At 39.7% G+C, this 57,671-nt stretch carries 49 protein-coding genes, 1 tRNA gene and 1 pseudogene (1 of these 51 only partly in view); 28 read left to right on the top strand and 23 right to left on the bottom strand.

Going from position 1 to position 57,671, the window contains the following annotated elements; translation table 11 throughout:
* Positions 1 to 798: 798 nt before the first annotated feature.
* Both EXE29_RS05995 and mnmG read right to left on the bottom strand, forming a co-directional pair.
* On the bottom strand, positions 799 to 1,635 hold the full coding sequence (locus EXE29_RS05995) for a Hint domain-containing protein (protein ID WP_120364189.1): 837 nt from the start codon (positions 1,633 to 1,635) through the stop codon (positions 799 to 801).
* Between the two features lie 144 nt (positions 1,636 to 1,779).
* Positions 1,780 to 3,660 carry a tRNA uridine-5-carboxymethylaminomethyl(34) synthesis enzyme MnmG gene (mnmG, locus tag EXE29_RS06000; RefSeq protein ID WP_120364188.1) on the bottom strand — a complete coding sequence of 627 codons (1,881 nt, stop codon included), beginning with the start codon at positions 3,658 to 3,660 and terminating at the stop codon, positions 1,780 to 1,782.
* 257 nt (positions 3,661 to 3,917) lie between these two features.
* Between mnmG and EXE29_RS06005 the strand changes: the two genes are divergently transcribed.
* From EXE29_RS06005 to purD, 9 genes are all read left to right on the top strand, one after another.
* Positions 3,918 to 4,265 carry a hypothetical protein gene (locus tag EXE29_RS06005; RefSeq protein WP_117006948.1) on the top strand — a complete coding sequence of 116 codons (348 nt, stop codon included), beginning with the start codon at positions 3,918 to 3,920 and terminating at the stop codon, positions 4,263 to 4,265.
* A gap of 143 nt (positions 4,266 to 4,408) precedes the next feature.
* Entirely contained in the window at positions 4,409 to 5,290 is an 882-nt protein-coding gene (locus tag EXE29_RS06010) for a bile acid:sodium symporter family protein (RefSeq protein ID WP_117006949.1), read from the top strand.
* A gap of 202 nt (positions 5,291 to 5,492) precedes the next feature.
* Entirely contained in the window at positions 5,493 to 6,380 is an 888-nt protein-coding gene (locus EXE29_RS06015) for a bile acid:sodium symporter family protein (RefSeq protein WP_120364187.1), read from the top strand.
* A gap of 150 nt (positions 6,381 to 6,530) precedes the next feature.
* Positions 6,531 to 7,433 (top strand): 50S ribosomal protein L11 methyltransferase, encoded by a 903-nt coding sequence (gene prmA / locus EXE29_RS06020; protein ID WP_106986705.1) that lies wholly within the window; start codon positions 6,531 to 6,533, stop codon positions 7,431 to 7,433.
* A 21-nt stretch (positions 7,434 to 7,454) separates the two neighbouring features.
* Entirely contained in the window at positions 7,455 to 8,345 is an 891-nt protein-coding gene (locus tag EXE29_RS06025; RefSeq protein WP_120364186.1) for a DUF3426 domain-containing protein, read from the top strand.
* Between the two features lie 390 nt (positions 8,346 to 8,735).
* Complete coding sequence (fis, locus tag EXE29_RS06030) at positions 8,736 to 9,005, top strand: DNA-binding transcriptional regulator Fis (RefSeq protein WP_001086304.1); 270 nt, start codon at positions 8,736 to 8,738, stop codon at positions 9,003 to 9,005.
* A gap of 94 nt (positions 9,006 to 9,099) precedes the next feature.
* Positions 9,100 to 10,674 (top strand): bifunctional phosphoribosylaminoimidazolecarboxamide formyltransferase/IMP cyclohydrolase, encoded by a 1,575-nt coding sequence (gene purH / locus EXE29_RS06035; RefSeq protein ID WP_117006951.1) that lies wholly within the window; start codon positions 9,100 to 9,102, stop codon positions 10,672 to 10,674.
* Between the two features lie 119 nt (positions 10,675 to 10,793).
* Positions 10,794 to 10,955 (top strand): hypothetical protein, encoded by a 162-nt coding sequence (locus EXE29_RS17465; RefSeq protein ID WP_165382482.1) that lies wholly within the window; start codon positions 10,794 to 10,796, stop codon positions 10,953 to 10,955.
* 72 nt (positions 10,956 to 11,027) lie between these two features.
* Positions 11,028 to 12,311, top strand: coding sequence for a phosphoribosylamine--glycine ligase (purD, locus tag EXE29_RS06040; RefSeq protein ID WP_120364185.1), 1,284 nt, complete (start codon positions 11,028 to 11,030; stop codon positions 12,309 to 12,311).
* Between the two features lie 56 nt (positions 12,312 to 12,367).
* On the opposite strand, the gene EXE29_RS06045 is transcribed toward purD, so the two are convergent.
* Complete coding sequence (locus EXE29_RS06045) at positions 12,368 to 13,594, bottom strand: hypothetical protein (protein ID WP_120364184.1); 1,227 nt, start codon at positions 13,592 to 13,594, stop codon at positions 12,368 to 12,370.
* Positions 13,595 to 13,858: 264 nt separating this feature from the next.
* Here EXE29_RS06045 and EXE29_RS06050 point away from each other — a divergent pair, with 264 nt between their 5' ends.
* From EXE29_RS06050 to EXE29_RS06100, 11 genes are all read left to right on the top strand, one after another.
* A complete protein-coding gene (locus EXE29_RS06050) occupies positions 13,859 to 14,416 on the top strand; it encodes a GNAT family N-acetyltransferase (RefSeq protein ID WP_120364183.1) in 558 nt (185 codons plus the stop codon).
* Positions 14,417 to 14,640: 224 nt separating this feature from the next.
* Positions 14,641 to 15,636, top strand: a complete 996-nt coding sequence (locus EXE29_RS06055; RefSeq protein ID WP_120364182.1) for a linear amide C-N hydrolase — start codon at positions 14,641 to 14,643, stop codon at positions 15,634 to 15,636.
* Positions 15,637 to 16,266: 630 nt separating this feature from the next.
* A complete protein-coding gene (locus tag EXE29_RS06060) occupies positions 16,267 to 17,139 on the top strand; it encodes a MetQ/NlpA family ABC transporter substrate-binding protein (RefSeq protein WP_120364181.1) in 873 nt (290 codons plus the stop codon).
* A gap of 72 nt (positions 17,140 to 17,211) precedes the next feature.
* Positions 17,212 to 18,237, top strand: a complete 1,026-nt coding sequence (locus tag EXE29_RS06065) for a methionine ABC transporter ATP-binding protein (RefSeq protein WP_106985470.1) — start codon at positions 17,212 to 17,214, stop codon at positions 18,235 to 18,237.
* Positions 18,234 to 18,929, top strand: a complete 696-nt coding sequence (locus EXE29_RS06070; RefSeq protein WP_106985464.1) for a methionine ABC transporter permease — start codon at positions 18,234 to 18,236, stop codon at positions 18,927 to 18,929. The genes EXE29_RS06065 and EXE29_RS06070 overlap by 4 nt, the downstream gene beginning before the upstream one ends.
* A 297-nt stretch (positions 18,930 to 19,226) precedes the next feature.
* Positions 19,227 to 19,904, top strand: a complete 678-nt coding sequence (locus EXE29_RS06075; RefSeq protein WP_228198719.1) for a hypothetical protein — start codon at positions 19,227 to 19,229, stop codon at positions 19,902 to 19,904.
* Positions 19,905 to 20,032: 128 nt separating this feature from the next.
* Entirely contained in the window at positions 20,033 to 23,605 is a 3,573-nt protein-coding gene (dnaE, locus tag EXE29_RS06080; protein ID WP_106985462.1) for a DNA polymerase III subunit alpha, read from the top strand.
* Between the two features lie 57 nt (positions 23,606 to 23,662).
* Complete coding sequence (locus tag EXE29_RS06085) at positions 23,663 to 24,499, top strand: RNA methyltransferase (RefSeq protein ID WP_106985461.1); 837 nt, start codon at positions 23,663 to 23,665, stop codon at positions 24,497 to 24,499.
* Complete coding sequence (gene cysE, locus EXE29_RS06090; protein ID WP_106985460.1) at positions 24,499 to 25,308, top strand: serine O-acetyltransferase; 810 nt, start codon at positions 24,499 to 24,501, stop codon at positions 25,306 to 25,308. The genes EXE29_RS06085 and cysE overlap by 1 nt, the downstream gene beginning before the upstream one ends.
* Positions 25,309 to 25,428: 120 nt before the next feature.
* Positions 25,429 to 26,346: an ABUW_2363 family tetratricopeptide repeat lipoprotein gene (locus EXE29_RS06095; RefSeq protein ID WP_106985459.1), complete on the top strand. Its 918-nt coding sequence runs from the start codon at positions 25,429 to 25,431 to the stop codon at positions 26,344 to 26,346.
* A 122-nt stretch (positions 26,347 to 26,468) separates the two neighbouring features.
* Entirely contained in the window at positions 26,469 to 28,463 is a 1,995-nt protein-coding gene (locus EXE29_RS06100; protein WP_120364221.1) for an alpha/beta hydrolase, read from the top strand.
* Positions 28,464 to 28,532: 69 nt separating this feature from the next.
* Here the strand turns inward: EXE29_RS06100 and EXE29_RS06105 are convergent, their stop codons facing one another.
* Positions 28,533 to 29,294, bottom strand: a complete 762-nt coding sequence (locus EXE29_RS06105) for an iron-containing redox enzyme family protein (RefSeq protein ID WP_106985458.1) — start codon at positions 29,292 to 29,294, stop codon at positions 28,533 to 28,535.
* A gap of 327 nt (positions 29,295 to 29,621) precedes the next feature.
* Here EXE29_RS06105 and EXE29_RS06110 point away from each other — a divergent pair, with 327 nt between their 5' ends.
* From EXE29_RS06110 to EXE29_RS06130, 5 genes are all read left to right on the top strand, one after another.
* On the top strand, positions 29,622 to 30,839 hold the full coding sequence (locus tag EXE29_RS06110) for a GGDEF domain-containing protein (protein ID WP_106985457.1): 1,218 nt from the start codon (positions 29,622 to 29,624) through the stop codon (positions 30,837 to 30,839).
* A 312-nt stretch (positions 30,840 to 31,151) separates the two neighbouring features.
* Positions 31,152 to 33,782 carry a DNA mismatch repair protein MutS gene (mutS, locus tag EXE29_RS06115; RefSeq protein WP_117006960.1) on the top strand — a complete coding sequence of 877 codons (2,631 nt, stop codon included), beginning with the start codon at positions 31,152 to 31,154 and terminating at the stop codon, positions 33,780 to 33,782.
* 215 nt (positions 33,783 to 33,997) lie between these two features.
* Positions 33,998 to 34,321, top strand: coding sequence for a ferredoxin FdxA (fdxA, locus tag EXE29_RS06120; protein ID WP_106985455.1), 324 nt, complete (start codon positions 33,998 to 34,000; stop codon positions 34,319 to 34,321).
* Between the two features lie 143 nt (positions 34,322 to 34,464).
* Positions 34,465 to 35,184 (top strand): D-Ala-D-Ala carboxypeptidase family metallohydrolase, encoded by a 720-nt coding sequence (locus tag EXE29_RS06125; RefSeq protein ID WP_120364179.1) that lies wholly within the window; start codon positions 34,465 to 34,467, stop codon positions 35,182 to 35,184.
* Positions 35,185 to 35,317: 133 nt separating this feature from the next.
* Positions 35,318 to 35,983, top strand: coding sequence for an O-methyltransferase (locus tag EXE29_RS06130; protein WP_106985453.1), 666 nt, complete (start codon positions 35,318 to 35,320; stop codon positions 35,981 to 35,983).
* 154 nt (positions 35,984 to 36,137) lie between these two features.
* Here EXE29_RS06130 and EXE29_RS06135 read toward each other — a convergent pair whose 3' ends face one another.
* The 13 genes from EXE29_RS06135 to cysS form a co-directional block, all read right to left on the bottom strand.
* On the bottom strand, positions 36,138 to 36,980 hold the full coding sequence (locus EXE29_RS06135) for a universal stress protein (protein WP_117007023.1): 843 nt from the start codon (positions 36,978 to 36,980) through the stop codon (positions 36,138 to 36,140).
* A 123-nt stretch (positions 36,981 to 37,103) separates the two neighbouring features.
* Positions 37,104 to 37,721 carry an acyltransferase gene (locus EXE29_RS06140; RefSeq protein WP_117006961.1) on the bottom strand — a complete coding sequence of 206 codons (618 nt, stop codon included), beginning with the start codon at positions 37,719 to 37,721 and terminating at the stop codon, positions 37,104 to 37,106.
* A complete protein-coding gene (locus EXE29_RS06145; protein WP_106985450.1) occupies positions 37,714 to 38,313 on the bottom strand; it encodes an IMPACT family protein in 600 nt (199 codons plus the stop codon). Before EXE29_RS06145 ends, EXE29_RS06140 begins: the two co-directional genes overlap by 8 nt.
* Before the next feature lie 115 nt (positions 38,314 to 38,428).
* On the bottom strand, positions 38,429 to 39,619 hold the full coding sequence (locus EXE29_RS06150) for an HlyD family type I secretion periplasmic adaptor subunit (RefSeq protein ID WP_117006962.1): 1,191 nt from the start codon (positions 39,617 to 39,619) through the stop codon (positions 38,429 to 38,431).
* Entirely contained in the window at positions 39,616 to 41,754 is a 2,139-nt protein-coding gene (locus EXE29_RS06155) for a type I secretion system permease/ATPase (protein WP_120364178.1), read from the bottom strand. Before EXE29_RS06155 ends, EXE29_RS06150 begins: the two co-directional genes overlap by 4 nt.
* Positions 41,751 to 43,247 carry a TolC family outer membrane protein gene (locus tag EXE29_RS06160; protein ID WP_120364177.1) on the bottom strand — a complete coding sequence of 499 codons (1,497 nt, stop codon included), beginning with the start codon at positions 43,245 to 43,247 and terminating at the stop codon, positions 41,751 to 41,753. Before EXE29_RS06160 ends, EXE29_RS06155 begins: the two co-directional genes overlap by 4 nt.
* 184 nt (positions 43,248 to 43,431) lie before the next feature.
* Positions 43,432 to 44,178 (bottom strand): LPS export ABC transporter ATP-binding protein, encoded by a 747-nt coding sequence (lptB, locus tag EXE29_RS06165; protein WP_106985446.1) that lies wholly within the window; start codon positions 44,176 to 44,178, stop codon positions 43,432 to 43,434.
* Positions 44,178 to 44,744: a lipopolysaccharide transport periplasmic protein LptA gene (gene lptA / locus EXE29_RS06170; RefSeq protein WP_106985445.1), complete on the bottom strand. Its 567-nt coding sequence runs from the start codon at positions 44,742 to 44,744 to the stop codon at positions 44,178 to 44,180. Before lptA ends, lptB begins: the two co-directional genes overlap by 1 nt.
* Complete coding sequence (gene lptC, locus EXE29_RS06175; RefSeq protein ID WP_106985444.1) at positions 44,728 to 45,276, bottom strand: LPS export ABC transporter periplasmic protein LptC; 549 nt, start codon at positions 45,274 to 45,276, stop codon at positions 44,728 to 44,730. The genes lptA and lptC overlap by 17 nt, the downstream gene beginning before the upstream one ends.
* A gap of 40 nt (positions 45,277 to 45,316) precedes the next feature.
* Positions 45,317 to 45,856 carry a KdsC family phosphatase gene (locus EXE29_RS06180; RefSeq protein ID WP_106985443.1) on the bottom strand — a complete coding sequence of 180 codons (540 nt, stop codon included), beginning with the start codon at positions 45,854 to 45,856 and terminating at the stop codon, positions 45,317 to 45,319.
* A 3-nt stretch (positions 45,857 to 45,859) separates the two neighbouring features.
* Entirely contained in the window at positions 45,860 to 46,837 is a 978-nt protein-coding gene (locus tag EXE29_RS06185; RefSeq protein WP_106985468.1) for a KpsF/GutQ family sugar-phosphate isomerase, read from the bottom strand.
* Between the two features lie 213 nt (positions 46,838 to 47,050).
* Positions 47,051 to 47,126 (bottom strand) — tRNA-Gly (locus tag EXE29_RS06190).
* Between the two features lie 65 nt (positions 47,127 to 47,191).
* Positions 47,192 to 48,613, bottom strand: a complete 1,422-nt coding sequence (gene cysS, locus EXE29_RS06195; RefSeq protein WP_106985442.1) for a cysteine--tRNA ligase — start codon at positions 48,611 to 48,613, stop codon at positions 47,192 to 47,194.
* Positions 48,614 to 49,040: 427 nt separating this feature from the next.
* On the opposite strand from cysS, the gene EXE29_RS06200 reads away from it, so the two are divergent.
* Positions 49,041 to 51,158, top strand: a complete 2,118-nt coding sequence (locus tag EXE29_RS06200; RefSeq protein ID WP_120364176.1) for a TonB-dependent receptor plug domain-containing protein — start codon at positions 49,041 to 49,043, stop codon at positions 51,156 to 51,158.
* A 101-nt stretch (positions 51,159 to 51,259) separates the two neighbouring features.
* Here the strand turns inward: EXE29_RS06200 and EXE29_RS06205 are convergent, their stop codons facing one another.
* Positions 51,260 to 51,547, bottom strand: a complete 288-nt coding sequence (locus EXE29_RS06205; RefSeq protein WP_117006967.1) for a hypothetical protein — start codon at positions 51,545 to 51,547, stop codon at positions 51,260 to 51,262.
* A gap of 367 nt (positions 51,548 to 51,914) precedes the next feature.
* Between EXE29_RS06205 and EXE29_RS06210 the strand changes: the two genes are divergently transcribed.
* Both EXE29_RS06210 and EXE29_RS06215 read left to right on the top strand, forming a co-directional pair.
* The gene (locus tag EXE29_RS06210; protein WP_117006968.1) at positions 51,915 to 52,628 is read left to right on the top strand and encodes a glutamine amidotransferase; all 714 of its coding nucleotides are present in this window, start codon (positions 51,915 to 51,917) and stop codon (positions 52,626 to 52,628) included.
* A gap of 199 nt (positions 52,629 to 52,827) precedes the next feature.
* Positions 52,828 to 53,454 (top strand): LysE family transporter, encoded by a 627-nt coding sequence (locus tag EXE29_RS06215; protein ID WP_117006969.1) that lies wholly within the window; start codon positions 52,828 to 52,830, stop codon positions 53,452 to 53,454.
* A 96-nt stretch (positions 53,455 to 53,550) separates the two neighbouring features.
* Here the strand turns inward: EXE29_RS06215 and EXE29_RS17695 are convergent.
* The 5 genes and pseudogenes from EXE29_RS17695 to terL form a co-directional block, all read right to left on the bottom strand.
* Positions 53,551 to 53,619, bottom strand: a pseudogene (locus EXE29_RS17695) (YceI family protein); the annotation flags it as partial.
* A 149-nt stretch (positions 53,620 to 53,768) separates the two neighbouring features.
* A complete protein-coding gene (locus EXE29_RS06225) occupies positions 53,769 to 54,284 on the bottom strand; it encodes a glycoside hydrolase family 108 protein (RefSeq protein WP_120364220.1) in 516 nt (171 codons plus the stop codon).
* A 248-nt stretch (positions 54,285 to 54,532) separates the two neighbouring features.
* Complete coding sequence (locus EXE29_RS06230; RefSeq protein ID WP_120364175.1) at positions 54,533 to 54,847, bottom strand: hypothetical protein; 315 nt, start codon at positions 54,845 to 54,847, stop codon at positions 54,533 to 54,535.
* Between the two features lie 76 nt (positions 54,848 to 54,923).
* Positions 54,924 to 57,563, bottom strand: coding sequence for an SGNH/GDSL hydrolase family protein (locus EXE29_RS06235; protein ID WP_120364174.1), 2,640 nt, complete (start codon positions 57,561 to 57,563; stop codon positions 54,924 to 54,926).
* 9 nt (positions 57,564 to 57,572) lie between these two features.
* On the bottom strand, positions 57,573 to 57,671 hold the 3' end of the coding sequence (terL, locus tag EXE29_RS06240; protein ID WP_120364219.1) for a phage terminase large subunit. Its footprint extends 1,554 nt past the window's final position; 99 of the gene's 1,653 nt are visible here — the last part of the coding sequence; the start codon falls outside the window, past its right edge; its stop codon occupies positions 57,573 to 57,575.

Below are 57,671 nucleotides of genomic sequence, written 5' to 3' on the forward strand. Positions count from 1 at the left end.
AAACAATTACTTACTAACAAATATTAATAATGAGCTTTACAGTCCAAGAAATTGCGCACTAATCAATGATACTTTACAGCAACCCCGTGGCCGTAAGCACCATATGGCTGGACTTCAAGACTGCTGACAATACGCTGACACTCAAACTTAAAAAGCTTGGCATGGACAGTGCTGACGATAAAGTCGAAGAAAAAGTTAAAGGCTAAGCCATTAAAACGCGAATAGCCTGCCACACCGAAATCAGAGTTTAAAATCAAATATTGCACGAATTGTTCGTAACTATTAACTCAGCAAACGTATTGATTTGATTATCATTGGCAGGAAAATCAGCAACTGTTTGTTGCATGGTTTGCTTGGATTCATTGGTAATGTATTCACACCATAAATAAAATGTGCTCACATAGTTGAATATATTGCTCTTCTTAACAATTGATGATGTATTGATGACAATGTGGGCAAGCGATGTTTTGAGTGGTTTAAGTGTCAAGTTCAATGAGTTAGCATGACATTGGAATGATCAAAATTTGGAACTTTGAGTATTTTAGCAAAGAGTTTCCATCAGTTTAAAAATTATGTTGATTGCTTCCAAAGAATAAAAACTCAAAATTAAAGATTTATCTCCATCTGATTATTTAAAACGAAGTATTTAAAATAATCGTGCATAATATGCGAATGAAATACCTTAATCGCCAAAATTTCCTGAAACTACATTTAAGAAACATAAAGGCCACCATTTATTATAAAACGCATCGAATCCTGAAATTATGCACTGATCGCACACTTTAAATGCTACTTAAATCAGATTCCAATAGATACCTTACACCCACCCATATCATGAACCCAAATACCAATATCCCCCACATAATATGTATGATAATCTTCTACCTCAATAGTATAGACATAATCACAATATCCCTCTAAAACACCTGAATTTAAGATTTCCTGCACTTCAGGAATATCATCTGATGAAGGATAAATATAAATATCTTCAGTCGGTAAAAGATTACTACTCGATGCCGACGTAAGTGAATCAAATAACACTCCACCTCCTTTCAAACACACAGGTTTACCACTACGAAAATCAAAAACCCCTATACGTTCTTGGGTGTTATGCATATAAACCAATCTAGAGTCTAATGTAGAACTTTGTAAGAGTTTATATTGATCTTCAAATGTATCAACTGCAACAAATTTAAGATTAGAAGTTTGCAAGCAATGTAAGCACGTAGCATCAAGCTGAATTGCTGGCACCCAACCTATCGCTTTTATTATAACTTTTCCCTCAATTTCATTTATATACTCATCCACCCAAAACAAGTGCTCCTTAGTACAAAACAAATACCCGACACCCTCTTGTGTCATATATCTTTGAAAAATGATCGGCTTCTTATCTTTGGTCTTAAATGTATGTACAACTCGCTTATAAGCCAATTCTCCTTCACCAGATTCAGGTTTAGAAAGCACCATATCCCCGATCTTAAGCTGATCAATTGAAACTAATCCTTTATTCGTATGTACTAAAGTTCCCGCGACAAAGCATGCCTGCTCAGACTGAGTATATTCACCATCTCCAATCTGATCACACAAATCTGCACAAATAATTAAATGCAAATCTTCTAAACTTAATTGATTCAATTTAAACCCCAACCCATATATTGTTATTAAAGATTTATATTCTTATAGCAAAAAATACCATTATTGATTTTGGTCTTTCTTTATTAATCCAAACAATTTAAAAAAACCCGCCTAAGCGGGTTTTTTTTATTTCAACTTGAAATCTTAAGCAGATTTTTTAGCATTGGCATTTTTACGAATCGTAATCATCACCAATTGAACCGCCGCTGGTGTAACACCCTGAATACGGCTGGCTTGTGCAAGTGTTTCAGGCAACACACCTTTAAGCTTCATGGTAATTTCACGAGAAAGACCTGAAACTGCGTCATAATCAAAATCAGCAGGAATTTTGGTATCTTCCAAACGCTTCATTTGCGCAACGTCTTCTTGCTGACGGTTAATATAACCCGCATATTTCACTGCAATTTCAATTTGCTCACCCACAAATGCAGACACTTCTGAACCTGTAAGCTCAGCAATTTGAGCAAAATTAATATTTGGACGTTTTAACAAATCAATTGCGTTAGTTTCTTTAGACAGATCATCACCTGTCATTTCAACGAATTTTTTACCCAATGGGTTGTTTGGCGCAGCCCAAAGATGCTGTAAACGGCCTTTTTCAGTTTCTACAGCTTCCATTTTTTGGCAGAACGAATCCCAACGCGCATCATCTACCAGACCCATTTCACGGCCAATCGCAGTTAAACGCTGATCCGCATTGTCTTCACGAAGCATTAAGCGATATTCCGCACGTGAGGTAAACATGCGGTACGGTTCTTTGGTACCTAATGTAATTAAGTCGTCAACCAATACACCCATGTACGCCTCATCACGTTTTGGTGTCCATTGTTCTTGATCCCATGCACGGCGCGCAGCGTTTAAACCTGCAAGTAAACCTTGTGCACCCGCTTCTTCATAACCTGTTGTACCGTTAATTTGACCAGCAAAGTACAAGTTATTAATTGCTTTGGTTTCAAGAGAGAACTTCAATGCTTGTGGGTTGAAATAATCGTATTCAATTGCATAACCCGGACGAAGAATGTGTGCATTCTCCATACCACGGATTGAACGAACCAATTCAAACTGCACATCAAAAGGTAAAGAAGTAGAAATACCGTTTGGATATAACTCATGAGTATCCAGACCTTCAGGCTCTAGGAATACTTGGTGCGAGTCTTTATCAGCAAATTTATGAATTTTGTCTTCAATTGAAGGACAGTAACGTGGACCTACACCTTCAATTACACCCGTATACATCGGTGAACGATCTAAACCGCCACGAATAATGTCGTGTGTGCGTTCATTGGTATGTGTGATATAGCAGTTAATTTGTTCTGGGTGCATAGACGCATCACCCATAAATGACATCGTCGGAGATGGGAAGTCACCCGGCTGCGCTGTCATTACAGAAAAATCGACAGAACGTGCATCAATACGTGGTGGTGTACCTGTTTTTAAACGACCTACAGGTAAGTTCAATTCACGCAAGCGCGCAGCCAACGAAATTGAAGGAGGATCGCCCGCACGACCACCCGATGCATTGTTTAGACCGATGTGAATCACACCGCCCAAGAATGTACCCGTAGTTAATACGACAGTTTTTGCATCAAAGCGAACACCCATTTGTGTGATCACACCTTTAACGGTATCACCTTCTACAATGAGGTCATCAGCAGCTTGCTGGAAAATATCTAAGTTCGCTTGGTTTTCTAATGTTTCACGAATTGCCGCTTTAAAGCGTACACGGTCAGCTTGCGCACGTGTTGCACGTACTGCCGCACCTTTACGTGAGTTTAAAATACGGAATTGAATACCGCCTTTATCGGCAGCCAATGCCATCGCACCGCCCAAGGCATCAATTTCACGCACCAAATGCGATTTACCAATACCACCAATGGCTGGGTTACAGCTCATCTGCCCTAAAGTCTCAATGTTATGAGTTAAAAGCAAAGTCTGTCGACCCATGCGAGCCGCAGCGAGAGCTGCTTCGGTACCTGCGTGACCGCCACCGATAACAATGACATCGTAAACTTTAGGATAATGCATAGTGGTATGGAGAGATTTCAAAAAATGGATGACCCAAGATTATAGCAAAATTTCACTTATAAGTTGACTGATTCAGTCGTTTTTTATCTTATTTTCACTACACAAAAGCACATTAAATCCATTTAAGCCTGTACGTAATTTGCAAAATTCAGCAATTTAAAACATTTATATCCTCTTCATAACGCAATAGCGGTTGTTTTATTTTGACTATTTATTAATCTAGAGTGTGTTCCAACAAAAACTTAAGGACAACGGCCATGTATAAGAATATTTTTCTTTCAGCCATGCTTTATGGTTTATGTTTAACTTCATTTACAGCCTCTGCAAATGACAAAGTTCAAAGCACTTATGATGCACAAAAGTATCAACAAGTGTGTAAAGGCAAAACCCAGGGCGATCAAGTTAGTTTTGCTTATCGCGGCATTATTTGGAATGGGACCTGCCAGCCTCAGTTTTTCTCTAGCAGCAAAACTAAACTACTAGGCACAGAAGCTGAGCTAAATTCGGTATGTCATAGTGATGCAAACGCCAAATCAATTACAGTAGATGGTAAAGAAGTGAAAGGTAAATGTGCTTTAGGCTTTGCACCACCCAGTCCCCGATAATTTTTAATATATGAATGTAATATAGTTCACACTCCATCCAAACTAAGGGGCAAAATGCTTAATTTTCGCCCTTTTTCTTTGTTGCTTATTTAGAAAACTTGTTTAAACTCAATCCAGAAGGAACATAAAAATAAGGATATTCCATGGATTCGGGTGTATTTGTTTTTTTCCTACCCGTCATCTTGGCTTTTATGATGATGGGGCTAGGCCTAGAGTTAACGGTTAAAGATTTTCTACGTGTAGGGCGTTATCCTAAAGCTATTTTTTTGGCTCTTTTTTGCCAACTGGTCATTTTAACCAGCATTGCTTTCTTCATTTGTGTGGTCTTAGATCTTGAGCCATTGCTGGCTGTTGGGCTTATGCTTTTAGCTGCTTCACCGGGTGGCCCGACTGCTAATTTACTGAGTTTTCTATTTAAAGGTGATGTGGCTTTAAATCTAACCTTAACAGCAATCAACTCAGTGATTACCACCTTTACTCTGCCTTTTATTGTCAATCTATCACTGCATTACTTTATGCAGTCCGATACAACGATTGGCATACAGGCCGATAAATTCGCCTATATTTTTCTGATCATCTTTATCCCAGTGTGTATTGGCTTGCTTATTCGCCATTATTTTCCACACCTTGCTTTAAAATGTAATCGCCCCATGCGGATGCTGTGTATCTTATTTCTCACCGCAATTTTTATTTATGCACTGTTCCGTGAACGCTCAAATGTGATTTTATATTTTGTCGATGTTGGTATTGCAGTCGGAATTTTTTGCTTTAGCAGTATGTTTATTGGCTATCTGGTTCCACATTTAGCAGGCTTAACAGAACGACAAGCCCGTGCATGTACTTTTGAAATTGGTATTCACAACACCGCCATTTCAATCACAATTGCAATTTCCGTACTATCTAGTACCACCATTGCCATCCCTGCTGGTGTATATTCCATATATATGTATTTATTCGCTTTTGGATTTGGCTATATCTTAACGCGCAAAAAGAGCAATTTACTCAGCAACCAAGTTAAACCTTAATACAGTATTCAATCTTGCACAAACGACACACTATTTAAGAAGTAACAAATCATGCCTCAACCAGATTGAGGCAATCCATAAAAAATCTGAGATCAAATCTCGCAACAACAAGAAATTAAATACAACTTTCAATCCACAACCAAGGAGCTTGCTCACTTAACACTGCTTACTAAGTTCGAAAAAATTAACAAACGAGGCAAGGATGAACTCACAAATTATTACGATATTACTCCCTTTAGCACTTGCCATTATTATGGTTGGACTTGGCCTAGAGCTCACTTTAAAAGATTTTGCTCGCGTCGGAAAACACCCTAAAGCTGTTCTTGTTGCATTGTGTTGCCAGCTCATCGTACTTACGAGTATTGCATTTTTACTATGTAAACTACTGGCATTACCCCCATTACTCGCTGTCGGACTCATGCTTTTAGCTGCCTCACCAGGCGGGAGTACAGCCAACTTATTTAGCTATTTATTTAAAGGTGACTTAGCGCTCAATATCAGCCTCACTGCCATTAACTCAGTGATTGCCGCGTTTACTTTACCTTTAATTGTCAATTTTGCGATTTCCCACTTTCTGCAAGATGGTCAACAAATCACCTTACAGTTCTCTAAAATCTTACAAGTTTTTAGCATTATTATTGTACCCGTTGCCATTGGTATGCTCATTCGCCATTACTCACCACGCCTAAGCGAAAAGCTCAACAAACCTTTACGCATATTTGCCGTGATTTTTCTGGTTTTAATCATTATTGGTGCAATAGTGGCAGAACGGCAGAATATTGGTGAATATATTTCTCAAGTTGGTATTGCAACTGCGCTATTTTGTATTTGTAGCTTATGTATTGGCTATTTTGTACCGCGCCTATTTGGTATTAATAGTGCACAAGCCCGCGCCTGTGCCTTTGAAATTGGTATTCACAATAGCACTTTAGCTATGACTATCGCACTGACTGTACTAATGAATACAGCGATTGCAATGCCTGCAGCGGTTTATTCAATTTTTATGTATATCTTTGCCGCACTCTTTGGTCTGTTGCTCAATAAATTTGTAGCTTTTACCCCAACAGAAGTCGAAACTCAACCCAACTAACTTAGTTTCATTTACTCACTCAAGCCCAAACTCATCAAAGGATACGTTTTTAGTATCCTTTTATTTTTATGTTAGCCCGTCAAGCTATAGTCGGAGTTCATGAAGTTCCGCTACAATAGCTCTTTAAATAATACGATTAGGTTCTTAACTGTGAAGTGGCTACAAATTCATATTACTGTTGATCAAGCACAAGTAGATTTCACAGAAACACTACTAAGTTCACTAGGTGCTGTCAGCGTAACTTTAGATGATGCTGAAAATCAGGATTTATTAGAACCGCTTCCGGGTGAAACACCGCTTTGGAACAAAGTCATTGTGACAGGTATCTACGCCGAAGAAGAAGGCGAAGAAATTGATGTTGATGCTTTATTAACATTTATTACTGCCCAAATGCCAGAAGCACCATTACGCCATGAGTTTATTGAAGATCAAGCTTGGGAACGCACATGGATGGATGCTTACGAGCCAATTCAAATTGGTGAGAAATACTGGATCGTGCCTGAATGGATGACACCACCTGAAGCCGATGCTGTAAATATTAAGCTCGACCCGGGCCTAGCATTTGGTACAGGTAACCATGCTTCTACATTCTTATGCTTACAATGGTTAGGCCAAACTGACGTAAAAGATAAAATTGTCATCGATTACGGTTGTGGTTCAGGTATTTTAGGCGTAGCTGCATTATTGTTGGGTGCAAAAAAAGTTTATGCAACTGACATCGATCCACAAGCTGTTTTAGCAACAAAACAAAATGCAGAACTAAATGGTGTGCTTGATCGTCTGTATGTCGGCCTACCAGAAGAGTTCAATTCTGAGCTTAAAAATGAAAAAGCTGACGTATTTGTTGCAAACATTCTTGCAGGCCCATTAATGATGCTTGCCGAAGAATTCTCAACTTTAATTAAATCTGAGGGAGAGTTCGCACTTGCAGGTGTAATTGAAGAGCAAGTTGCTGATGTTTCTAACATTTACAGTAAATTCTTTGATATATTAAAGGTCGAAAAACGTGACGAATACTGGTGCAGAATCTCTGGAAAACGTCACTCGTATTAATCATTTTATGTAAAAGCATTTATGAGCAACAAACAGACCTTTTGTCCATCTTGTTCGACCACTTACCGCATATCTGTCGCTCAGTTGACGATCTCGCAGGGTATGGTTTGCTGTGCAAAATGTTCCCATACATTTAATGCATTATCACATCTGGTCGATGTCCAAAGTGACAACGTCCAGATGTTTAACGCTGTTGAAAAAAAACCTACCCCTATTTCGGCTGAACCTATAGATGTTGCACAAATCAACTTAGAGGCAGATCAAGCTGAAATTGCAACCAACATTTATAGCAATAGCCTATTAGCAATATTTGATCAAAAAGTCGAAAACTCAAATATTGACCTCCGCACTTACCTTAATAACCTTAACTATTTTAGTACAGACCCAATTGGCAACTTCCCTGCTTTAAACTGGTCTGAAAATACGGAAGTAGAAAAAAAACGTTCCGTACTTAGCTATATAGGTTGGACAACAGTTAACGTCCTACTCTTTAGCGTACTGCTCTTTCAGTTCTTTTGGTTTAACCCACAGTATTTAAAAAACAGCCCTATCATGAGCAGTGCTTTTAATGGTATCTGTGAAGTATTTACCTGTTCAAAGCTTGAAGAGCACTACAATTTAGTTAACTTAAAGAAAGTACGTGTAAAAGCTGATGGTGAAGACCAAGTCTTATTTAGAGGTGAAATTGTCAATCATCACACTCGTAGCCTATTACTGCCAATCATTCGTGTAGAGCTAAAACACAACGGACAAGAATTTGCAGTTTACAACATTCAACCTAAAGACTATCTCACAGACAGCCTTACAGGTATTCAGCGCATACCAAGCAACACGCCATATAACTTCAATTTTAAGCTCTCGCATGCACGCAAAAGCTTCGACAGCTATACTTTAGAAATCATTCGCCCGTAAAATTGAAAAAAACTATTAAAAATTGCAAAAAAATTAAAAAAAAATGCAGTTTTCTTGCTCACTTTTTCTTAGACAATGGTATGATACGCGCCACGAAAGCTTTGTGCTGCAATCTCTTCAGTCTTTTTAATACAAATAGAACATCAGCGAAATGCGCCTTATATATATATCGCGTATAGAGCAGATTTTTTTGTTTTTAAAATGGTCCGTAACATATATTTAACTATTGTTACGCTTATTTTTCGACCAAGTTGACAGATTGTGGCATGCTAAATGTACAGTTTTAGAACCAACCGTTTTAGGATCTAAAACGGAGTTCATTTAAATTTTAGACCACTTTATAACTATCACTTTACCCAAGTGATATTTTGATTTTTCGGATTAATTCGCATGAATAGCAAATCTCCTATTTTTACTGCACAATCTGATGTCGCTCTTCGTATTCACGTAGATCGCGCAGTTCGCCATTACTTCGCACAATTGCAAGGTGAGCAACCTTCTCAAGTGTACGACATGGTGCTAGCAGAAATGGAGAAACCTCTTTTATCTGTAGTTCTAGAGTATACGCGTGGTAATCAAACACGCGCTGCCGAGATTCTCGGTTTGAACCGTGGCACTTTACGTAAAAAGTTAAAAGCTCACGGTTTAATGAGCGAATAAGTGATAAAATGCTTGCGGCTTCCGCAGGCATTTTTTTTATCTTGCATTTGCCTTTTTTGATTTAATTTGTTCCTTGATAACTGTGACGAAGATCATGACTATTAAACGCGCTTTAATCTCTGTTTCCGATAAAACCGGAATTGTTGAATTTGCACAAAACCTAGTTGCTCTAGGGGTAGAAATTTTATCTACTGGCGGCACATACAAATTGTTGAAAGACAATAATGTGGCTGTAGTTGAAGTTTCAGAGCACACTGGTTTCCCAGAGATGATGGACGGCCGTGTTAAAACATTGCATCCGAAAATTCATGGCGGTATCTTAGCTCGTCGCGGTCTAGACGAAGCTGTGATGGCTGAACACAACATCGATGCAATCGATTTAGTTGTTGTTAACCTTTATCCTTTCGCTGCGACTGTGGCTAAACCAAACTGTTCACTTGCAGATGCGATTGAAAATATCGACATTGGCGGTCCAACAATGGTTCGTGCTGCTGCTAAAAACCATGCTTCTGTAGGTATCGTGGTAAATGCTGCTGACTATGCAACTGTGATTGCTGAGCTTAAAGCTGAGGGTGCTTTATCTTACGCAACACGTTTTGACTTAGCAGTTAAAGCATTCGAACATACTGCTCAATACGACGGTATGATCGCATCTTACTTAGGCGCTCGCGTAGGTAAAGAAGAAGGTACTGCTGACAAATTTGCACGTACATTCAACACGCAATTAAACAAAGCTCAAGATCTACGTTACGGTGAAAACCCGCATCAATCTGCTGCGTTCTATGTAGAAGACACAGCAACTGAAGCATCTGTTTCAACTGCAAAACAGTTACAAGGTAAAGAATTATCTTATAACAACATTGCAGACACTGACGCTGCACTTGAATGTGTTAAATCATTCGCTAAACCTGCTTGTGTAATCGTTAAGCACGCAAACCCATGTGGCGTTGCAGTATCACTTGACGGCATTCAAGCTGCTTATGACCTTGCATACGCAACTGACCCTGAATCTGCATTCGGCGGTATCATTGCATTCAACCGTGAATTAGACGTTGCAACTGCTCAAGCCATTGTTGACCGTCAATTCGTTGAAGTGATCATTGCTCCTAGCGTTGCTGAAGGCGTGCTTGAAGTAACTGGCGCGAAGAAAAACGTACGCGTACTTGTATGTGGCGAACTTCCAGCAATTACTGAACGTAAAGCACAGCTTGACTACAAACGTGTGAATGGCGGCTTACTGGTTCAAGACCAAGACTTAGGCATGATCACGAAAGATGACCTTAAAGTTGTGACTAAACGTGCGCCAACTGAAGCAGAAATTGATGACTTGATCTTTGCTTGGAAAGTTGCGAAATACGTTAAATCTAACGCAATCGTTTATGCGAAAGGCCGTCAAACGATTGGTGTGGGCGCAGGTCAAATGAGCCGCGTTAACTCTGCTCGTATTGCTGCGATCAAAGCTGAACATGCTGGTTTAGTAGTTGAAGGCGCTGTAATGGCATCTGATGCATTCTTCCCATTCCGTGACGGTATTGATAACGCTGCCAAAGCAGGTATCAAATGCATTATCCAACCGGGCGGTTCTATGCGTGATGAAGAAACGATTGCTGCTGCTGATGAAGCTGGTATTGCAATGGTCTTCACTGGCATGCGTCACTTCCGCCACTAATACATGATTTTGTGGAACAAGATCTAAGTTGATACGCGTACCCGTCATCCGCAATTGTTTGAGGCAGGATTTATTTCAATACATCCTGTTTCTGCGAAAAATTAGGTCATAGATCAAATATGACGAGTTTTGTGGATGACAATGGTTTTGCCTTAACAAAAGTAGGTCCAACCGAAGGTCTGTTCCCTTATCTGAATGTATACTGGAAAGATTCCGAAGTGCTGCTCAAGCAAAGACGTTTCAAAAAAGCCTTAATCAATTTAGGGCTAAAAGATTTCTAATCTTGCATAAAGTCCTCTCCTGCTTTCAGGTTGAGGACTTTATGTCATTTTCGATTCATGGAGTATGAACCGATGAATATTTTAGTTTTGGGTAATGGCGGTCGTGAACATGCGCTTGCATGGAAAATCGCACAAGATGACAAAGTCGCAAAAGTATTTGTAGCACCGGGTAATGCGGGTTCTGCAACTGAAAATAAATGCGAAAATGTTGCGCTTAACATTTTAGACAATGCAGCAATTATCGACTTTGCTAAAAACAATGCAGTTGATTTAATCGTGGTTGGCCCTGAAGCACCGCTTGTAAATGGTGTTGTAGATGCTTGTCGCGCGGCGGGTGTAAAAATTTGGGGTCCTACTCAATTTGCTGCGCAGCTTGAAGGCTCTAAAGCATTTGCAAAGCACTTCTTAAAACGCCACAACATTCCAACTGCTTTCTATGACGTATTCACAGAAGTAGATGCAGCGAAAGCATTTGTAGAAAAAAATGGTGCGCCAATCGTAATCAAGGCTGATGGTCTTGCTGCAGGTAAAGGCGTAATCGTTGCCATGACCAATCAAGAAGCATTTGATGCAATTGATGACATGCTTGCAGGCAACAAATTTGGTGATGCTGGCTCGCGTGTAGTCATCGAAGAATTCCTTGCCGGTGAAGAAGCATCTTTCATTTGTATGATTGATGGCGACAACATCTTACCAATGGCAACTTCACAAGATCACAAACGTATCTTTGAAGGTGACCAAGGTCCAAACACGGGTGGTATGGGTGCTTACTCTCCTGCTCCTGTGGTGACTGCGGACGTATTTGAAAAAACCATGAATGAAGTGATGCGTCCTACCGTTGATGGTATGAAAAAAGACGGTCACGTGTATACAGGTTTCTTATACGCAGGCTTGATGATTGATGAACAAGGTCAACCTAAAGTGATCGAGTTCAACTGTCGTTTTGGTGACCCTGAAACTCAACCAATTATGATGCGTTTAAAATCATCTTTAGTTGATTTGGTTGAAGCTGGTATTGCAGGTAACCTTCCAGCGGAAGCTGAATGGGATGAGCGTAAGACTGTAGGTATCGTACTTGCGTCACGTGGCTACCCTGAAACTTCTAGCAATGGCGATGTAATTTCTGGTTTAGACACAGAAATGGCTGATGCGAAAGTATTCCACGCAGGTACAAAAGCACTTGAAAATGGTGACATTGTCACTGCTGGCGGTCGTGTTCTTTGCGTGACTGCATTGGGTAACACGATTGGCGAAGCACAAGCTAAAGCATTAGAACTATGCCAAAAAGTGACTTTTGATGGTGTTCAATACCGTAAAGATATTGGTTACCGTGCAATTGCGCGTGAAAATGCTTAATCATTCATTTGATTAAAATAAAAAACCCCGCTTAGTGCGGGGTTTTGTTTAATAAATTAAATTTTTTCAAATAACTCAGTAGCAATTTTTCTCGCTAAATTATCCTTATCATCCGATATTTTAGCTAAATTTATAACATACTGAATTGCTTCACGACCTGCTATTTCCATTGGTCCATAATCATCGTATTCTTCACCTGTATATGCATTATAAGCCCTCAAATCATCTCGGGTAAAATCAGTTCCACACATTTGAGCCAAGTAAATATAGAGCCAAGCTTCGCCACTATTTTTAAATATTTTTTGGTAAAGAAAATACTCTATTGCTTCTAAATCACCTTGATTACACAAATAGAGAACTTGGTTATAAACTGTCTCAGAATCTGCATCAAAATTGATTTCATTAAGACTTAATGGACTGTCTTTGATATAAGATTCAAACTGTTCAGCTTGTTTTATATATTCCTCATACTTTTCTTTATTTTTTTTAGTTTGATCAGAACTAATATATTTTTGTTTATCATTATCCCAATAGCTACCAAAATTTGAACCACTCCTACCATAAGGGGCTATTTGATTTGCTAAATAACGATAATAACCACCTAAAACAGCGTAAGCATCAGGATTTTTACGGTCGTTAGCATAAGATAATATTTTTTCTAAATTATCTCCTATTAATTCAAAATCTAACTCATCTGAATCAAAGTAATTATCATCAATTTCGCTGAGAACTTCAAATGTTTGAACTAGACCATTATTAAAATCAACATAACTCAAAGAGTTTCGTATGTCTCTAAAATTTATCACTTCGATATTGAACCATAAAAGTTCTCGATAAATAGTTTTAGCAATCGATAAATATAAAGCCTCTTCAGCATCTAATTTCAGTAAAGCCTGAAGTTTTACAATAATTTTTTTAATATTTTCTAAAAATTCACGACCTTCATAATCATCCCAATGAAGATCATCTTCATTAAAATTTGAATAATCTATTTTAGGCGGATTTTTAAATATTTCTAGTGTTAAAGCACTCATCAATTCATGCTGATAATATTCTTCGGAATCATCATATTCAGCATCAAGTAAAAGATTCTGGGCAACTAAAGAATTATAAGTTTTATAACCTAGATCCAAAGCAATTAGTTCATAAATATGTGAACGACTAATTTTTACAGAATGTTGATCTTGAATTTTTTTAGATAATTGAAATGCGAATTCTTGAATAGACATAATTTTCCCTACTGCCAACTCTAAACTCTTTATACAAAGAATCTTTGGTGTCATAAGACTTTTAGCAACGCATGTTTAAATGCTAAGAACCAAACGAGTTGATACTTAAGAAAATTAAATTTTGGTATGACTTAAAACTAAGACATTAAATTTTTGAATCCCTTTTCTACTCATGCGTAAGTACGGTAGGCGACCTTAAACCAATACTATCCAATCTCATATTTCTTTGCAATCATATTTCTAAGGAATCAAAAAATTTGATATCACCTAAAATAAAACCTGCTAAATTTTTCTATAATTAAAATTCAATCCTAATTTATGACAAATTTGATCCAAACCCCTCGCCTCATTCTCCGTCAATGGCAAGACTCCAACACCGCCCCATTCATCCAAATGTGTGCAGATGACTACGTCATGCGCTATTTTCTTAAACCCTTAAATGCTTCTGAAGCCACTGCATTTATGCAACGCCTACGCGATGCAATCGAAACACGCTGTTGGGGTTTATATGCCGTCGAGCTTAAAGCCACGGGCGAATTTATTGGTTTTATCGGCTTACATGTACATCCACCTGAGTTTGAAATAGCCAATGCACCTGAAATTGGTTGGCGACTACTGCCACAATATTGGCATCAAAGTTATGCCACCGAAGGTGCAAAAGCCGTACTCAAACATGCTTTTAGAAACTTAAGATTAGATAAAGTCATTTCATTTACGGCAAGTTTAAACACACCATCAGAACGTGTAATGCAACGCATTGGTATGCAAAGAGTCAGTGAATTTAATCATCCACTTGTACCACTAGAGCATCCTCTAAACAAACATGTCCTGTATGAAATACAGCGCAGTGACTATTTACACATTCCATTTTGCTAGAAGTCATTCTTCTCGCTTTAACAAATCAATCAAGACAATCATCTTTTGCAGTGCTGTATCAATATATAAAACACTCTTTTTTGCGAAATTTATAATGTGGATACAGCCAAATAGATCCAGCCAATCTGCTCAAAAAATAACAGTTATAAATCAAGCAAAATAATGCAAAAATCATAAAAAAAGCACTATGATGAAATAGATGCTTACTTACAATAGAGATCACTATGGCGTGTACACGTGTCGTATATTTAGGTGACGAACAACAAAACATGACAGCTCGTTCTATGGATTGGAAAGTCGATGTAGGCACCAATTTATGGATCTTAGCCAATAACATTAAAAGAAATGGATCGGCTGGCGAAAATTCGATTGAATGGACAGCAAAATATGGATCAGTGGTTGCCACTGGCTATGACATTGCCACCACAGATGGAATGAATGAAAAAGGCTTATGTGCCAACCTGCTCTGGCTGGTCGAATCCGAATACCCTAAACGCATTAAAAATACAAAACCCACGCTGAGCATTTCACTATGGGCCCAATATGTCTTAGATAATTTTGCAACCGTCGCAGAAGCCATACAATTTATGGAAACTGAACCTTTTGCAGTGATCTCAGACCAAGTTCCAGGGCAAAACCGCTTGGCCTCACTACACTTATCCATTTCCGATGCCAGTGGCGACAGTGCAATTATTGAATATATTCAAGGTAAACAAGTGATTCACCATAACCGTGAATATCAAGTGATGACCAATTCCCCTACTTTTGACCAACAACTGGCACTCAATCAGTATTGGAAACAAATTGGTGGCACAGTCATGCTTCCAGGTACTAACCGTGCAGCTGACCGTTTTGCACGTGCGTCTTTTTATATCAACGCTATTCCTAAAAAAGCCGAGCCAAACGATGCATTGGCCAGTGTATTCAGTGTCATCCGCAATGCCTCTGTGCCTTTTGGGCTAAATACAGCGGAAGAACCAAATATTTCTTCAACGCGCTGGCGAACCGTGGCCGATCACAAAAGAATGCTGTATTTCTTTGAGTCGGCAGTATCGCCAAATGTATTTTGGGTCGATTTAAAAGAGATTGATTTCAGTAATGGTCAATGTAAAGTATTGCAATTAGGACAAGATCAATCCCAAATCTATGCAGGTAAATCAAATGATGCTTTCAAGATTGCACCTGCTTTTCATTTTCTACCCGTCAGTGAGCATGATTAAATTGGTTTAATTTCTTCATGTTATGCATACAAATGATTGAATAAAATAAGTAGCGTTTTAAGTGCAACTCAACTCACACCGAGTTGCACGACCTTCGATTGAAACTCTGTGATACATAAAATTAAGGCCTTCTCATACAAACTCTGCGAATGGCTTAAACAAATAAGTAAAGAAAATAAAAGACTCAAAATAAACATATCGTGATGATATGCATTTTTCTGCATAACAATGCCAAAAATCTTATAAAGCACCAAATAAGCTCATATTTCATCCACTTATCAAATTCAATAAAGACAATATATTGTTTTTCATATTATTTTAATTAAATTTCAAACCTTTTATGCACTATTAGTGCTAAATATAGATTTTTTCATCACTATATTGCATATTAAATTATTGCTATTATATTTCAGCAATTTAGGGCTCAGCCTAATTAAATTCTTTTATTTACAATTACTTTGTATATAAAACTCTCTCTTTTATTTAGACTGAAATCTAATTGCAACAATATTTGAGCCATATACAATTTGCGGTTATAAGTCAGTTTGACTGATTTCACGCTTAATTTAATCTCTCTACATTTATGATATGTAAGTTGAACGCCAAAATTTAATTTACTTGGGTGAAAACATGAAAAAGTTACTTGGTTTAGTGCTCGGCGCATCTGTTGTTCTAACAGGTTGTGGTAAACAAGAAGCCCCTGCTACAGATACCGTACAAAAAAAAGATTCTGCTGAACTTCAAACAGTAACTATGGCATCTACAGGCTCAGACGCAGATGTATGGCGCTATATTGCAACATTGCCAGAAACTAAAGCTGCAGGCATTAAGCTTGAAGTTAAAAACTTTACCGATTATGTGTCTATGAACACAGCAGTTGCGAACCATGAAATGGATGTCAATGCATTCCAATCATACGCATATATGGTTGCATTCAATGACAGTAACAAAGAAAAAATTGCTCCTCTCTCTACAACTTACTTAGAGCCAATGGGTATTTACTCAAGCAAAGTAAAAAAATTGGATGAGTTTAAAACAGGTGCAACCATTGCCATTCCAAATGATGGTGCAAACGAATCTCGCGCATTATTACTTTTACAATCTGCTGGCCTAGTTAAACTAAAAGCTAACTTTGACAACGTTAAAGGTACAACAGCAGATGTTGCTGAAAATGCGAAGAAAATTGTAATTAAACCAATTCAGATGGCAACTGCTGTACGTGTTAAAGACGAAGTAGATGCGATTGTATTGGGTAATACATTGGCAATGGAAGGTGGCTTAAACGTATTAAAAGATGCGATTTATTATGAGCCAATTGACCAAAGCACAAAAATGAACGTTAACGTTTTAGCGGTTGCAGCTGATCGTCAAAATGACCAAGTATTGAAAAAAGTTGGTGAGCTTTACCATGTTGCTGCTGTAGGCAAATATGTACAAGATCACTTTGGCGGTACAAAAGTTGATGTAAATAAACCTGTAAGCTATCTTACAGACGCAAAATAGTAATATACTTTGCACATCTAAACAGGCAAATTTACTTTGCCTGTTTTTCTTTTATTTAAAGCTTTTGACGATATGATTCAATTTAAAGACATTTCTAAGCACTTTGAGCTTAAAGGTCAAACTGTTAAGGCGCTGGATCAAATCAATCTTGAGATTCCGGCTGGCTGTATTTTTGGTCTGATTGGCTACAGCGGTGCAGGCAAAAGTACGCTTATTCGCCTAATCAACCTTTTGGAACGCCCAAGCCAAGGGCAAATCTTTATTAACAATAAAGATTTTACTGCCTTAAGTGCTTCTGAATTACGCCAAGAACGTACCAACATTGGTATGATCTTCCAGCATTTCAATTTACTGCAAACCAAAACCGTTGCAGAAAATATTGAACTCCCCCTCAAATTATTGGGTGTTTCTAAAGCTGAACGTCAAAAACGCTTAGAAGAATTACTCGAATTTATTGATCTTACACACAAGAAAAATGCCTACCCAGATGAACTTTCTGGCGGTCAAAAACAACGTGTCGGGATTGCCCGTGCGCTTGCTAATCATCCTAAAATTTTATTATGTGATGAAGCAACCTCTGCACTAGATCCGCAAACCACTCAGTCTGTTTTAGCTTTATTAAAAAAGATTAATCAAGAGCAAGGCATTACCATTGTCATGGTGACCCATGAAATGGATGTGATTGAAAGTGTTTGTGACTATGTCGCGGTGATGGAACAAGGTAAAGTCATTGAAATGGGCTCTACATTGGACATTTTCAGCCAACCACAGCACCCAACTACCCGCACCTTTATTCAAACTGTACTGCAGCAACAATTGCCGATTAACATCTTGAATAATCTTGAAAATAAAAATCATAATAGTATTTATTGCTTAAAATTTTTAGGCAGTTCTGCTCAAGAAACTGTTATTCAAGCCGTGATTAAAACCTTTGATGTCAGCCTAAATATTCTATTTGCCAACATGACTGAAATTAATGGTTCTGTAATTGGACAAATGTTTATTCAATTACTTGGCGATGCAAGTCAAATTCAGCAAGCCCTACAGTTCCTTGAAAATAGTGGTGTACAAGTTGAACAATCAGGAGTCCAAGCATGAGAGATATGATTGTTCAATGGCTCACTGAAGTAACGGCTCCTTTTTGGAAAAGTTCACTTTCAATTGATCAGTTTGTAACAGCACTGCAAGAAACCTTCCACATGGTGTTTTTTGCCATGTTGTTTGGTTGTATTTGGGGCTTTATTCAAGCCATTATTTTATTTGTGACTCGCCCTACAGGTATTTTACCTAACCGCGTGGTCTATCATGGCCTTAACCCGATTGTAAATGCGCTACGTTCTTTGCCCTTTATTATCTTGTTAATTGCGGTCATTCCATTAACCAAAGTGATTGTGGGCACTTCGATCGGTACGTGGGCAGCCATTGTTCCGTTGACGATTTATGTCGGCCCTTATATTGGTCGTTTAATTGAGACTTCTTTACTTGAAGTAAATGAAGGGATTATCGAATCTGCTCAAGCGATGGGTGCGACACCATTACAAATTATTTTTAAATTTGTACTGCCTGAATCACGTAGTTCGCTCATTTTAAATCTTACAACAGCCACCATTAGTTTAATTGGTGCAACTGCTATGGCAGGTGCTGTAGGTGCTGGCGGTATTGGTGATTTGGCCATTTCTTATGGTTATCAACGCTTCGATACCAGCGTGGTGATTTTGACCGTTATCGTCCTATTAATCTTGGTGCAGATTGTGCAAAGTTTGGGTGACTGGCTATCTAAAATGCGTTAAGCCGTCAGCCCTTGCATTTTAAAACCCTCTTCGGAGGGTTTAATTTTGTCGATATTATTTTATTCTTTCAGAATTTATGTAAAATTAGAAAAAATATCACTCACCCCTCACTTAAATCACTATAAATACATGAATTATAAAATAATAAATCCGAATTCCGCGAAGACTTCAAAAACAAATATATTTCAAGACCTGAGCAAAAATATATCATTTTTCTGCCATTTTCATGTTTATGCCTAAAGTCCAAAATTCCTTCAATGAATGAATCAATAGACCTAACATAAATAGACTTATGCTTTGAAACACCTACCCAACAAAATTAAAAAAAGGACAGTTATGCGACTCACCTATCAACTCTTTCCAGCACTCATTATTGGTTCAACCATTTGCACAACAATTTCTGCCTCAATCGCTGACTATAATTATGTCACCAGTATTCAAGTCAATGGCGAAGATTTAGCATCACCTGTAACTGCAGCAAAAGCAAATGTTCTAATCGGCAAAAATCCCGTCAGACTCAAGTATGAATATTCTGATTGTACGGGTAATACCGAATTCCACGCATCAACCCAAGCTAAGTTTTTAAGGTTTGAAATTTATGCTGAGGATAATCCTCAAATTAAAAATGAATCATTTTATAAAAATAAAAACAGTTTTACCCAATTAGGTCAAACCAAAGGAAAGGTTTGGATGGAATGGAGTAATAGCTCTCAAATCTACGATAAAATTCAAATGGGTCAAATTTCTATTACGCCCCGATATACCTTTCAGCAATTTCAAAAAGATTTTCCCAAGAGCGCAAAATTAGCCAATTCAAATGAAATCGCTTATGTCATTTTACTCCCACCCCAAAAGGCTAAAAGGGTTTTAAAAGAACCGCAAAACTATGATTTACCCTATATAAGCAACTTAGCTTTTAATTTTAAAAATGGAAAATTAAGCGCATTTTCAATTAATCAAGGAGTTGCTTGCTGAACACCAACTTCGATCTGCGTTTATTGCGTAAACAGTGAACCGATAAAACTGTAGAAAGCCATGCAATAAACGTAAGTTTCACTCTAGAGCATGCTAAAATAATCAGCTGTTTTCGCTGGGACTCATCTATGCACTTTGTACATCTTGGTATTTATACAGAATTTTCAATCACCGAATCTATTGTACGTATACCTGATCTAGTAAAAGCTGCAGCTGCAGATGAAATGCCAGCCTTGGCCCTTACAGACCTGTCCAATTTACATGCATCTGTTAAATTCTATAAAAAATGTTTAGACAAAGGCATTAAGCCAATTTTTGGCTCTACCCTTCGTTTAAATGATGCAGAGCATCGTGTTAGCTTATTGGCCATGAGCAAAAAAGGTTGGCGTAGCCTGACAGAATTAGTCTCTGAAGGCTATATTCGTGGCCAACAACTTGATATTCCTTGCGTACAAAAAGACTGGATTTTAGAGCAACACGACGATTTAATCGTTTTGCTTGGCCAGCACAGTGATGTCGGCAAAATGCTCATGACATCCAATCCGCAAAAAGCCGAGCCTTTACTGGAAGAATGGATTTCAAAATTTGGCAATCGTGTTTATTTAGCCTTAACACGTACCAATCGTTCGGGTGAAGAAGACTTTATTCAAGAAGCTGTAAAACTCGCAAAAAAATACAATATTGGCGTAGTTGCACATAATGATGTGCACTTCATTACAGCCGAAGACTTTGAAGCACATGAAGCGCGTGTATGTATTGCCGATGGTTATGTTTTAGGAGACAGCCGTCGCCCTAAAAACTACAGCCCAGACCAATATTTCAAAACTGCAGCGGAAATGACGGAGTTATTTGCCGACATCCCAACTGCCATTGAAAACACGTTTTATATTGCTCAGCGTTGTAATGTCACACTCCGCTTAGGTTTCCATGACCTTCCAGATTACCCAATTCCAGATGGTCACACCATCGACACTTATTTTGCACACTTGTGTGAAGTCGGCTTAGATGAACGCCTAGAATTCCTCTACCCACTCGCACAACGTGGCGATGATTGGGCAGACATTCGCAAGCCTTACGATGAACGTCTGGCGTTTGAAATTAAAATTATTTTAGACATGGGATTCCCTGGCTACTTCCTGATTGTCATGGACTTCATTCAATGGTCTAAAGGAAATGGCGTACCTGTAGGCCCGGGGCGTGGTTCAGGTGCCGGCTCATTGGTTGCCTATAGTTTAAAAATTACCGACCTTGATCCACTGCGTTATGACCTACTATTCGAACGTTTCTTAAACCCAGAGCGTGTATCGATGCCCGATTTCGACGTCGATTTCTGTATCGCAGGTCGTGACCGTGTCATTGACTATGTAGCACGTACTTATGGACGTGATGCAGTATCGCAAATTGCAACCTTTGGTACGATGGCGGCCAAAGGTGCGATTCGTGACGTGGCACGTGTCTTGGGTAAATCTTACGGTTTGGCCGATCGAATCTCTAAGCTCATTCCAACGAAACCTTTGGGCTTGAGCTTAGAAGAATCAATTGAAGCTGAGCCACAGCTTAAAGATGTGGTGACCAATCCTTCTAACCCAGATTTTGATGATGCATCAGAAATTTGGGAAATGGCGCTTAAACTCGAAGGGATTACACGTAACACGGGTAAACACGCAGGTGGTGTGGTTATTGCACCAACCAAACTAACTGACTATTCAGCGGTTATGTGTGATGCCGATGGTACTGCCCGTGTTGCCCAATTTGATAAAGACGATGTTGAGTCCGCAGGTTTAGTTAAGTTCGACTTTTTGGGTCTACGAAACCTGACCGTAATTGAAGATGCCATTAAGCATATTAATGCACGTCCAGATATTACTGATCCAATCGACATTTCTTATATTCCACTAGACGACCCAGATGCATACGCTGTGTTTGCCGATGCAAACACGACCGCGGTATTCCAGTTTGAATCCGTCGGTATGAAAAAAATGCTGAAGGAAGCGCGTCCAAGCAAATTTGAAGAAATTATTGCCTTCGTGTCGCTGTATCGTCCAGGCCCAATGGATCTGATTCCAGACTTTATTTTCCGTATGCACGGCGGTGAGTTTGAATACTTACATCCATTGCTCGAAAAAGTACTCGAACCGACTTACGGCATTATGGTGTATCAAGAACAGGTAATGCAGGCAGCACAGTTCTGTGCTGGCTATACACTTGGTGGCGCCGATTTACTCCGCCGTGCCATGGGTAAGAAAAAACCCGAAGAAATGGTAAAACAGCGTCAAATCTTTATTGAAGGTGCGGCGCTTAAAGACATCGATACAGATACAGCCAACCATATCTTCGACTATATGGAAAAATTCGCAGGCTATGGTTTTAACAAATCACATGCTGCAGCTTATGCCCTTGTTGCTTATCAAACAGCATGGTTAAAAGCACACTATCCTGCAGAGTTTATGTCTGCAGTAATGACTTCGGAAATGCAAAACACCGACAACGTGGTGTTCTTAATTGATGACTGTCGTAGCAATAAACTGGAAGTATTACCACCTTCAGTCAATATGTCTTTGTATAATTTCCATGCCAGTGACCCACAAACGATTGTCTATGGTTTAGGCGCAATCAAAGGTGTGGGTGAAGCCGCAATGCAATCCGTGATTGACTCACGCAAGCAAGAAGGCCCATATCGCGACTTATTTGATTTCTGTCATCGTATTGATTTAAAGAAAATTAATAAGCGCACCTTAGAAGCACTCATTCGCGCAGGTGCACTCGACTGCTTAGGCATAGAACGCTCAAGCCTCATGGCACAATTGCCAGAAGCCGTGCAAGCAGCCGAACAAGCACGCTCAAACCGAGAAACTGGCATTATGGACTTATTTGGCGAAGTTGAAGAAGTTCAACGTAAGCCTGCTAAGCCTGTAAAACCTTGGTCGGATGAAGTTCGCTTAAAAGGTGAAAAAGACACACTTGGTCTTTACCTGACTGGCCACCCGATCGATGTTTATCGTCCTGAATTGAAATCATTTATTTCACAGCGCATTAATGAACTTACGCCTACACGTCGTGGTGTCACCACAGTATTTGCAGGTCTCGTGGTCGATGTAGCCAACTTCCCAAATCGCATGATGATTACCTTGGATGACGGCACAGCACGAATTGAAGTTTCAGCAAATCACGAACGCTTCCAACGCTTTAAAGATATTGTTCAAAATGAAAAAGTCGTCGTCATTGAAGGCGAAATCTATGAACGCGAAGGTTATGATCGTCCTATGGGCCGTTTAACCAAAGCCTTTAGCTTAAATGAAATTCGCCAAAAGCGTGCCAACAGTATTCAGATTACTTTAGACAAAGAGCACCTGAGTGCTACCCTGAGCAAAGACATGCAAAACATTTTGCATCCTTATTGCAATGTCGATATGTCTACCCACATCCCTGTGCATTTATTGGTCGACTTTGACTATGCCAGCGCAGAACTGCATTTGGGCATAGACTGGAAAGTTGCACCGCTTGATGAGCTTTTATCAAAGCTACGTGATTATTTTGGTAAAGCATCTTTGCATATCGAATACCATGTGAAATCAAAAGCAGCCAAAGCCGTCAGCTATGAGCAAGCTCAGCCAGTACAAATTCCGCCCCCACCGTCAAATATGACGATGGATGATGCGATGGATCAATATCAGGCTGAAACGATGAATCAATTTTCATAAGCTTTACTGCCATTCACAGCAAAATTTAAATGTTTAATTATTTAATTTGGAACAATAATGAGTCAAATTGACAATGCAGCTGTTTCAGCGCATCTCTCCCATGTCCGCATCGTTATGGTAAACACCACTTTACCTGCCAATATTGGTAGTGCCCTTCGTGCTATGAAAACGATGGGCTTAGTAAAGTTGGTTTTAGTCGCACCTAAAACCTACCCACATCCTGACATTGATGCTTTGGCTGCTGGCGCAACCGATTTAATTGAACAAATTGAAATTGTTGAAACCTTAGAAGATGCGATCAAAGACTGTCATATTGTATTTGGTACCAGCGCACGTAGTCGCACCATTCCTTGGCCATTACTGGATGCACGTCCTGCAGCAGAATTATCACTGAAAGCTGTAGCCACCCAACAACAAGAAGTGGCTGTCATCTTTGGTCGTGAAGACCGCGGTCTAACCAATGAAGAATTGGCGATGGCGAACTACCATGTCACCATTCCAGTAAACACCGATTACGGCGTACTGAATGTTGCACAAGCAATTCAAGTGATTTGTTATGAAATGCGGATGGCAGCCATGGAATTTACTGCTAAAATTGCAGATCCAGAAGCCAAAATGCATGTGACAGATGATGTTGATATGCAATGGGATGAGCCACTGGTAACACATGAGCAAATGGAACAGTTTTACCCGCATATTGAAAAAATGCTGGCAGACATTGAATTTATGGACCCAAAAAATCCACGCTTATTGCCTTTGCGTTTGCGTCGTTTATTTGGCCGAATTCAATTAGACCGTATGGAATATCATTTGCTCCGTGGTATTTTTAGCCGTGTACAAGCACTCAATAATGGCACATGGAAAAAATCAAAAAATGATGAGGATCAACACTAATGCTTAAACAGCTCCAAGAGGATATACAAGCTGTATTTGCGCGCGATCCTGCCGCTCGCAATACACTTGAAGTCTTAACCACCTACCCAGGTATTCACGCACTCATTATGCACCGCGTTGCACATGAACTGTGGAAAAAAGACTGTAAAGGCTCAGCACGCTTACTTTCCTCTTTTAGTCGTTTTGCAACTGGTATTGAAATTCATCCTGGCGCTAAAATTGGTAGACGCTTTTTTATCGACCATGGCATGGGTGTCGTGATTGGTGAAACAGCTGAAATTGGCGATGATGTTACCCTTTATCATGGTGTTACCCTAGGCGGTACAACATGGAACAAGGGTAAACGTCACCCAACCTTAGAAGATGGTGTTGTGATTGGTGCAGGGGCAAAAATCCTTGGGCCATTTACTGTGGGTAAAAATGCCAAAGTCGGCTCAAATGCTGTGGTGACCAAAGAAGTTCCACCAGAAACGACAGCTGTGGGCAGTCCTGCACGTTTTATTACCAAAGACAAATCAAAAGACGACAAAGAAGCGCGTCGCAATAACTACGCCGAAAGCATTGGTTTCCAAGCTTATGCCACCACACAGGATCAGTCAGATCCAATCTTAGATGGTATGCGCGTGTTATTGGAGCGGATTCAGCTAAATGAACAGCGCATGAACTCCTTGTGCCATCGCTTATCTTTGCTTGATCCGAGCTTTAAAACACAGGCTTTAGATGAACAGCCCTTCAGTGAAGAAGAGTTAAAAATCATTGAAGAAGCACGACGTGAGTGTGAAGCACAAAGTAAACAATCAAAAGCCTAGCTTTACAGCAAATGATCAGGAAGGATCAAGTTGCTGGCTTGCATGTTCGCCAGACTTTAAATAGACTGGCGAATATGCAATTGATGAACATTTTAAAATAATTTAAATGGAAGATTTCTTATGATGCTTAAGCCCTTGGCAGTTGCTTGTCTTGCTTTAACCCTTGCTGCATGTGGAAGCGCACCAACCAATAAAAATAATAATGTACCTAAAGGTTCAATGGTGTTTGTAGAACCTGAACTTACACCACCATTCTATGCACTTAATCCATTTAATTATGATGCACCACCTCCATTTGAAATCAATCTACAAAAAGCTGCGGCGCAACCCGTAACAAAAATGAATGTTAATCTAGCAAGCGATCCATCAAAAACATTAACGCTAGATACCAATCGTTTAATTATTCCAACCGTCAACAGCAAAGTACGCACAATGAAATATGCAGTCCTTGCTGGTGACAACGAAATTGACATCACAGAAATTGATGATTTCTTACAATTAGTAGAAGGCAAAGCACGCCACTATCCACCACGTTTTGTGCAACGTAATGAACGCAAAGGTTTTGAGTTAAAACTTAAACAAGTGACTCAGCAACTTGATACGCTAGCATCAAAAGATAATGCTTCTTTTGACATTCTAGTTCGCGCATTCAAAGCAAGCGTTATGGCACGTAACCTAGACTTAGGTTCTGTTTACACCACTAAATCATTAAACTATGCACAGCGTATTTTAAAAATTAACAAAGATGATGCCGAAGCAAACTTCTGGTTTGGTTTTGGTTTATCTGAAGGTGGCGGTCAACGCGAAGCAATTCCATACCTAGACAAAGCAATGAAAGCTGGCGTACAAGAAGCTTATCTTTCTGCAGCTAACAACTACATCGCAATGGAACAAAAGAAAAATGCTGTTCAAATCTTGCGTAATTACAAAATTAAATACCCTCAAGAAGCTGACGTAGCTGACCGCTTGATTCAAGAAATTGAAAAGCAAGGTCGCTGGAATGTGTGGCAAGTATTGAACCCACCAAAAGCGGGTTAATCTATATTGTTAAAAATAGGCCATTTTTGGCCTATTTTTATTTATGGCGAATTGAAAAAAATTCAACTTGCAGTATGATTTAAAATAATTCCCCTCAAAATCGCATGAAGATGCAGCATAAAATGAATAAATTACTGCTCGGCGTATTATTAACAACTTCTTTACTGTCTGGCTGTCAGGTCGTCAGCGTGAAGAACCAAGCCTTAAATGTCAGTATTGCTAATGAACGTGACAGTATTTTGTCACGCAGTAAACTCAGTGAAGCAACACTCAACGTTTTGTCTATGAGTGGACGTGAAGCCAAAAGCTGTACCGACACACCAGAACAATGTATTGGTGAAATTAAAAAAATCCCCCAAATACAAGATGAGCAAATTTACTCTGCAGCCAGTGAACTCTATTTAGCAAAAGCTATCGCACTTGGTGATTCTTCTGCCTGTAAGTCTAGTGTGCTGTCTAGTACCCGTTCAGAAGAAAAAAAGGCCATTGAAAAGCAAAATTTACAGAACTGTGTAATAGAACAAATGAATATGCTCGATCGTAGCATTCGTTATAGCTATGCCTATATGTTCAAAACCCAGCGTGCGCCACAAGACCGTATTTTTGACAACAGACAAGTTCAAATCCGCGATTTCTATAATCAAGGAATTGCAAAACTCGTTGGACTGTATACCACCTACCATGCTCAAGCTGAGGCTGTTACACAAATTCAAGTAGGGAAAAGTCGCTATCGTATCGATTACAGCCATTATGCTGGCCTACAAAACAGCAAAGTTGAGCAGTTAATGTCAACTTATAATCTTAACTTCTCTGGCTTACGCTCTATCACCCGCCGAGATGGTTTTGGTGCCGAGTTCTTAATTGTGTTACCTGAAGATAAAAAACCTGAAGGAACTAAAAACAAATACATTATTAATCCAATGGATTATAAATATCCAAATAACATTAACCCCAACATCAATACGGCGCGTTATCTGGCTGCCACCTTGACCGCAGAACCCCTACAAGGCAACTCCATTGATGCTATTTTAAATAGCCCAGATTTCGTGATTAAGGTTTACGATCCTTATAAATATGAAACACTGAATGTTGCATCCAAAAACTACCCATTGGCGGCCAATTTCTCAGCACCCTATGGTTTATGGTTAGCAGAAAATAACCTCGGTAAAGCCGCCTATTTATCGCTAATTGACCGTGATGAAAATATCACGATGCCACAACTCTATATGTTAGAACCCTACAATCCAGATAAAAAAGTGATTGTATTGGTACACGGTCTAGCCAGTAGTCCAGAAGCATGGATCCGCCTGACCAACGATATTATGGGAGATAATGTTTTAAGGGAGCATTATCAAGTCTGGCAAGTGTTCTATTCCACAAATATGCCAATTATTGAAAGTCGCTTCCAAATTTATGCACTTCTAACCCAAGCTTTTGCAAGAGTCGATCTTAAAAGTACGGCAAAAAAAGATGCAGTTTTAATTGGTCATAGTATGGGAGGTATTATTGCGCGTCTTTTAGTGAGTGACGCAGATATTAGCAATGAAGCACTCAAAAAAATGAGCTCTCGCCAGTTGCATCAATATCAAAAAATACCTGTAGTCAAACAACGCATGGTGATGAACGACATTCCTAACTTCAATCGTGCAATCTTTTTGGCATCACCGCACCGCGGAACAGACTATGCAGACCGCTGGTTTACCAAAGTTGCCCGTAAAGTGATTAAATTACCAGGCGCATTTCTATCTGCTTTTGCAGATGTACTGACGCAGGAAGAAGATTTGAAAGACTTGTTAAAACAAGTCGACCAAGGCTTAATACAAAATGGTCCAAGTGACTTAAGCCATAAATCAAACTTCATGCAACTTACAGACGATATCAATCCACGTCCAGGCTTAAAGTTTCACTCAATTATTGGCAATATTAGCGGTAGTAATGACCCAGCACTGATTACAGATGGCATTGTTCCTTATAAAAGTGCTCATTTAAACGGAGCCGTTTCTGAAGTGGTGTTAAAAGGTGGACATTCTATTCAAGAAACACCCGAAGCAGTACTCGAACTACGCCGTATTTTACGTCTACATTTAACAGAACTTGGCCTATATAAACCCAAATAGCCTATTGGATCGCAAATAAAAAAACCGATCTTTTGATCGGTTTTTTTATGTCGTAGCTTTAAGTATAAATTAATTTAGCTTCAAAGTTCGAGCCTGCACTTTACTGCATTCATCCAAAGCCAATTCATAATACGCCAACCCTTCTTTTACTGCACGTAGGGCTTGTTGTTGCAAGGCCGGCTTATTATCACAAATTCGTTTAATCAGCTCCATTGCTTCATAAGGATGTAAATCATCATAATGTGCATGCGCACGTAACCACGCAATGCTACGTTTATTAATATTAACTTCAGGATGATCTGTGTAGGCATTAATTCCAGCATACACTTTACCGCTCCAGTCGCCTGTCGCCCATTCAATTGCAAGATTGGTTGCAGCTAGGCTTTCAACCAGACTCCCTCGCGTATTGATATTCCACAAAAAGTGATTTACTGCATTCATTGCAGCTGTCGGTTGTACCTGATCTAGCTCTTCAACCGTTATACCAAAACCGCCAGCCCAGTCGCGATACCAGTTCAGATGACGCTCTTCAACTTTAATATTTTGAATTAGCCAATCACGCGCTTCTGTTACACCTGCATCTGAGAAATTGGTGGCTTTAGACAGCCCTAATCCCATGTAAGATGGAAAATGCGCCACCAATGGGTAAAACTGTAATAAAGCAAAACGGAAACTTTCGAGCGTTAACTGCCCATTGGCCATATCGTTAAAGAATGGGTGCTCACTAATTCTATTTTTATGTGGAATCAATTCATCCCAGAATTGCTGTGACCACGTGTTATGCGGTGTAATTTCTAGTTGGTTTTCGTAACCACGCACGACTGAAGTCATATCCCTGCCCTCATTTGATTTCTTATTGCGGATCTGTTTTCGATCATAATCCAAACACTAGATTAAACAAGGACATTTTCAGCTATTTTTGACCATTTATCGCTATATTTTTACTTTTAATCAGCAATAAATTCAATTTCAATCGCTTTCCATTAAGTAATTCACACTAATTTGATATGTTATGTTTTGTTTTGCTATTTTTTGCGCTTGTTAACTCAAGAAGCTTTATGTTAATACTAAGCATAAGTAATACATGAAGATAAAAAGGAGGTACGGAGCTGTACCCCGTACCTACAAATAAAATTAGTGTAAATTTGGCAGTATCCAATGAAACTATATGGGTCAAAACTTTTAAGTCGCGACAAAATTGAAGAAATTATTTCCAAAGGGCTTAATTATGTACATTTTTCACCCAGCCTAGAACAAGCCTACAGGCAACAATATCGAGCAGAGGCTGCTTATGAATTTCGCTTCCGCGCCCCTATTATCTTCTTTTTATATGCTTTCTTAAGTTATGGTATTTATCAAACCATTCAAAATGATCCCATTGTGTTTCGTTGGTTTGCGCTCTATTCATGGGTTGGCGTCATCGTCCTCTTTGCATGGATTCTGTCTTTTTTTAAATGTTTAAACCGTTATTTTGACCTCTATACAGGCTTTGGCTGTATGGGTGCGGTCACTATATCTTTTATGACTGTCACCATTATTGGTCATGGAAATGACAACTCACTATTACATGCAGCCATGATGTATGCCGTTGTGATCATTTATGGCTTTGTAGGGCTACGGTTTTATACAGCTCTCATTGCGGGCTGGGTCGGCGGTCTTATTGGGATTGCGGGTACACATTTTTTACAATATGACATTGATTGGACTTTTTTACACCGTACCTACACGTTTAGTAGCTTTTTAGGTATGTCTTTGGCATACGCGATTGACCGTCAGCACCGTGAAAACTATTTGCAAAACTGTATTATCGAGCTCAACAAATTAGAAATGGATGAGCAAGCTAAGCAACTTGAGCACCTTTCACAAATTGACTCTCTCACAGGATTAGCGAATCGTCGTCATCTATCGCTCATTCTGGATCAGCAATGGCGCTATGCAATACGACATCAAACCCCCATTAGCATACTCATGGTCGACATTGACTGCTTTAAAAATTATAACGATCACTTAGGGCATATTGCAGGTGATGAATGCCTACAGATCATTGCGAAAGAGCTTGATAATTTAAGCTCTCGTAGTAATGATTTGGCAGCCCGCTATGGCGGTGAAGAGTTTTTACTTCTTTTCCCAATGTTTGACGAAAAAAAAGTTGAAGCACTCGCTCGCATTTTAATTCAACGGATTCAAAAATTAGCCTTACCACACCCAGCGAGCCCGATTTCAAGCTTAGTGACCGTCAGTATTGGTATTGCCAGTACTATTCCAACGGTTGATCAAGACATGACTGCCTTTATTCAACAAGCAGACCAAGCGCTTTACTACGCTAAAACACACGGGCGCAACCAATATTTTATTGCGAAAAAAACGGCTGCCTAAGCATTAGCACATCATAACTTTGCATTGTATGAGGCACATCATCATACAATGCAAACGTGCACAACAAATCAATTATCACTCGCAGGAGTGAATGGTTTTTCACCCGCCATTCAAAGCACTCTATATTTCCCATAAAACGAGCATGTTGCTCTGTTTTGAATTTTGCTAAACTTGCACATTCGCTTTTGCGCTACAAATAAATGAAAAAGCCAATACAGTAATTGCACTAGCTGAGCAATGACTCCGCTGTACTGTACGCTACGTCATATTTGAGTTTGTACTCACTTTACAAAGGATGAAGGATTTTTTTCAATGACCAGTTCAGAACTTATGGCTGATCTTTCCAGCTTGACCCCAATGATGCAACAATACATGGGCGTCAAAATGCAGCACCCGCATTCATTAATGTTCTACCGTATGGGTGACTTTTATGAACTGTTCTTTGAAGATGCCCACAAAGCAGCCAAAATCTTAGGCATCACGCTTACACATCGTGGCAAAGCCAATGGTGAACCTATTCCAATGGCAGGCGTACCCTATCATGCTGCTGAAGGTTATTTAGCACGACTGGTTAAAAAAGGAGAAACCGTTGTAATTTGTGAACAGATTGGTGAAGTGACAGGTAAAGGCCCTGTAGAGCGCGGCGTTGTCCGTATTATTACACCAGGCACACTGACAGACGATGCGCTATTAACCGCACATCAAAGCTCAAACTTAGTGTCTTTATGCATCCAACAAAATCAAATTGGCATTGCACTGCTTGACTTGAGTGCTGGTATTTTTAAAGTACAGCAACTCGAATTTAATATCGAACAACTGAGCATTGAACTTTCACGTTTAATGCCAAGTGAAATTATTATTGATGAAAACGTCATTGACCAAAACATCATAGAGCAGACCAAACGCCAACTAGACTGCCCTGTAACTAAGCGCCCAAATGTCGATTTTAATCTGAACAATGCTCAAAAAACTTTATGCGACCAATTGGGTGTATCTACACTTTCAGGCTTTGGTATTGATCATTTACCTTTGGCAAAAGCGGCTGCAGCGGCGCTTATTCATTATGCCAAAGAGACTCAAAAAACCGCTTTGCCACATATTCGCTCAATTCAGTTAGAACAAAGCACAGACTTTATTGCGCTTGATCCAGTTACACGTCGTAATTTAGAACTGATTGAACCCTTATTTGAACATGGCACCTCGTTATTTCAATTGATTAATGACTGCCAAACTGCAATGGGCGGACGTCTACTCAGTCGAACGCTGATGCAACCACTTCGTGATACAGCTCTACTGGATGCCCGCCTCGATGCAACGCAGGCACTTTTACAAGGTTGCCATGAAGTGCCTACGCGTTTAGTACTTAAAGAGATTGGCGATATTGAACGCGTCCTCAGTCGAGTGGCCTTAGGCAGTGCACGCCCACGTGATTTGGTTCAACTACGTCAAGCCTGTGCACAAATCCCTTATTTGCGCCATGCCTTATTGCCACTGATCGAGCAAAAGCAATCTCAGCTTTTGCTTGAATTAAATACTGAGTTAGGTGATTTTCACGGTCTACATGAACGCCTTATGAGCGCTATTGTAGAGAATCCACCTGTACTGCTTCGTGATGGTAATGTGATCGCCGAAGGTTTTGATACCGAGCTAGATGAATTACGTAAAATTCGTGATCATGCTGGCCAGTACTTAATTGATCTCGAAATCCAAGAGCGTGCAAATACAGGAATTTCTACCTTAAAAATCGGCTATAACCGTGTCAGTGGTTATTATATTGAGCTCACACGGGCTCAAGCCGAACAAGCACCAGATCATTATATTCGTCGACAGACTTTAAAAAATGCTGAGCGTTATATCACCCCAGAGCTCAAATCTTTTGAAGACAAGGTTCTTTCTAGTGAATCACGTGCTTTGGCGCGTGAAAAAATGCTCTTTGAAATGCTACTCGAAGAGCTACGCCAAGATATTAGACACTTACAAATGATGAGCAGCGCCATTGCTCAAATTGATTTGTTGACCAACTTTGCTCATCAAGCCCGTTTGCGAAATTGGGCACGGCCAGAGTTTAGTCCTGAAATTGGTTTGCAAATTCAAGCAGGCCGTCATCCTGTGGTCGAAGCACTCAGCAAAGCTGCCTTCACCCCCAACGACACCAGTCTTGATTTCAATCACCGTATGGCCATTATTACAGGGCCAAATATGGGTGGTAAATCGACGTTTATGCGTCAAACGGCACTGATTGCTTTACTGGCCTACTGTGGTAGTTATGTTCCTGCAAAATCGGCGCTATTGGGTCCAATCGACCGTATCTTTACACGTATTGGCTCAGCAGATGATTTATCTACAGGCAAATCGACATTTATGGTGGAAATGACTGAAACTTCACAAATTTTGCACCACGCGACAAATCAGTCTTTGGTGCTCATGGATGAAGTAGGCCGTGGTACCAGCACTTATGATGGTCTATCTTTAGCATGGGCATGTGTAAATGATCTGACTAAGCGCATTAAATGCTTATGTTTATTTGCCACGCATTATTTTGAATTGACCGAACTGGGCAAAGAAGCTGCCATTGAAAACTTCCATGTTACAGCCAAGGAATTGAATGGTAATTTAATCTTGCTACATAAAGTACAACACGGCCCTGCAAGTCAGAGTCATGGCTTACAAGTGGCAAAATTAGCAGGTATTCCAAACAGTGTAATTAAAGATGCACAAAATCGTTTACATATTTTGGAAAAACAGCAGAAGCAACAGCTCAATCAAGGCGTACAAAATGACTTGTTTAGCGCGCTTGCAACGCCTGAAATTATAGAGCGTGTGGTCGAAGTTGAAGTAGCATCGCCTGCGCTTGAAATTCTTAAGAACTTAGATGTCGATAATCTCAGTCCCCGTGAGGCGTTACAACAACTCTATGCTTTAAAGGACCAACTCAAAGCCTAATTAATATGTAACAAAAACCTACGTATCTTCAAATGATCCGTAGGTTTTGCAGATGATTCTCATTACAGGCACTTTTCGATCAAATTGTTCAGTTTTTATCAAATTTAACAGCCTTGCATATAATAAATATCAATAAAAGGAATTGTTAGTTAGGGGTATTTTTGCCTAAAATACAGCATTAGTTATTAGAACCATATTTTTAGGTAGCTGTCGCCATGACCTTTGTTGTCACTGAAAACTGTATTAAATGTAAATATCAAGACTGCGTAGAAGTTTGCCCAGTAGACTGTTTCTATGAAGGTCCAAACTTCCTTGTAATTAATCCAGATGAATGCATTGACTGTGCACTATGCGAACCAGAGTGCCCTGCAAATGCTATTTTCTCTGAAGATGAGCTTCCAGAAGGTCAAGAAGTGTTCCTTGAGCTGAATACTGAACTTTCACAAAAATGGCCAAACATCACACAAATTGGTGATCAGCCAGCTGACCGTGAAGAGTGGAATGGTAAAACAGACAAATTACAATACTTAGAAAAGTAATCGTCCGTTACCAAGTCATAAAAAAGATCAGCCTCTGCTGATCTTTTTTATACCCAAAGCACACATTTGATTGCAATATTTTCCATTTTTTTCACTTAATTTGGATTAAAATAATAAGAGTTTATAAATAATTGTTTTCTATAATGAAGAATTTGATAAAGGGACTACTCGGTATTGTATTAGTCCCTATCGTTTTTGTTGGCTGTACATCTTCTCCTAAAAAAGGACAGATCATTACAGATCCATCAGGAAAACGTATTTTCATACCACAAGAGCGTGTTAGTTTTCAGCGCCCCATTCCTCCTAAAACTGTGCCCTATGCGTATAACAACTGGATTGCTGTTGCAGATCATTTACGTCGCGTGCGGGAATATGAAGTTTTTTTAGAAAAAAATGGCGTGGGAAATATTATTCCTAGCTTTGAATTAATGCGTACTGCGCGAGATTGGCAAAAATGTGGTCGAGAACAATACATGGTGCCCAGTCGTGAGCTTTGGGCCAATCAAATTCCAACGCTTCGTGTATTTAAATACTTAATCGCAGCCAACGTACTGACCGACTTTAGCGTGACCTCTGTATATCGTGACTTGCCTTTAAACCAATGTGCTGGTGGTACAAGTTCTTCACGTCACCTTTATAACTCAGCCATCGATTTCCGTATTGGCCCAGAATATCCGCAGCCAGAAGATTATGCATATATTGAAAACTCCAAATTCAAATTATGCCAATTCTGGTCACAACATGGACAAAGCCTAAATATGGGATTAGGTTTATATGCATCTGGGCAAATTCATATTGATACCCAAGGTTATCGTACCTGGGGGCCTGATTTAAGTAGTCGTAGCTCTATGTGTAATTACTAATGCATGACAATGTGATGATATAGCCTCTTCGGAGGCTATTTTTTTGTGTATATACGCAGAGATCCGCTTCAAAAAATTGCGCTTCAGCGGGAAAGGTTTAAAATGTCTGCATCAAAAATGAGGTGCTCAAGTTATGCAACAAATGTGGACAGACATTGATACGTATATCGATTCACATTTAATTCCAGAAGATCCTATTCTGACTCAAACTCTAAAACACACAGAAGAACGTGGCTTCCCAGACCACCTTGCTGTTGCACCCAATCAAGGGATGCTATTGCAAATGCTCATTCAAATGAACAAATGTAAACGTGTTTTAGAGCTTGGAACATTTGCGGCTTATAGCACAATGTGGCTGGCGCGTGCCCTACCTGAAGATGGTTATATTCTGACGATTGAAGGTCGTGATACACATGCAGCCTTAGGCCAAGAAAATATTGATCGTGCCAATTTAGCTCAAACCATTGAGCTTAAATGTGGTCGTGCTGCAGATATTTTACGTTCTCTACCTGATGACACTGAAGCCTTTGATTTTATTTTTATCGATGCTGACAAACAAAGCTATCCTGAATATTTAGAACTGAGTTTGAAGCTTTCACACTCAGGAACAATTATTGTATTAGACAATGTGATTCGTGCCGGTGAAATCTTAAATCCAGAAAATCATAAGCCTAGTATAGAAGGTATTCGCGACATGTTCCGCGCAATGCAAAACCATCCACGTTTATTATCAAGCACTGCTTTGCAAACAATTGGTAGCAAAGGCCATGACGGTTTTGCAATTGCAATTGTAAAATAACACAATTGTACAAAAAACAAACTTTTGTTTTTATTTATTTAAAAACATTAGCTTACAAATATTAGTCACAAAGTTATCCACAGTAAGTGAGGATAACTTTGGCTATTATTTATACCAAAAATTCAATAAATCACTCAATTCAATTAAATCAAGTTTACTTTACTACTAGCAAAGGAACTGTTGAGTTACGGAAAATTGTCGTCGTAATACTTCCCAAAAAGAATTGATGAATTTTACTGTGACTAAATGCACCTAATACAATCAGTTGAATCGCATGTTCTTGCTGATAAGACAAAATATTTTCAGCTACATCACCATAGCGATACTCCGTAACAACATCTAGTCCAGAATTTTTCAGATACTGCAAAGGTTCATTTAAAATTTCAGGGTGATCTCCAACGTAGAGTAAATGGCATTGCAATAAACGCAGTAAATCACTTTGTGCAATACGCTTCATGAGGTCTACACAAGTAGGTGAATATTCGTAGGCAAAAATAAACCGTGTTGGTGGTTTAAAGCTTGCACCTACCGTCATGACTGTGCATTTTGCACCACGGATGAAGTTTTCGACATTGCTCCCCATTGGCTTATTGCGTTCAGCAGAGCGCTCACCTACTCGACCAATGACGACAATATCGTCACTTCGGAGTTCCTGAAAGCTTTGTTCTAAAAAATCACCCTTGAGCTGAATATGTGCAGGTTGTAGGTCATGCTTTTCATGAATGAGTTCTGAAATGTGCTTAAGCAAGTTATTGCTATAATCTTGTGCCAATTCGCTTTGTTTTTGTTCTAGCTCTGCCAGCTCTTTAAGGAGCATTGCATTACTTTCAAAACCTATCACGCCACTGATTTCACCCAAGTGATAACTGGCTGGATAGTAGTCCAGCACTTGCAGTAACACCAGTTCACGCTGGGTTTGTTTGGCAATCCAAACGGCAGCTTCAGCCAATGCATTTATACACGGCGAAGAATCTATACAAGCAATAACACGCTTCATCATTAGCCTCTCTTGCTTCTTTTGGGCTATCTGTTGTTGTTATTTTTAAAGTATCACAAGTTTTTAAGACTGTGCAGGCTTTTGTGTATGATTTTCCTAGCTTGCACCCGCCTTTTTTCATGCTTAATCCCGAAAACGTATAAATTTCGCAGGATTTCCTCCCACGATCGTACGAGCTTCTATATCTTTGGTCACCATGCTATTCATACCAATCACGGCTTGTTCATGTATGGTCACACCATCTTTTATGCCCACATGCGCCCCAAGCCATACATCACGCCCTATTTCAATACCCTGCGAACGAACAGCTTGCTGATAAATAGGTTGCTCTAAATCCATACCATGGTCAAACGCATATAGATGGCTATAAGCAGCTATACGAACTTGGTCATGCAATTTAATCCCTGCTCGACCGCCATCTAAAATGCAATGGTGGTTAATGGCAACTTCGTTACCAATGTCCAATGGGCCATGCAAGGTACAGTCCGCTGCAATAAAGGTATTATCACCAATAATAATTTTACGGCCAGGTTCAGCAAAAATATGTGCCAACGGTGAAATAAAACAGTTTTTGCCAATTTCTACTGTTTCCATCTCCATCAGATAAGCTTGGTATTCTTGCTGCCATTGCTCTGCCCATACGCGGTTTTTCGGTTTTAAGCTCCAGTACAACCATGGCATATAATTTAAACGATGCTTATGCTGTTCACGATATTTCAGTAAAGGATCTTGCTCAGTCATTTTGTATGTCTTCAATCACTTTTAATTGCTCACGGCCTCGACTTACATCTTGAATTTTTAAAGTCAGTGGCTCAATTTGATGGACTTGCAACAGCGCAATGACGCTTACACCAGTTGCAGTATATTCTTCAGTATATTCAATTTGTTGCTGATTCAATTCGTATTGAAAAATTGCCCACTCATTAAACTGACAGCTGAAACTTACTTTTTTCTTTTCAATTAATTCAATTTTTTCTGCCAGTAGTAAGCACTGCCCAGCACAACCGCCATAAGCACGCACCAAGCCACCTGTGCCTAATTTGATGCCTCCATACCAACGATTGACTAAAACCAAAATATTGGTCAGCTCATTGCCTTCAATCGTGGCTAAAATTGGACGTCCTGCTGTACCCGAGGGTTCACCATCATCATTAAATCGTACATGATGACCAATTTTCCATGCCCAGCATTGATGTGTTGTACTCACATCTTTGTTTAATTCTAAAAAATCTTTAACGTCCTGTTCATTTTCAACAGGCACAGCAATCGCTTGAAAGCGACTTTTTTTAATGTCTTCTTCAAAGCTGACCTGACTGGCAATGGTAAATGGCATAACGTCTACAAAGTAAAATCCAAACGCCTAATTATAACGTGTTTTTATTTTTGGCAGAGATGAAAAAGCCCCCGCATGCGGAGGCTGTATAAAAACAAAGCTAACTTAGTTTGGATTAACGTTCACGCAATGCTTCACGTGCCTTGTTAAACGGTTTAACCAAATAATCCAATACTGTTTTTTGGCCTGTACGAATATCTACAGTCGCCACCATACCTGGTGTAATTGCAAAGCTTTTGCCAGCTTTATTCACTAATTTATCACTGTCTGTACGAATATAAACACGGTAATAGAACTGATCTTGTTTCACTTCATCACGCAGTGTATCTGGTGAAATAACAGTTACCTTACCTTTTAGTCCACCAAAAATTGAATAATCATAAGCGGTGATTTTTACCAAGGCTTCTTGACCCGGATGAATAAATGCAATGTCTCGTGGTGAAATACGTGCTTCAACCAAGAGTTGCTCATCCAACGGTACAATAGTCATCAGCTTGCCATTTTGTGGTACAACACCACCCAAGGTCATCACATCAATTTCTTTCACTACACCTCGTACAGGCGACTTAAAGGTGGTGCGACTTAAAGTATCAGACTTACCACGTACCACTTGTTGTTGTGTTTCCACATCAGTATTGGCTTTAGACAACTCTTCACGCGATTTCACATAATATTGATTTCGCACGTCATTCATTTGGTTGCGTAATTCATTGGCACGACTTTTTAAACGAATCACTTCCACTTCACTGGCGGCACCTTTGGCAACAAGTGGTGCTGTCATTGCTAATTCTTCTTCAATTAATTGTAAAGACTGCTTTAAACCCGCCAGTGATTGTTCAAGGTTGTCACGACGGCTTTGGTAAAGCGCTGTTTCTTCACGTACTAATTTTGGATCACGCTGTACTTCAGGTGGAAAGCTTAAAGGCGTACCATTTACTTCCGCACGTAAACGCGCCGAGGTTGCACGTGAAGCTATCAATAAAGACTCTGACTCACCTACATTGGACTCTAAACGGGTTGGGTCTAACTGGGCAAGAACCTGACCTTGCTCCACAATTTGGCCTTCGCGCACATTCATTTTGGTAATAATACCGCCTTCTAAAGACTGAATAACTTGTTCTTTTGAAGATGGAATAATTTTACCTGTGCCCGTTGATACTTCTTCTAACTTAAACAACCACGCCCAAACCAATATCACCAATAAACCAATACAGATAATCCAAATAATCAGACTGGCTTTAGGTAATGGTGGCTCTTGATACGAAACTTTGTTTGAGCGCTGTATTTCTTGATTATTTTCACTCATGTGCTTGCTCCCGTACCGCGGTTTTGCGCACCACCAGATTGGTTAAGGATTTGGTCACGTGGACCATCCATCACAATTTTTCCGTCATTGACCACAATAATTCGATCAACCAACTCCAACACAGCACGACGATGCGTTGCCACAATCATCGTTCTATTGCGTAGGTACAGCTTCAAATGATTGATCAACTGCTTTTCAGAGACATCATCAATTGCTGCTGTTGGTTCATCTAATAACAAAATATTGGGTTGACGAATTAATAACCGCGCAAGGAGTAAAGCTTGACGCTGACCGCCAGAGAAACCAACGCCACCTTCCAAAATAACGTGGTCGAGACCTTCTTTTTTCTCTTGAACGAATGCCAATGCACCTGTGAGTTGTAATGCTTGCATCACTTGCTCATCGGTTGCCAACGGCGCGCCTAAAGTTAAATTTTCACGTATAGAACCATAAAATAATTGTGAGTTTTGATTCAATAAACCCATATCACGACGCACGTCAGATGGATCAATTAAGCCCAAATCAATACCATCAAGTTTGACCTTGCCTTGAATTGGCGTTTGCATACCAGAAAGCAATTGCAATAGGGTTGATTTACCCGCGCCGTTACGGCCTAAGATTGCAATTTTTTCACCTGGTTTAATTTCAAGTTTTGGAATGACCAAACTAGGACGTGGGTCATCTTCACCATATTTGAAAACTACACCATTCAGCTCATAGTTCCCCTGAATCACTGGACGATGTACCAAATGTGAATAGTCAGGTTGATCGACTGAACGTTTCATCAGTTCATCTAAGCCCGTTTTTGCAACTTTGGCTTGTTGTAGGCGACCCAATACACCTGTGAGCTGTGAAATAGGTGCCAACATACGTGAAGATAAAATTGAACAAGCAACCAATGCACCTGTGGTCATCTCACCTTTCATTACCGCAAAACATCCCACCAAAACCACAATTGCAAAGGCCAAACCTTGTACTTTTTGTGTCCATGCACTCATCAGACCAACGATTTTACGTTGTTCCATACTGACACTGGCAGACACTTCATTCATGTGATTCCATTGGTTTTGGAAACGTGATTCTGCACGCAAAAGCTTAATATCTTCAATACCTTGTACAGCTTCCACCAGCATCGCATTACGAATAGCGGATTCACGCATACCCATTTGTGCCAAACGCGCCAATGGTTTTTGTGCAAAAATGCCTGGCAAAATCATTAAAGGTACAATCGCTACCATCACCCAAAATAGGTTGCCACCTATGAGCCAGAAAATCCCCAAGAACAGGAAGAAGAATGGCAAGTCTGCAATGGCTGTAACTGTAGTTGAAGTCACCAGTTCACGTACACCTTCAAGCTCACGAATTTGTGAAATGAAAGTACCTGTAGATTTTGAGCGTTCATTATTCTTAATACGTAAGGCATGACCAAAAACACGGTCGGAAATACGTAGGTCAGAACGCTTACCAATAATGTCTGACAAGTGAATACGTGCAACACGTAAGGCAAACTCAAAAATGGCTGCAATGAGTACACCACCCGCCAAGACCCATAGCGTTGGAATAGATTGCGATGGCACCACACGGTCATACACGTTCATGGAGAACACGACCGTAGCAAGCGCTAAAATATTTGCCATTAATGAAGCAAACATAATATCGATATAGCGCTTCCAGTCTGTTAGTACAATTGACCAAAACCAGTTCTTTTCAAATGGCTTAATGTACTCATCGACGCGCATGTCTGGCACAGAGGATTCAGGGCGCAAAATATAAATATTTCGCACACCATGACTTAAACGCTCAATTGGAAAAACTTGAGATAAGCCTTCATCTCCACTGAGTTGTACGCTGGCATTACCGTCTACATCTATGCGTTCGATAATCCCCACTTCACCACTGTTAAACTCAATCAGCAACGGCAAGCGCCACGGATTTAAAAAACTACTATCAAATTTATTTTTACGTACATTGAGGCCGATTTGCTTCGCCATAAAACCAAGCATTTCATCTACATTGGCGTGCTGGTTCCAATCCAATTGTAAACGGATACGCTCTTCTGATGGTTCTATGCGGTAGTGCTTAGCGATGTTTAACACCGCTTGAAGCCACGGCTGATAATTTATTGTATTACTCATGGCTGGACTTCAAACCCCTGAATAGTCGTATTATTTAAATCGTAAGTTGCACGTGTACGCCCTGTCACTTGTATGTATTGCACAAGTGCTGCATAAACATCGTACTGAGAAGAAACGATTTCTTGAGCTGCGCTATGAATGGCCTGTTCTGCGTTTAATAGATCAACGACAGTTCGAGTGCCTAGCTTATATTGTTCTTGATAAAGTTCTTTGGTACGCACTGTAGTCTCACGACGCTGTACCAAAATAGACATTTGACGCTTTTTGTTTTCAATTTGTTCACGGATTAAACGAACTTGATCCAATACGTCCAAATAAGATGTATTGACCTGTGCACGTGCTGCTTCCTCAGCATAACTCGCTGCACGAGTTTGTGCTGCAATCGCTCCACCTTGATAAAAATTACTGCTTGCTTCAAGCATGATGGAATTATAGAAACCATCATCCTTGTTATTATTGGGGTTACGACCATTTACAGCTTGGCTTAAACTGCCACGCACATTAATGGTTGGATAAGCACTCAATTTGGCTTGTTGCTTTTGAAGTTTAGCGACCTCTACCCCAGATTGCGCCAACATCATATTTGGAATTTGAGTGAAATCTGGATCTTGGTACAATTCTGCTTTGCGCACCAATTCATCTGGAATACCCCACTCAACATTGGATACATCAAAACCTAGTAAGGTTCTAAGGCGTTGCTGGTACTGTTTTAACTGGGTTTCTTGTACCACTAAATTAGATTCAGCAGCTTCTAAATTTGACTGTGCTTGAATTGGATCGGCTTGACTGCTAATCCCAGCTTTTGCACGTAGATTTGCAATTTCTGCAATACGCCCAATGCCTTTAATCTGTTGTCGAGCAATGTTGGTGATTTCTTGATAGCGTTTTGCATTAACAATTGCACTTGCAACATCATAAGAAATTTCATCTAAACTGACCAATACTCGTGCTTGCTGCTGCAACATCTTGGCTTCTTCAATATTTACGCCACTTTTAACCTTACCAAAATCGTAAAGCATTTGTGACGCACTCAATGAAACGACCTGACCACCACGCTCACCTTTGGTGAGATCGGCTGTTTGCAAGCCACCCGAAAGTTGTGGATAGTATTTAGATTTTGCTAAATCGATATTTGACGCCTGCTCTGCTACAGACGAAATAGATTGAGTGATTTCTGGGCGTCGCTGTACAGCTATGTGTACAGCTTCTTTAAAACTTAATCGACGTGGCGCAATATTTCCATATTGTGTTAATGGTGCATTGTCTGCACGCCCAATCACTGGAAGTTCAGCTACACGAGATGTATCAAGTGGAAACTTACTGAGCTCAGTAATGTCTATTTTATCGGCTGAACGAGTCGGCTTTGGTGAAAAAATCTGACTAATTCCGTCTTTAAAAGAGTGTAAATAATCTTTGCTTGTCGACTCTGCATGTACCATAGATATAGAGAATGGTAAAAGCAAAATAACAAAGCTCCCTCTTTTAGTTATCATATTTTATGATGCCCCCAATCCTTTCTACTTTTATTAACGCTCTTTTGAACAATTCTATTTTTTAATCAAGTGTATACTGTATCAGCAAATATTTTTATCTTTTTACTGATTATTCTTATTATTCTAATAATTTAAAAACCCCAAAACAATGACATAAGTCACATTTTTGAGGTTTTTTATGTATCTAAACGGTAAAGTCATCTCCAAGATAAACTTTACGAACAATTTCATTCTCTAGAATTTCAGTTGGCGAGCCTTCAGCAATCACTGCACCTTCGCTCACAATGTAAGCATGCTCACAAATTGCCAAAGTTTCACGTACATTATGATCCGTGATTAATACACCAATTCCACGGTCTTTTAAGGTGCGAATAATGTCTTTAATATCCCCCACCGAAATAGGGTCGACACCAGCAAATGGCTCATCCAATAGCATGAACTTTGGATCGGCTGCTAAAGCACGTGCAATTTCAGCACGACGACGCTCACCACCCGACACACTCATACCTAAAGAATCTTTAATATGCGTGATTTTGAAATCCGCCAAAAGCTCTTGTAAACGTTGCTGACGTTGTTGTTTATTCAGGTCTTTACGCGTTTCCAAAATCGCCATAATATTTTCAGAAATTGTCAATTTTCTAAAAATAGAAGCTTCTTGCGGTAAGTAACCAATTCCTTTACGAGCACGCTCATGCATGGCTAGATCAGACAGGTCTAAATCATCTAAATGAATTTCACCTTTGTCCATTCTTACTAGCCCGACCACCATGTAAAAGCTCGTGGTTTTACCTGCACCATTTGGCCCAAGCAGGCCAACAATTTGACCACTTTGCATATTGAAAGAAACGTCTTTTACCACCCAACGTTTGCTATAGTTTTTTGCTAAATGCTTAATGCATAAAGTCTGTACCTTATGAGCAGATTGATCCATTAATCACTTGCTCCTGGGAATGATTTAGCGCTTGATGGTGGAATCACAATTTTCACACGACCACCTTCAGAACCCGTTTTATTTGGGGTACCTTCGGCAACAATATCACCTTTGTTCATGCTGTATTTGAGGTTAGCACCACGAATAGATGCACCTTCTTGCTCTAATAAAGCATTACCAGATAAGGTAATAATACCTGTTTCGGCATTATAAATAATTTTTTGCGCTTGGCCCTTTGCTAGGCCTTTTACTGGATCAGTCTTTTGTTGGAAATACGCTGGGCTACCAGTAGCCGTAATAGAGCTAATTTTGCGACCGCTATTGAGGTTGGCTACAATCGAGTTAGCCTGTAACTTCATTGTACCTTGCTCAATAATCACATTTCCTGAATAGGTGGTTACACCTGTTTTTTCATTAAAAGTTGCACGGTCTGCAACCAATGAAATTGGCTGATTACGGTCTGAAGGTAAAGCAAATGCGCCCACAGAAACGACAGCCAATGAACCTAATAACGCAACTCGCTTTAAGAATGCTGTTGATAATTTTGATTTAAGATTTAGGTTCATACTTTCCTCGAATATTAAAAAATTCGTACTGCCCATCATTTAGATTTGCTTTAAGTCCATTACTAACGAACTCAGCCTGTGGTGATTGCACCAAAACTTGTTTATTGGTTTCAATTTCACGGGTTTTAGGAAATGCCGTCAACTCATCAGTTGTAAATTGCATTTGCCCTTCAGCCATCAATTTTGTTGCCTTTACTTGATCTTTTAGCACAACTTTTTCATTGTCATTATAGCCATTGGCTGTTTTTGCAAAAAAAGTCGCGTCAACTTGACCATTGGTATAAGTAGAAGCATTTAAATTCGACAATTGTGCGGTTTTCTGTTGTACGTTTTGCTCAAGTCGATCGACTTGAGCACGGACATATAGCTTGCCGTTCTCATCGGTTTGTGTCAGATGAATATTGTCCGCAGAATAATTCATACTGCGTGAAGATTCAGCCTGAAGTTTATTGCCTTTACCACTGTAGTAGTAATAACCACCGCTTACAGCTGCAATTGCAATAGCAGTCACATATAAAAATTTTGTATCCATAAGCGGGGCATTTATCCACATTTAATGAATGTTTAGTTTATTAATTCGGGGCACTGGCATATTTTTCAAGTAGTTCTTGATAAACCCCTTTGGCTACCAACAACATATCGCAAATTTCACGTACTGCGCCACGACCGCCTGTTGCTTGTGTAACTAAATCAGCACGGCGACGAACTTCAACATGGCCATTCGGCACAGTGACTTTCATTCCAGCGATTGCAAAAGCAGACAAATCCGGCCAATCATCACCCATATACAAGCATTCTTGTGGGTCAAGATTCAGCTGTGCACATGCTTCACGTAGTGCCACGCCTTTATCTTCACGGCCTTGGTACACCAAGTCCACACCCAAATCAGACATACGCTTTTCAACGATATTGCTTTTACGGCCTGTAATGATGATGACTTTGATTCCAGCTTGCTGAACCAATTTCATGCCCAATCCGTCACGAATATCAAATGATTTCAGCTCATCACCTGTATTGGTGAGTGTTACAAAACCATCACTTAGAATTCCGTCTACATCTAGCACCAACGCACTTACATGACGCGCTTGCTCTAATAACACATAAGATGCCATTAATTAATTTACCCCAGCTTGAATCAAATCATGCATACCAATGACACCAATGACTTTATTTTCGTCATCCACAACAACAAATTGGTTAATTTTCTTCACATTCATTTGCTCAAGTGCTTCTACAGCACGCGCTTCTTTTGAAATCGTTGAAGGATGCTGAATCATAACCTCGGATACAGGTAAATTCACATCAAAACCTTGTTGTTTATCAATTAAACGACGCAAGTCACCATCTGTAAAAATACCCAACAACTTATCATTGGCATCAACAATTGTGGTTAAGCCTAAACGCTTATTTGAAATTTCATACAACACCTTATTCATTGGTGTTTCTGGTAATACTTTTGGTAACTCATCACCTGTATGCATTAAATGCTTTACATGTAACAACAAGCGCTTACCCAAAGCACCTGCAGGATGAGATCGTGCAAAATCATCTGAAGTGAAGCCACGTGCTTCAAGTAAGGCAACTGCTAAAGCATCACCCAATGCCAAAGTGGCAGTCGTGCTTGATGTCGGTGCTAAACCAAGTGGACATGCTTCTTGAATATCACCCAAAGTTAAAGCAACATCAGCATTTTGTGGCATTGGGCCACGGTCATGGCCTGAAATAGTAATAAGTGGTACGCCCACATGCTTAATCAATGGCATCAGCATCATAATTTCATCACTCTTGCCTGAGTATGAAATTGCAATGAGCACATCGCCTTTCACCAACATGCCTAAATCGCCATGACCCGCTTCACCAGGATGCATAAAAAATGAAGGTGTGCCTGTAGAGGCAAAAGTCGCAGCCATTTTACGGCCAATATGGCCTGACTTACCCATACCACTAATGACTAATCGGCCTTTACACTGCAAAATGATTTCACAGGCTTTGCTAAAGCGATCATCTATTTCATTCGCCAATACTTCTAGTGCATGGCGCTCGATGCTCAGTGTTTCTAGAGCTGTTTTCTGGAAATCAATTTGATTTGGCATATTTTGTGGATTCAAAGTCGGTTTACCTTTTTCACTCATTCCCAATAATCAGGTCTGAGTTGTTGTCATAAACTAAGAATAATTTTGGCTATTTTAGCATATCTCATGAAATTGAACGTTTCTAAATGTTCAACTTTTAAGACTTCACACCTTGTTTTAACAATTTGACGCAAAAAAAAACCTTAGTCCGTAAGACTAAGGTTTTTTAAATTTTGGAGCGGGAAACGAGACTCGAACTCGCGACCCCAACCTTGGCAAGGTTGTGCTCTACCAACTGAGCTATTCCCGCAATATGGGAACGAATTATAGAGATTTTTTCATTACTGTCAACACTCTTTTCATTCGTTTGCTGAATTAATCAGCACGACGCCATACTGTACCTTGGCGTGTATCTTCCAATACAACCCCTTGATCTAGCAAAGATTGACGAATTTCATCTGCACGCGCAAATTCTTTTGCCTTTTTCGCATCAACACGTTGTTGAATTAAATCTGCAATTTGCTCTTCAGACAAACCTAATGCTTCTTGGCCAATATCAGACTTTAAAAACTCATCTACATTGTACTGTACTAGCCCCAACACATTGGTCAAATGACGTAAAGTTGCATAGTAGATTTCTGCTTGAGATGCATTTTCTTCTTTTACAGCAGTATTCAAGGCTTTGTTAATTTCAAACAATACCGCAATCGCTTCTGCTGTATTAAAGTCATCACGCATGGCAGCATTAAAACGCTCCACCAGTGCTTCATCTAAAGTTTCAACCAGTTTATCGCCATACAGCGCTTGATATGCTTTAAATGAATGGTAGAAACGTGTCAGCGTAGTTTTGGCTTCTTTAAGTGCAAAGTCTGAGAAATTCACAGGACTACGGTAGTGTGAAGACACAATAAAGTAGCGAATAACTTCAGGATGGAACTTATCCATCACATCACGAATAGTGAAGAAGTTACCCAATGACTTCGACATTTTCTCGCCATCGACATTAATAAAACCTACATGCATCCAGTAGTTTACATACTGTTCACCTGTAGATGCTTCTGATTGTGCAATTTCATTTTCATGATGTGGGAAAGTTAGGTCAGAACCGCCACCATGAATGTCAAAATGATTACCTAAGCAGCAAGTCGACATTGCCGAACATTCAATATGCCAACCCGGACGACCATTGCCCCAAGGTGATGCCCAAGAAGGTTCATTTTCTTTGGCATGTTTCCAAAGTACAAAGTCAAACGGATGCTTTTTCTCAACTTCTACATCAACACGCTCAGATGCACCCGCTTGCATATCTTCAAGCTTACGACCAGATAAACGACCATATTTGGCAAATTTTTCAACTTCAAAATATACATCGCCATTTGCAGATGGATACGCTGTACCTTTATCAACCAAATTACCAATCATATTTTGCATTTGGTCAATGTAATCTGTCGCACGTGGTGCTTCATCTGGGTGTAAACAGCCTAGGTTTTCTGCATCTTCATTCATTGCTTGAATAAAGCGATCAGTTAGCGCCGTAATACTTTCGCCATTTTCATTGGCGCGCTTAATAATTTTGTCGTCAATATCGGTAATGTTACGTACGTATTTTACATTCCATCCCTGACTGCGCAAAAAGCGAATAATATAGTCAAATGCAACCATCACCCGAGCGTGACCGATATGACAATAGTCGTATACAGTCATGCCGCATACATACATATCGATGTGACCTTCTTTACGAGGTACAAATTCAACTTTTTTACGTTGCTCTGAGTTATATAGAACAAAAGGTTGCATAGCTTTTCAAAATGCTTCTACGAAATGATGGCTCATCTTAACCTAAGCACTATTTTTCATAAAGTTTTCACAGAAAAAATAGTGACTAATTCTGCGAACTTTTTTTGGTTCGTTGTATATAGCTTATAAATCAGCAACGGTTTAGCAAGATGTAAAATTGAATACTTATATCTCCACCCTAAATTTCAGCTTCAATTCAGCCATGCTGTGGATCCATTACTAAACCCTTTACGGCGCCAATGCATTCGAGCTAAAGACCATAAATCAAAATACGTGTTCAGTATTTTTAGACTTCATATCCTTAAGATTTGTATGGATTTTATGAGTGAATTTTTTATGCATTCTGTCGCTTAAAATCCGATTTCCTCCATTTTTCTCCACAGTTTTCAGCTAATCTTACGCAAAATTACATTTGGTATATCCAATAATGAAATGCATGCCAACATCATTTAAATATAGCGCACTCAGCTGTGCACTTTTTGCAGTTTCACCAGCACTTTGGGCTGTAGATGCAGAAGCAACTGCAACTCAGGCTACACCTGCACCTGTCCAGACTTTATCGACCATGACCTTTCAAGTGGCAAAAGCACCAGCCGTAGTGAAAGACCCTGATATTAGTGCTGTAGCCAAAACAGTGATTAGCCGTGAAGAAATGGAAAAATTTGGCGACCAAAGTGTGAATGATGCCTTGCGTCGTGCTGCAGGTTTTCAACTACCAAGTCCAGGTCAAGGCCCACGTGGCGGTAATGGCAGTATGCGTTTCCGTGGTGGCGGTGCACCTGTATTTTTAATTAATGGTGAGCCTGTACAAGGTGGCCCACGTGGCGGTATGTCTGTGGTCGACAGCATCACACCCGACATGATTGACCGCATTGAAATTGTGAAACAGCCAAGCGTAGCTCAAGCCTCTGTTGCTAGCTCTGCAGTGATTAATATTATTTTAAAACAGCCATTAAATGACACCCGTATCAGTGGCTCTGTTCGTGCGGGATATGGTTTAGCCAAGGCAAAAGGCAAAGAAGAAGAACGTAAAAATATTGGCATTCAAATGGATGGCCGTACAGATCCTTGGATGTATAGCTTATCTGCGAATAGTTCATGGAATGACACAACCTCTGTAAGCAAAACAACCAATGCAACAGGTACAACCACAACGCAAACACGCACGACCAATCGTAGCTCACAAATGCTTGCACCACGTGGCGAATACCAAATTGATGATCAACAGAAACTGGTTGCTGAATTGTTCTATCGTAACAATGAAAGCGAAGGTAATGCTCAAGACCAAATTCAAAATGATAAAAACGACAGTATTCGTTTAAACGCCCGCTATGAACGCAAAGATAAAGGTGATTCAGACAAAATCCGCCTGTCTATAGAACAGCAAAATGAGACTGAGTCGACGCGCTCAAGCAAACGCCAAAGCTACATTGATGAGCAAATCAATGAATATGGTTTGGCTTATGATGGTGTACGTAAATTTAATGAAACCAAGCAAATTAAATTTGGTATGGACCTTCGAAGCAGTGAGCTTGACAGCAATATTGCACAAACCCTAGACGAACAGCGCTACGCACTTTATGCAGAAGGTAGTTGGAAGTTTACGGATCGCCAAACCCTTACTTTAGGCGCACGCCAAGAATGGATTAATCGTTCTGGCTTAGTAAGTTACAGCGATCAAAACCTTAGCCCTGTGCTTGCACATCGCTTTGACTTTACGGAGCAATGGTCTTTACAAACCAATTTAAGCCAAGCTTTCCGTAGCCCAAGAGCTGAGCAATTAATGCCGACTGTTTCTGTCTCTACTGATGCTGATGCTGGCTCATTAAATAATCCTGACCAAGGTGGTAACCCACTCTTACGTCCAGAAAAAATCAGTGCTTACGAAACCACCCTGGGTTATAACACGCCCGCAGGTGGTGTGAATTTAACGGCTTACTATCGTCAAATTAGTGACTATATTGAAAATAGTATTCGTAGTGAAAATGCGCAAGGCGGTGTATGTACAACAGCAAATGATCCTAGTTGCCGTTTTGTACAACGCCCAACCAACCAAAACAATGCAACCACATACGGCGTTGAACTTGCAGGTCGTTACGCGCTTAAACAAACTGATAATGGGCATTCATTCATGTTAAATGCACAATTATCAACTGTTCGTGCCGAAATTGAAGAGGAAAATGGTGCCAAACGCTTAGCCAGTGATGTTGCGCCCTATACGGCAAGTACAGGTGTTTCGTATAACTATCAACCTTGGCGAGTTTCTAGTAGCCTAAACCTCAATTACACACCTGAGTACACACGCCTACTGAATAACAGCAGTAATGCAGAAAACTACAACCGTACCCGTAATGAACGGGTCAATGTAGACTTAAGCTTTACTAAACGTTTTGATAACAACTGGTCAGCTTCATTAAATGCACGTAATATCTTTAGCACAGATTATAAAGAACGCTTAGTGAAAGTAAGTGACGGTAGCTTATATCAAGCACGTTTAAATGAATCTATTCCAAGCTATATGCTAACTGTAGAGAAAAAATTCTAATCCTTATCATATTTAAACCTATAAAAAACCGACATTTGATATGCCGGTTTTTTATAAGATAGGACAATAGTTAAAAATATATAGTGATAAATAAAAATCAGTTAAGGATCAATTTTAATATGCTTGAGTAAAGATGCAATGCGTGCTGTATGTGCTTTATTACCACGCTTTTCCATAACAACTGTTTCTAAACGCCACAAATATTCAAAAATTTCTGATTCACTCACCTCAGACTTTATGAGCATAAAAATTTTAGGTAAGAATTCGTCGTATTCATCACGCATAGCAGGTCGTGATCCAATACCGAGCGGATCCCAATCCTTTAATAAAATTTTATGAATCGCATGCAACAAGCTCGCATCGCGATTCTGCTCAACCTCTCTTCGCATACTATTTTCTCTAGGTTTTATTATACTATTCATATATTTATATTTATTAATTCACCTTAAGTCAATCTTAAGATATGAAATTATGCGTTCATATTAACAGTTGCAATTTTAATTCCAATTCGCTTGTTTGACATCAAAAGTATACTTTTTCGCCACATCATGTATTTAAAATACATATACACTTGTGCTTAAATTTTAACATTCACAAAACCCTATAAAAATTGTGCCATTTTTCAAGCTCGTGCATATCCTACACTACATAATCCCTTCATAGCATTTAAAATAATGGATACATACATGCTTACACTTTTTATTTTTAGCTGAGCACGTTACATTATTCACCTCTCCTATTCATGTAGATAAAACCATGAGTAACGTATTTTCAGACACTATTTATGCCATCCAACACCTTGCCTTTGAAGACCTCGGTAGTTTTGAAGACGTCTGCTATCAATTAGGTTATCGCGTACGTTATTTTGAAGCAGGTGTTGATGACCTACGTAAAGCACTAGAACATGAAGGCCTAACCATTATTTTAGGTGGTCCTATTGGTGTATACGAAACTGAGAATTATCCTTTCTTACAACAAGAAATAGACTTACTCAAAGTTCGTTTGGAAAAAAATCTACCTACTTTAGGGATTTGTTTAGGTGCTCAGTTAATTGCACATGCTTTGGGTGCAAAAGTATATGCGGGAAATAGCAAAGAAATCGGCTGGTCTACACTCTCCATCCATCCTACTGAAAATCATCTCTTAGCACCCTTAGCTCATCAGCCCGTATTACATTGGCATGGAGATACGTTTGACTTACCCCCACAGGCAACTTTGCTTGCAAGTTCTGAACTTTACCCAAACCAAGCCTTTGCAGTTGGCTCACAAATTTTAGCATTACAGTTTCATTTGGAAGTACTCAGTAACAGCTTAGAAAAATGGCTGATTGGTCATACTGCCGAATTAACTCAGGCCAAAATCAATATTCCTGCACTACGCCAAGAGAATATTGCTCACGCGCCACAGTTAGAAGTTATTGCAAGTCGTATATTTAGCCAATGGCTTCAAGCACTCAATCCGAATACTTAATCGCTCTAATTCAGATATCACGCTTCAACTTAGTCTTGTTTTAAATTTAGTCTTGTCTTCACCTTTTATAGGTGGAGCAAGAATATGATGCTCGACTTCTAAAATTGCAACTTCAGCATAACGCAATTCAACAAATACTTTATTTTTCTTCTTAAAGCGCCTATAACTTCAACAACCTTAAATCATAAGACGAACAACCATGACTGCGCTCATTAGTATTGCCCTTATTCATCTATTTGCATTAATGAGTCCTGGGCCTGATTTTTTCTTTGTCACGCAAAGTGCTATTCGTCAATCACGATCACATGCTCTTTGTGCTGCGCTCGGTATTGCTTTAAGTATTCTGGTTTGGTCCATTTGCGCGGTGAGTGGTTTACATTATTTATTTCAAAAAATAGGCTGGCTTCAACAAGTGCTCATGGTCTGCGGGGGCATTTATCTCTGTTACTTAGGCTATCAATTATTAAAGTCAGCATTTAAACCAGCAATAAGCACACCTGCACAACACACCGCAACAAATGCCCTAAAATCAAGTAAAAAATTACTTCTACAAGGCTTTTTAACCAACATGGCCAATCCCAAAGCTTTGGTGTACTTTAGCAGTGTATTTGCCCTTGCAATTAATACTGACGCCACACTACTTCAACAAAGCTCCGTACTGGCATTAATCTTTTTTGAAAGCTTATTGTGGTTTGCATTAGTTGCAGTCTTGTTTTCTACATCTAAAATTAATCATTACTATCAAAAAATAAGTCAGAAAATTGATGGCATTACTGGCGGAATATTTATTAGCTTTGGTTGCATGCTCATTTTAAATCGTGATTAAGCTAAACAACGCCCCCGTATTCCAATAAAAAAAGCACCTCTATAATGAGGTGCTTTTTAATGCTCAGACACTGTAATGAGACATTTACATCAAGCTTTATTTTGTGGCAGGTACAGAAGCTTCAGTTGTAATGTTTACAGTAATTTTGTCACCTACGTTTGGTAGGTTAATTTTAATATTAAAAACCAATAACATATATTCTATTGGTGCATTTTTGGTGTTTTATTATTTTTATCCACAATTTAAAAAAGCAGAAAACCGACTTATTATTTCTAATTAGTCGGTTGAATTACTTGCATTAAAATAACATAAACTTAGTTATCCTGCGCAGCATATTTCAAATTATCCGCTACACGATTCGTCCAACCTTTGCCGTATGTAGGCCATTTACTGAGTGATGTGTAGAACTTTAAGCGCTCAGCTGTCAATGAAAGTAAGACATCATTCAAGTCTTGAGCGTTTACGGCCTCAATGGTTTTTGGCCCGATAACACCATCAGCTGTTACTCCAACTGCCTGTTGTAATTCTTTAATTGCTCGGCTTCGCCCAGCATTAATTGCAAAGTCCCAAAGCTGGAATGTGATAGCAGAATGCAAGCCATGGCCGCCTAATTTATCCCACCAATCTTTTTTATAAATTTCTTTGGCTTGTTCAAGCGTTAGATTCTTAATATCAAGGTTTGGGTAAGTATTTGCAGCTAAACCAAACTTTGTGCCTTTTAAGGTTCCTACACCAACTTTGCCAAGTGTCCAATTCCCCGGGTCACGACTGTCTTTTGAGTAGCCACCCTCATGCCCGATTAACCTTCGGAAGGCTTCATCAAAAGTAATTGAGTCGGCAGGCAACTTTGCAAACCCTAAAATTGTTGGTTCTGGGTGCAATTCTGGCTGATATTTCTTTTTTCCGAATAATGCCAGTGCTGGTAGAACTACTGTCAAAAGCATGGCGTGGTACTGTGGTGGAATGATTTGTGTATCAATCCCTTGTTGTAAAATGACTGGTACGATGCCGAGAATGAAAGCACCCCATACCGGTAGTTTTACGGATAAGTATTTCATTGGATTATCAGATGTAAAGCTCATTTGTTATCATCCCGATGGCTTTGAATAATCGCCATATCTTGTTTGAGTTGATTGATAGAGTTGATCGACCATGTACCACCAGAAATAGCGAGACCAATTACAATACCTGTCACCCACTTGAGCATTGAAATTGCACCTTGTGCCTTATGGTTGTCTTGTTCAAGGATTTCAACTTTTGCACGTTGTTGATCAAGCGCCTGGTGGTATCCTTTGTTGATTGCATTAGCTTCAATCAGTTGCTCAGACACCTTCTGCAACCGATCCGATACTTCATTTAATTTTTTCCAAAGTGATGCACTCGGCTCATTCACTTTTGCCCCCTAAATTTTGGTATTAAAAAACCCTGATCTCATTAAAGATCAGGGTTGGTGGTGGTTTGTTGTGTTATCAGAGCAAGTTAAAAGATGCCGCTAGCGTTCGCCCATAAAGCGGCTGACCAACAGACATATTTGGATGCAAACCATCATCTGTCACACTCAAGATATTTATTAAGTTAAACCCGCTGTTTGCGAACTGATCTGCAACTCTTACACCAAACAAAGCACAAACTTCTATGATTGCTTGTCTATACTGTTGTAGAGTTGCTCCAGCGCTATTTGCTGCCGGATAGAATGGCTGTGCTGGCACAGTCACAAATTGACTACGTATCGTAGGCGTTGCCCACATCACACGAAGCGTTGGTTTCCACGTAAATAGCTGCCACAATACCTTGTAAACATCTGCATAGAATGTATTTGCAGTGGTTTCATCTACCGCATCAGCAATAGTTCCTAGCGGTCTGTGCGCTCCGTAGTCATTAGTACCCAAAGGAATAACGACATGTGTTGCATTAGCAAAATCATCCGCTGTTAAGTTGCGACTACCGTCTGCAGACTTGAGAGCATCTTTAACTTGGCGACCAGATTTTGCAAAGTTTGCAATGATTGTTGATCCAGTCTGATTAATAAAATACGGTTGCCAGCCACCAGCAGTTGCTGATTGATCTGTAAATGAGTCACCAAGCAAGACAATTTGCGCATCCTGATTTGGCTTGTCACCTGTCAGCAAATACGGTCTATATCCAGCGGGCTTTGTTGTGCCGATACTGACATGTAATGAATAACGTCTACGCAACATAGATAAGCTTATTTGCATACCATCAACATTTGACGGGACAGTGAAAGAGCTGTCTAGTGGCGCTTGAACAGAAGAAACAAAGGTTGATCCATTTCTAAAGACAATGACTACATTATTGACTAGAGGATAGTGTGCAGTAATAAAAATATTTTGACCCACCACAACAGGTATGACACCTGTTGTGAAATTATTAGTTGCAGCGTAACCACCCCCATTCACGTTTGAAAGCGCCCAATTGTCTTGGCCTGTTCTTAAATCAAATAAATTCGGCCGCGAAGCTTGCTTTAATCCTATAGCATCAAAACTTTTACTGATCACTGTCATTGAGTCTTGAAGACCTTGCAGTGACGCAAAAGCAACATAAGACGTAGGAAGTGATGAGCCTTTAACTAACATCAAGCTGTCTAAATTTGACAAATTATTAACTTGGAAACGAACATAAAAAGCATCACTTGATGTTGTAAAAGAAGTATTAGCTGTAACAGTAAAAAGCCTTAAAAAATTACCATTTTCATCATATTCAGCACCACCATTGTTACCAGAGGGCTTGTTTGATATATAACTTTCACCGCATTTGACCGCGATAAAATCTGCAACAAACCAAGCAGAAATTGCATAAGGAATACCCGTTCCGCCCATCGCGTAGTTCTGCAAAGCTCTGGATTTATCAAATAAATTCACACCCCTCGGCACTGCATTATCAATGACTGCCCTAGCATTCGTAAGCTCATTACGTTTCGCTGTTGCTGGGTCGACGTATCCAAAAGCAATATACGACGCAGGAAGTGATGTGCCTTTTATTAGCATTTGCTTTGAAAGCGTAGCGGTAGCCTGATGAAACCGCAGATAAAATGCGTTTGATGGTGTTGTGACTGTCGTATCGGCAGCAAGAGCTGTTTGTGATATATATGCTTTGCCTTTTGTATAAAAAGCAACCGTGCCAACTGTTATTGAAAACTTATAACCTTGGCCTGAAAGAATTTCTATGAAATCACTGGCGCTATTTGATGCTGAAGTATAAATCGCACCATTTGCATCTATCGCGCTGCCAGCTGAAGCACGACTCATATCAAAAAGATTTCGTACTACTGGTGCTTTACCAACAGCGTCATAAGTAGTTTGTTCTTTTGAGTCTGCGTAATTTTTAGCCTGCGCCAGCGGATCATAAGCGCTCTTTGTCAGTGTTGTGCCGTTCCATTGATATGTCCCGTTGTTTTCCCCATCGTTGGTGACTTCGACAATATTATTTAGCGGTAATGTGGCTTGTGCTGCTTGGGCTGCTGCTAGGGTTTGGTAGGCTTTGTGACCACCTGCTATGGCGGTAAGGGATGCATCAATATTATCTGCATACTGCTTTGCTAAATCTTTGGATGAATTAGCACTTGTTGCCGATAAAGCTGCTGCATTTGCTTGTGCAGTTGTGTCTGCTAGAAGTGTTTGAGATTGAGTGGTGTTACCTAACACCTCGTCAGCCAATCCAGCTGTGCTATCACGCAACTCTTGAGCTTGAATTAATGTATCTTCAAGTGCAGTTAGATTGACATCATCTCGGAATTTCTGAATCTTAAGATCAAGTAGCCAGTCCTTAACCCCTAATTCTTGAATTTTGTACCAAACCCGATCAAAGTCACCATTCACTGACTGTGGACGGAATGAGTTATTGTAAGACTGATAATCTGTATTTCGGCTAAATGGAGTATTTCGTTGAATGGTAATCTTTTTACCATCCTCCGGTGCAGTACCAAAAATCACAGCACCACCGTTTAATGACCACGCACCCACAACTGGCTCTACATCATCAACCAGTACAATTAAATGGTCCTGATTATCACAATCAAATTCCAGCGCGAAACTGGTTGTCACACCATTACCAATGTGCTCGATATACGGAACTTGCTCTGATACAGCCATGAGTTCACCCTAATGCTCAAAATCCAAGGCGGCTTCAACAACACCACCATCTGATCTCCAATTAGGCGACTCATTGACTTCGTTTTGTCTGTGTATTTTCCCAACACG

It is taken from the genome of Acinetobacter sp. WCHAc060006, assembly GCF_004209135.1.
Taxonomy (GTDB): Bacteria; Pseudomonadota; Gammaproteobacteria; order Pseudomonadales; family Moraxellaceae; genus Acinetobacter; species Acinetobacter cumulans.

Bases quoted from the DNA above. Each gene is read 5' to 3' on its own strand.
- EXE29_RS06070 (WP_106985464.1), top strand. From the start codon at position 18,234: ATGAGAGATATGATTGTTCAATGGCTCACTGAAGTAACGGCTCCTTTT.
- EXE29_RS06055 (WP_120364182.1), top strand. From the start codon at position 14,641: ATGGCGTGTACACGTGTCGTATATTTAGGTGACGAACAACAAAACATG.
- EXE29_RS06185 (WP_106985468.1), bottom strand. From the start codon at position 46,837: ATGCCAAATCAAATTGATTTCCAGAAAACAGCTCTAGAAACACTGAGC.
- lptA (WP_106985445.1), bottom strand. From the start codon at position 44,744: ATGAACCTAAATCTTAAATCAAAATTATCAACAGCATTCTTAAAGCGA.
- cysS (WP_106985442.1), bottom strand. From the start codon at position 48,613: ATGCAACCTTTTGTTCTATATAACTCAGAGCAACGTAAAAAAGTTGAA.
- EXE29_RS06065 (WP_106985470.1), top strand. From the start codon at position 17,212: ATGATTCAATTTAAAGACATTTCTAAGCACTTTGAGCTTAAAGGTCAA.
- fis (WP_001086304.1), top strand. From the start codon at position 8,736: ATGAATAGCAAATCTCCTATTTTTACTGCACAATCTGATGTCGCTCTT.
- EXE29_RS06215 (WP_117006969.1), top strand. From the start codon at position 52,828: ATGACTGCGCTCATTAGTATTGCCCTTATTCATCTATTTGCATTAATG.
- EXE29_RS06210 (WP_117006968.1), top strand. From the start codon at position 51,915: ATGAGTAACGTATTTTCAGACACTATTTATGCCATCCAACACCTTGCC.
- fdxA (WP_106985455.1), top strand. From the start codon at position 33,998: ATGACCTTTGTTGTCACTGAAAACTGTATTAAATGTAAATATCAAGAC.
- EXE29_RS06145 (WP_106985450.1), bottom strand. From the start codon at position 38,313: ATGCCATTTACCATTGCCAGTCAGGTCAGCTTTGAAGAAGACATTAAA.
- EXE29_RS06155 (WP_120364178.1), bottom strand. From the start codon at position 41,754: ATGAGTAATACAATAAATTATCAGCCGTGGCTTCAAGCGGTGTTAAAC.
- cysE (WP_106985460.1), top strand. From the start codon at position 24,499: ATGCTTAAACAGCTCCAAGAGGATATACAAGCTGTATTTGCGCGCGAT.
- EXE29_RS06200 (WP_120364176.1), top strand. From the start codon at position 49,041: ATGAAATGCATGCCAACATCATTTAAATATAGCGCACTCAGCTGTGCA.
- purH (WP_117006951.1), top strand. From the start codon at position 9,100: ATGACTATTAAACGCGCTTTAATCTCTGTTTCCGATAAAACCGGAATT.
- EXE29_RS06180 (WP_106985443.1), bottom strand. From the start codon at position 45,856: ATGGCATCTTATGTGTTATTAGAGCAAGCGCGTCATGTAAGTGCGTTG.
- mutS (WP_117006960.1), top strand. From the start codon at position 31,152: ATGACCAGTTCAGAACTTATGGCTGATCTTTCCAGCTTGACCCCAATG.
- EXE29_RS06060 (WP_120364181.1), top strand. From the start codon at position 16,267: ATGAAAAAGTTACTTGGTTTAGTGCTCGGCGCATCTGTTGTTCTAACA.
- EXE29_RS06160 (WP_120364177.1), bottom strand. From the start codon at position 43,247: ATGATAACTAAAAGAGGGAGCTTTGTTATTTTGCTTTTACCATTCTCT.
- EXE29_RS06045 (WP_120364184.1), bottom strand. From the start codon at position 13,594: ATGACACCAAAGATTCTTTGTATAAAGAGTTTAGAGTTGGCAGTAGGG.
- EXE29_RS06010 (WP_117006949.1), top strand. From the start codon at position 4,409: ATGGATTCGGGTGTATTTGTTTTTTTCCTACCCGTCATCTTGGCTTTT.
- EXE29_RS06085 (WP_106985461.1), top strand. From the start codon at position 23,663: ATGAGTCAAATTGACAATGCAGCTGTTTCAGCGCATCTCTCCCATGTC.
- EXE29_RS06125 (WP_120364179.1), top strand. From the start codon at position 34,465: ATGAAGAATTTGATAAAGGGACTACTCGGTATTGTATTAGTCCCTATC.
- EXE29_RS06025 (WP_120364186.1), top strand. From the start codon at position 7,455: ATGAGCAACAAACAGACCTTTTGTCCATCTTGTTCGACCACTTACCGC.
- EXE29_RS06135 (WP_117007023.1), bottom strand. From the start codon at position 36,980: ATGAAGCGTGTTATTGCTTGTATAGATTCTTCGCCGTGTATAAATGCA.
- EXE29_RS17465 (WP_165382482.1), top strand. From the start codon at position 10,794: ATGACGAGTTTTGTGGATGACAATGGTTTTGCCTTAACAAAAGTAGGT.
- purD (WP_120364185.1), top strand. From the start codon at position 11,028: ATGAATATTTTAGTTTTGGGTAATGGCGGTCGTGAACATGCGCTTGCA.
- dnaE (WP_106985462.1), top strand. From the start codon at position 20,033: ATGCACTTTGTACATCTTGGTATTTATACAGAATTTTCAATCACCGAA.
- EXE29_RS06130 (WP_106985453.1), top strand. From the start codon at position 35,318: ATGCAACAAATGTGGACAGACATTGATACGTATATCGATTCACATTTA.
- EXE29_RS06150 (WP_117006962.1), bottom strand. From the start codon at position 39,619: ATGAGTGAAAATAATCAAGAAATACAGCGCTCAAACAAAGTTTCGTAT.
- EXE29_RS06110 (WP_106985457.1), top strand. From the start codon at position 29,622: ATGAAACTATATGGGTCAAAACTTTTAAGTCGCGACAAAATTGAAGAA.
- EXE29_RS06015 (WP_120364187.1), top strand. From the start codon at position 5,493: ATGAACTCACAAATTATTACGATATTACTCCCTTTAGCACTTGCCATT.
- lptB (WP_106985446.1), bottom strand. From the start codon at position 44,178: ATGGATCAATCTGCTCATAAGGTACAGACTTTATGCATTAAGCATTTA.
- EXE29_RS06005 (WP_117006948.1), top strand. From the start codon at position 3,918: ATGTATAAGAATATTTTTCTTTCAGCCATGCTTTATGGTTTATGTTTA.
- mnmG (WP_120364188.1), bottom strand. From the start codon at position 3,660: ATGCATTATCCTAAAGTTTACGATGTCATTGTTATCGGTGGCGGTCAC.
- EXE29_RS06095 (WP_106985459.1), top strand. From the start codon at position 25,429: ATGATGCTTAAGCCCTTGGCAGTTGCTTGTCTTGCTTTAACCCTTGCT.
- EXE29_RS06140 (WP_117006961.1), bottom strand. From the start codon at position 37,721: ATGACTGAGCAAGATCCTTTACTGAAATATCGTGAACAGCATAAGCAT.
- lptC (WP_106985444.1), bottom strand. From the start codon at position 45,276: ATGGATACAAAATTTTTATATGTGACTGCTATTGCAATTGCAGCTGTA.
- EXE29_RS06050 (WP_120364183.1), top strand. From the start codon at position 13,859: ATGACAAATTTGATCCAAACCCCTCGCCTCATTCTCCGTCAATGGCAA.
- EXE29_RS06105 (WP_106985458.1), bottom strand. From the start codon at position 29,294: ATGACTTCAGTCGTGCGTGGTTACGAAAACCAACTAGAAATTACACCG.
- EXE29_RS06205 (WP_117006967.1), bottom strand. From the start codon at position 51,547: ATGCGAAGAGAGGTTGAGCAGAATCGCGATGCGAGCTTGTTGCATGCG.
- EXE29_RS06235 (WP_120364174.1), bottom strand. From the start codon at position 57,563: ATGGCTGTATCAGAGCAAGTTCCGTATATCGAGCACATTGGTAATGGT.
- EXE29_RS06100 (WP_120364221.1), top strand. From the start codon at position 26,469: ATGAATAAATTACTGCTCGGCGTATTATTAACAACTTCTTTACTGTCT.